Consider the following 56,133-nt stretch of genomic DNA (forward strand, 5'->3'; position numbering starts at 1 on the left):
CTCCAGCTGCCGCGGGTCACCGGCCAGCCAGACGAGCCGACCGCCAGCCCGGGCCGGCTGGCCGCTCCGCCGCAGCCGTGCCGCGGCGCGCGCCGCGGCGGGGGACAGCGCGACCGTCGCGGAGGGCGCCGGCCCGACTGCCGCCACGAGCGCGTAGGGACAGCCGCAGATGTCCGCCAGCGCCGAGCCGATCGCGGCCGCGACGGCGGAACCGCCGCCGCCCGAGCACAGCACGGCGACGCTTGGGCGCGCGAACGGCGGCTGGAGCGTGACAGCACGATCGACCGGCGCGACGAACAGGCCCGCGAGACCACCGAACGCGCGGGTCTCCATGCGGAGCGGCCCGCTCGTCATGAGGTCGCCTGCCGCGGCAGTGGCAGTGGCAGTGGCAGTGGCGGTGGCGGTGGCGGTGGCGGTGGCGGTGGCGGCGATCGTGGTCACGACGCCGGCCCCGCGTCGGCGCTCGCGGTCGCGCGCAGGCGCTCGCCGAGCCCGGGCAGCAGCGACGGCGGCGTCAGCGAGACGCGCACGCGAGATCCGCCGACGACGATCTCGACGCGGTCGCGCGCCCAGCCGGGCACCGCCGCGCGCGCGGCGGCTCGGCCGTCGCCGCCCTGGGCGATCGCGACCGCCCCGCTCTGAGCGGCGTGGTCGGCCAGCTCTGCCGCCGCGCCGGCGGCGAGCGCCTGCAGGATCGCCAGCGCGACGACGCCGAACAGCGGCAGCAACGCGACCAGCTCGACAGCCGCTTGGCCGCGTTCGCTCCGCGGCAGCGCGCGCCCGCTCATCGCTGCGCCTCGAAGCGGGCGCGGGTGGTGACGGTCGTGAGGACGCCGTCGCCGATCGCGAGCGGGACCGGGAGCTCCAGAGCGATGCCGCCGTCGCGCTCGCGGCGGACGCGCAGGCGCTGTTCGAGCCGGCCGGGCAGAACGCCGCGGGCGGCGCGCAGCGGATCGTCGCCGAGCGCTTCGGCACGGGCGGCGGCGCGTGCCGCGCCGCCGGCCAACCAGATCGCGGAGCCGGCGAGCGTGACCTGCCACAGCAACGCGATCAGGAGACCGACGAGCGGCAGCAGCGCGACCAGCTCGACCGTCGCCTGGCCGTCTTCGGAACGGAGCATGGACATGCGGCCACCCTCGCAAGCGCCCCTGCGGAGAATCGAGACGCGAGTGTGCCGATTCTGCGCAGGAACGGCGAAGGCGTCGCCGCGTACGCGTCGCCCGTGGGGAAGCGCGTGTCAGCCGTCGCGCAGCAGGCGGCGCGGCGGGAGGCCGGCCAGCTCGCGGCAGTCACGCGAGAGGTGCGCCTGATCGGCATAGCCGGCGTCGAGCGCCAGTCGTGCCAGCCCACCACCGGTCGCCGCGGCCGGATCGGTCCACGCGGCGGCGAGAAAGCGCTGGAAGCGCAGAACGCGGGCGAGCGTCTTGGGCCCGTACCCCACCGCCGCGCGGAACCGCCGCAGCAGCTGCCGCTCGCCGATGCCGAGCGCATCGCTCAGCTCGCGCACCCGCGGCTCGTGCCCGTTCCACGCACCTCCGCCCCGTCTCGCCCCGCCGAGACGCCCAGCACCGCCGAGGCCCGCGCTTCCCCCGACCGCCGCGACCGCGGCCAGCACGAGCGCGTCGGCGGGCGGCACGAGCGCGCGCCGGCCGACGACCGCCTGCTCCAGCAGCTCGATCTGCGTCGCCGCCGTCGCCGCGTCGGCGAGCGCCTCCTCCAGCCGCGCGGCGGCCTCCTCGCCCCACACCTGCGCGAGCGGCACGTTCTCGTCGCGCAGCTCGCCGAGCGGGAAGCCGGCGAGCCCTGCGCCGGCGCCGGGCGCGAAGCGCACGCCGACGGTCGTCGAGCCGGCCGGCAGCGCCGCGATCGTCGCGCGCGTCGCCGGCCCGGCGACGATCAGCTCGCGACCTGCACGCCAGACGAGGTCGACGCAGCCGTCCGGAACGACGCGCTGCGCGCGGTCGGCCACGACCTGCTGGCGCCAGCGGCAGACCAGCAGATCGCGCAGCTCCCGAGGCGGAGCCAGCTCTTGGTAGGCGGAGAGCGGCGGTGGTGGTGCGGCGGCGTCAGTAGTCGCGCGCGGCACGGAAGACGAAGTAGACGCCGTAGACGGCGACCCCGACCAGCAGGAACCAGGCGATCGCGCCCGGGCCGGTGTCCCACATGCGATCGGCCGCCACGAGCAGGAAGGTCGCGAGCGCGACCGAGCCGTAGAGGATCCCGCGGTTGCGATCGCCAAGGCTGTAGAGGTCGGTGCGGCGTTCGCGGTACAGCCTGATCGCGAGGTAGGCGAGCGCTCCCAGCATCACGATCACGAGCGCTTGGAGGATCGCGTCGCTGACGCGTCCGCCGCCCGGGATGAGCATCACCGCGGCGCCGAGCGCGAGCACGATCACGACATTGCGGACGGTCTGGGTCATCTCACGTCCTATTGCAGCACATCACGGCGGCGGGAGTGCGACGCGCGTTCGGCGCGACGGCCCGTCTGCCCCGCGCGGCCGTCGATGCGACGGCCGCGGGCGAGCGCCGATCAGCTGACCGGCGCGTACGTCTCCTCGGAGAACGCCTCAACGGCGCTCTCGAGGCCGGTGTCCTCAGCGGCGGCGCTGTCGGCCGGCTCCGGCGCGAAGCGGTACCCGACGCCGAAGTGCGTGTGGATGTAGCGCCACTGCGGCGAGGCGCGCTCCAGCTTCTGACGCAGCTTGCGCACGAACACATCGACCGAGCGGTCGCCGTGGGCCATCGCGTAGCCCCACACGCGCTGGTAGATCGCCTCGCGCTCCAGCACCTGGCCGGCGTTGCCGGCGAGCAGGCGGATCAGCTCGAACTCGCGGCGCGTCAGGTCGAGGCTGCGCGTGCCGACGAACGCCTGGAACTGATCGGGCTTGATCGAGATCTCACCGGCCTCGACGATCGGGCGCTCCACCGGCGGGGCGGCCAGACGGCCGCGGCGCACGATCGCCTCGATGCGGGCGACCAGCTCCTCCGGGTGACACGGCTTGCCGAGCCAGTCGTCGGCGCCGATCCGCAGCGCGCGGACGCGCTGGGCGACGGTCGACGGACCGGTGCAGACGATCACGGGCAGCGCCGGCAGCGCGGCGCAGACCTGCTCCAGGTACGCCCAGCCGGGCGCGCCGAGGACGGCGAGGTCGACCACGAGCGCGCCGAGACGCATCGACACCAGCTCGTCGACCGGCACCGCGCCGGTGAGGATCCGCTGCTGCCAGCCGCGCGCACGCACGCGCTTCTCGACCACTTGAAGGAAACCACTGTCGCCGTCGATGATTGCGAGGCGAAGGGGGGCCGTCCGCGACCCCGGGGCGTGTGACTCATCTTGGGGGGTAGTCACACCCGCGGTGTAAGCCGTGTTCATGGTGACGCCAAGTCTAACCCCCGCTGGCGACGGCCGGCGCGCCGTCCGAGCGTTGATAACAAGCCGTTCACAAGTGCTGGCCCGGAGTCCGGAACGACCCGCATGAACCGCACCGAGAGGCCGGAACGCAGTTCGCGCGCGCCCCGGCGCACCGGAACGTCGCTTCAGTCGCGGCGGACCTGCGAGGCGTCGGAGAACTCGCGGAAGAGACCGGTCACGATGAACGCGGTCTGCTCCCCGATGTCGACGGCGTTGTCGCCGATCCGCTCCAGGCAGCGCGCGACGAGCGTCATGTGCATCGCCCACTCGCGCAGCTCGGCGTCGTCGCCGATCGCGACGGCGCGCGAGAAGATCTCGCGGTTGAGCCCGTTGACGTCGCGATCGAGCTCCACCAGCTCCTCCGCCAGCGGCACCTCACGGGCCGCGAAGGCGCGCTTGGCGTGCAACGTCTGCGCCCGCACGTGCGCGCCCATGCGCGCGATCAGGGCGAGCAGCTCGCGGTCGGTGCGCGGCTCACGGCCGTCGAGCGGGACGAGCTTGGCGATCGTCACGCACTGGTCGCCCATCCGCTCGATGTGACGGATCACGTGCAGCAGCGCCGCGACGACGCGCAGGTCGCCCGCGACCGGCGCCTGCAGCGCCAGCAGCGAGAGGATCGCCTGATGGGTCTCGAGGTAGCGGCCGTCGATCCGGTCGTCGTCGGCGACGACGATGCTGGCGAGCTCGTCGTCGTGCGTCATCAGCGCCTCCAGCGCGCGATCGATCGCGACGACGACCATGTCCAGGCCTTCGAGCGTCTGCTGCTCTATCTGCGCGAGCTGGTCGCGGTACTCCTGCCGCATCTGCACCATATGGACGGTCATCTTCCTCCTCCCGCGCTCAACCGCGCGTCAGCAGCTCGGCGCTGACGGTCGCGAGACGGAGCGGGTCGGGCCGATGACCGGGTGCGATCTCCATCAGCAGCGGCGCCGGATGAGCGCGCAGCAGCGGCGCCAGACCGCGCCACGGAACCGTGCCGCGACCGGGTGGCATGTGCAGGTCGAGCTTCAGCGGCATGATCCCCGGCGGCGTCCCGGGGCCGCGACGGACACCGAGGTTGTCGTGCAGGTGGAAGAGCACGATCTCGTCGGCGACGGCGGCGAGCGCGTCGGCGAGCGCGAACCCGTCGAGCTGCGCCGTCACGTGGGCGTGGCCGATGTCGAACGCGATCCCGACCGCCGGCGAGCCGATCCTGCGGACGAGGTCACGCACGAACAGCGGCGAGTGCGCGGGCTCCCGCCGGGCCGTCGGGATCGGGTAGGCCGGCGCGAGGTTCTCCAGCCCGAGCGTCAAGCCGGCCTGCTCGACCCGCTCGGCGCAGCGCGCGAGCGCCTCCTCCTCAGCCGCCAGCTGCCGCTCGGCGTGAGCGTCTTCGGCGTCGCCGGCGAGCGGGTGGCGGCCGACGTGGCAGACGACGATCCGCGCCCCGACGGCGGCGGCGCAGTCGAGCATGCCGCCGAAGGCGCGCTCGTGCTCAGCGCCGCGCGAGAGCGCGAGCGCGTCCGGGGCGTGCAGCACGACCCGCAGCCCGGTCGGTGCCAGCACCGCTCTGAGGCAGTCGGCGTAGCGTCTGGCGCTGACCGGGTCGGCGAGCAGCTCGACGGGCGGCAGGTGCAGCTGGACCCAGTTGTAGCCGCAGGCCTCCAGCCGCTTCAGCTCGGGCGCCGTCGGCCACGTCTCTCGGGGCACGTCGAGTCCGAGGCGGCCGTCGAGCGGACGACCGCCCGACGGGCTCGCGAGCCGCTCCGGCGCGCGCGTGCGGTCGATCGTCACATCGCTCATGGCGCGACGGTACGCGCGCCGCCGCGTGAAGTCGTTAACCGAAGGTGAACGCGTTGTTACTCAGCCGGCGACCCGCTCGTAGAGCGCGGTGACGGCGCGCTCCTGCGCCTCGTCGAGCTCGCGCAGCGTCGTGCAGCGGGCGAGCGTCGCGGCGTCCGGGAACAGGACCGGGTCATCGCGCAGCGCCGGCTGCAGCAGCGCGCGCGCCGCCGCGTTGGGCGTCGCGAAGCCGTCGCGCTCGACGTTGAGGCGCGCGAGCGCCGGGTCGAGCAGCGCCTCGATCGCCGCGTGCGCGAGCGCGGCGCGCGAACAGCCGGCGGTGATCGCGACCGTCGTCACCCACGCGACGGCGCCCTCGCGCGGCACCGTGTAGCCAAGCCCCGGGTCGGCCCGCAGCGCGACCGAGGCGGGACCGCTCCACGCCTGGTGGGCGGACACCTGCCGCGCGCGCACCGGTCCGGTGAAGTCGTCGCTGTCGAAGCGCGCGACCGCGGGCGCCTGACGCTCCAGCAGCGCCGCGGCCGCGGCGAGCGCGGCGTCGTCGGCGGCGTTGGCGTCGCGACCGGCGGCCAGCAGCGCCGCCGAGACGACCTCGCGCGGCTCGGCGAGCATCCCGACGCGCGCGCCCGCGGGCGGATCGAACAGCAGCGACCAGCCGCCGGGCTCGGGGACGGCGCCGAGCGCCGCGCGGTCGTACAGCACGCCGACGGTGCCGAAGGCGAGCGGGACCGACCAGCGATCGCCTGGGTCGTACGCGGGCCGCCGGGCCCAGTCGGCGAGCTGCCGGCGGCCGGGCAGCAGCGCGTCGTCGAGCGGGCGCAGCCGCCCTTGCCGCGCCAGCCGCTGCACCATGTAGTCGGAGGGGCAGATCAGGTCCCACCCCTCGCCGAGGCGCCGCTCCAGCTCCTCGTTGGCGACGATCGTCTCGACGTGGAGCGCGACGCCGATCCGCGCGGCGACCCGCTCCAACGCCTCCGGCGCCGGCATCCCCGGCCACGACAGCAGTCGCAGCGGCGCGCCGGCCGCCCGTTCCGAACCGGTCATGACGCGCGCTCAGCCGGCGACGGCTTCGTAGCGCGCGTACAACTCCTCGACCGCGCGCTTGGCGGCGGCGTGGCGCTCGCTCGAATCGGCCGATCTGCCGGGATCGGCCCATGCACCGGGATCGGCCAGCTCGACCTCCAGCTCCGCCAGCGCCGCCTCGGCCTTCTCGATCTCGCGCTCGAGTCTCTTCGCCTCGCGCTGCGCGTTCTTCGACAGCGCCGGCTTGGCGGCCGGCGGGACCGGCTTGGGGCCCTTCGCCTTCTTCGGCCCGGCGCCGTTGCCGCTGCCGTTGGTCGGCGCGGCCTTCGCGGCGCCGCCCTTCGGCTTCTTCCCGGCGGCGCGGTCTCTCGCCGCCTGCTCGGCCGCTCTGCGCTCCTCGCGCACGCGCAGGTAGTCGGCCCAGCCGCCCTCGTAGCTGTTCAGTCTGCCGTCCTCGATCGCGACGGTGCGCGAGCCGACGGCGTCGAGCAGGGCGCGATCGTGGGAGACGAGCAGCAGCGAGCCGTCGAACTGCTCCAGCGCGTCCTCGAGCGCCTCGCGGCTCTCGACGTCGAGGTGGTTGGTCGGCTCGTCGAGGATCAGCACGTTGGCGCCGGAGCTGACGAGGATCGCCAACGACAGCCGCTGGCGCTCGCCGCCGGAGAGCCCCGTGATCGGCTTCTGCGCCTCCTCGCCGGAGAAGAGGAAGCGGCCCAGCAGCGCGCGCGCCTTGTTCGGCGTCAGTCTCGTCGCGCGCTGGCAGGCGTCGAGCACGCTGCCGGTGGTGCCGAGGTCTTCGGCGTGCTGCGAGAGGTAGCCCAGTCTGATGTTGTGGCCGGTGCGCAGCTTGCCGGCCGGCAGCGGGCGCTGGCCGGCGAGCGTGTCGATCAGCGTCGTCTTTCCGGTCCCGTTGGGGCCGACGAGCGCGACGTGCTCGCCGCGCTCCAGCCACAGCTCGGCGTGCGGCAGCAGCACCTTGCCGGGGACCTCGATGCGACCGTCCTCCAGCTCGAAGATGACGCGGCCGGTCCGCTCCGATCTCTGGAACTGGAACGAGAGGCCCTCGTTGTCGCGTGGGTCGCGCTCGATCCGCTCGATTCTCTCCAGCCGCTTGACACGCGACTGCGCCTGTCTGGCCTTCGTCGCCTTCGCGCGGAAGCGCTCGACGAACTTCTCCAGCCGCGCGATCTCCGCCTGCTGCTTGTCGATCGCGCGCCCGAGCGCCAGCTCGCGCGCCGCCTGCTCCTGGCGCCACTTGTGCCACGGGCCGGCGAAGAAGCGCGAGCGGCCGGCCTCCAACTCCAGCACGGCGGTGCCGACCGACTCCAGGAACCAGCGGTCGTGCGCGACGAGCACGACGGCGGCGTCCATCGTCACGAGATACTGCTCGAGCCATTCGAGCGAGGCGATGTCGAGGTGGTTGGTCGGCTCGTCGAGCAGCAGCAGATCGGGGGCGCCGGCGAGCGCGCGCGCCAGCGAGCCGCGCGTCAGCTGGCCGCCGGAGAAGGTCGACAGCTCGCGGTCGAGGTCAGCGTCCTTGAAGCCGAGCCCGTGCAACATCGACTGCGCGTTGTCGCGCCAGCGGTAGCCGCCGAAGTGCTCCAGCCGCGCCTGCGCGCGGGCGTAGGCGTTGAGCGTCGACTCCTCGTAGTCGCCGTCGGCCATCCGCTGCTCCAGCCGCGCCAGCTCCTGCTCGACCTCGACGATCTCTCTCGCGCCCGACAGCACGTAGTCGCGCAGCGAGAGGTTCTGCTCGCGCGGGGGACGCTGGTCGTGCAGGGCGATCTTCGCGCCCTTCTGGTGGACCAGCTCGCCGACGTCGATCGGCGTCTGGCCGGCGATCATCCGCAGCAGCGTCGTCTTGCCCGCGCCGTTGCGACCGGACAGGGTCATCCGGTCTCTGCGCTCGAGCTTGAAGGAGACGCCGCGCATCAGCGGCGAGCCGGCAACGTCCTTGCCGATGTCTGATGCGATCACGACGGCCATTGGCTCCATGGTAGGCGGGCAGGCGCCCACGGGCGGCGTGCCCGGGCGCCTGCGCGATGGCGGTGACCGCGGCAGCCCGCGACGGAGCCGATCCGTCACGTGGTTCGTTATTGTTCGCCGCCTGATGAAGCGCACCACGACACGGCTCCTCACCACGCTCGTCGCGACGGGCCTCGTCCTGCTCCTGACGACGCAGTCGGCGATGGCGTCGATAGACCACGGCGGCGTCTCCGGTCAGGGCCTCTACGGCGAGACGACCGACAGAGTCGTCACGAACGCCGGCTTCATGGTGATCGCCTTCTTCCCGCTGCTGATCTTCGTGCTCAGCATGCTGCAGTGGCGCCTCGACAAGCGCAGAGACGCGCGCAAGGCGGCCGCGAAGGCGCGCACGAAGAGCCAGGACTGGAAGGGCGGCTGGTAGTGCTGCGCATTGCGAGTTCCACGCCAGCGCGTTGAACCTCGCAATGTAGGTAGGAACTCGCGCCGTCCCACAGGGGCGGCGTTGTCGTTTGTGCGCTCCTTGCGATGCGGGGTAGGGTGATCTCGACCCAGGGAGGAGCGAGATGAACTACTTCGTGACCGGTGGAACTGGTCTGATCGGACGACGCCTGATCGAGCGGTTGCTCGTGCGCGACGACGTCGGCGACGTCTACGTGCTCGTGCGGCCCAGCTCGGTCGAGAAGCTCGCCACGCAGATCGAGCGACTGCCCGGCGCCGAGCACGTCAGACCGATCGCCGGCGACCTCACGGAGCCGAACCTGGGTCTCTCCGACGACGGGATCGCGAAGCTGCGCGGCTCCGTCGACCATTTCTTCCACCTCGCCGCGATCTACGACATGACCGCGGACGAGGAGCGCAACCGCCTCGCCAACGTCGAGGGCACGCGCCACGCCGTCGCGCTCGCCAACGCGCTGGAGGCCGGCACCTTCCACCACGTCTCCTCGATCGCCGCCGCGGGCAGATTCAAGGGCCTCTTCCGCGAGGACATGTTCGACGAGGGGCAGAAGCTCGACCACCCCTACCACCGCTCGAAGTTCGAGTCCGAGCGGATCGCGCGGACGCAGGTCAGAGGCGGCTGGCGCGTCTACCGGCCGGCGATCGTCGTCGGTGACTCGCAGACCGGCGAGATGGACAAGATCGACGGTCCCTACTACTTCTTCAAGGCGATCCAGAAGCTGCGCAGCATGCTGCCGCAGTGGTTCCCGCTGGTCGGGCCGGAGCTGGGCTACACGAACATCGTGCCGGTCGACTTCGTCGCCGACGCGCTCGACCACATCGCCCACAAGCCGGGCCTCGACGGCCAGGCCTTCCACCTCGCCGACCCGCGCCCGCAGCGTTCCGGCGAGGCGATGAACGAGTTCGCCCGCGCCGCGCACGCGCCGCAGCTGGTGATGCGGATCGACAGCCGCCTCGTCGCGGCGCTGCCGAAGGGCACGATCTCGATGCTGATGAAGCTGCCTGCCGCCAGAGGCGTGCGCAGAAGCTTCCTCTCCGACTACGGCATCCCGGACGAGATCGTCGACCACGTCGCGCTGACGGCGCAGTTCGACACGCGCGACACCGAGCGCGCGCTGGAGGGCAGCGGGATCGAGGTGCCGCCGCTGTCGTCGTACGCGACGAAGCTGTGGGACTACTGGGAGCGCAACCTCGACCCCGACCTCTACAGAGACAACTCGTTCGAGGGCGCGGTCAACGGCAAGACGGTGATCATCACCGGCGCCTCCTCCGGCATCGGTCGAGCGGCCGCGCTGAAGATCGCGCGCGCGGGCGGGGTCCCGCTGCTGGTCGCGCGCAGAGCCGAGGCGCTCGAGGAGCTGAAGCACGAGATCGAGGCGCTCGGCGGCTCCGCGTACGTCTACACCGCGGACCTCTCCGACACGAGAGCGATCGAGCAGCTGACCGAGCGGATCTTCGCCGACCATCCAGCGGTCGACGTGCTCGTCAACAACGCCGGCCGCTCGATCCGCCGCTCGATCGCGCTCTCCTACGACCGCTTCCACGACTTCGAGCGCACGATCCAGCTCAACTACCTCGGCACGATCAAGCTGATCATCCAGCTGCTGCCGCACATGCGCGAGCGCAGAACGGGCCACGTCGTCAACGTCTCCTCGATCGGCGTGCAGACGAACCCGCCGCGCTTCTCCGCCTACGTCGCCTCGAAGGCCGCGCTCGACGCCTTCACGCGCGTCGTGGGGTCGGAGACGATCGGCGACGGCGTCCATTTCACGACGATCCACATGCCGCTCGTGCGCACCGCGATGATCGCGCCGACGAGAATCTACGACTCGTTCCCGACGATCTCGCCCGACGAGGCCGCCGACCTGATCTGCGAGGCGATCCGCTCCAAGCCGAAGCAGATCAACACGCGGCTGGGGACCTTCGGCGAGGTCGCCTACGCGCTCGCGCCGAAGGCCGTCGACCAGATACTGCACATGGCCTACAAGGTCTTTCCCGACTCGGCCGCGGCGAAGGGCGCGGTCGACCCGGCCGAGCATGCGTCGACCGAGCAGGTCGCGCTCGCCCATCTGATGAAGGGCGTCCATTGGTGAAGCTGTACCGGGCCGCTTGGTCGACCAACTGCGAGCGCGTCGCGCTCGCGTTGGCGCACAAGCGCCTCGACGTCGAGTCGGTCTGGATCGACTACGGCGACCGCTCGCTGGTCGAGCGGATCAGCGGCCAGGGGCTGGTGCCGGTGCTCGACGACGCCGGTGCGATCGTGCACGACTCGCCGGCGATCCTCGCCTACCTCGATGCGCGCTACCCGCAGGCGCCGCTCTACCCGGTCGCGCCGGCGCGCCGCGCCGAGCTGGAGACGTTCGTCGACTGGTTCAACCTCGTCTGGAAGCGCTGGCCGAACGCGATCGCCGAGGAGCTCGAGGGCCGGGTGCCGCCCGATGAGCGGACGATCTCGCTCGCCGCCTATGAGCTGGAGAGCGCGCTCGACCGCTTCACCGCGCTGCTGGACGGGCGCGACTTCCTCTTCGGCGACTTCTCCGCCGCCGACTGCATCGCCTACCCGTTCCTCAAGTTCGCCGGCCACCGCGATCCGGCCGACGACGAGACCTTCCACGTCGTGCTCGACGACCACCAGCGGCTCGGGCCGCAGCACGCGCCGCTGGCGGCGTGGATCGAGCGCGTCGCGGCGCTGCCGCAGGTCTAGATCGTGAAGACGTGCACGAGCCGTCTCTCGTGCTCGGCGTCGATCCGCGCGACGACCTCGATGTGCTCCTCCAGCCCTGAGCCGCGCAGCTTCGTCGCGAGCAGCTCGTCGACCTGGAAGATGCCGGCGCTGTTGGACATCGCGATCTCGATGCGGACGGCGCGGTCGCGGCCGGGGAGGATCTTGACCTCCTCGATCGCATAGGCGGAGAGCGAGTGGATGTTCTGATGGCCGGCCTCGAACGGCACGCGCGAGCGGCCGCTGGCCATGTCGAGCGCGTCGGCGACGCGCACGATGCCGGCCTCGATCGTGAACGGGTTGCCGCGCCGGCGGTGGCCGATGATCGCGTGCATCGTCTCGGCGACGACGATCGTCCGCTCCGGTTCCTCATAGACGTCGGCGAGCAGCGCCGGCAGCTTGTCGGCGGTGAGGAAGAGGCTGTACGCCTCGTGGTCGGCGCGGTGGACGGTCATGCCGGTGTCGTGGAACAGCGCCCCGCCCGCGATCACGACCTCGGCGTCTCTGACGGTCATGCCGTAGTCGGCGACCAGCCCGGGCACGACGCCGCGGCGAAACAGCAGCCGCGCCAGCCGGATCGCGCTGTTGAGCACGATCTGGATGTGGATCCAGGAGTGGTCGGACATCCCCAGGCGGCGCGTCGCGTTGACCGCGGAGACGTGCCACCAGGCCTTCACCTGGTCGTCGGCGTTGACCGCTCTCAACAGCCCTTCGAGCTTGCGGTTGCCGCGCGTCGGGACGCGGATCCGCACGTCGGCGATGGCCTCGCGCGGCAGCCGGTCGGAAGGGTCGACGCGCGCCGGGTCGTCGGCCTCTGGCAGATCGCCGAGGCCAACGGTGGGATCGTCGGTGCTCATCGCCGGGGCCCTGTCGCGCTCGCGCTCATCGTGTGGAGAGGCTAGCGGCAGTCGTCGCGGGCGAGGAACGGGAGGCCGGGGAGGCGGGTGAAGGCGGCGAGCAGGTCGAGCTGCTCGCTGCTGCGCTCGAAGGCGCCGCCGATGCCGACGCCGAGCGCCACGTCGGCGCCGTACTTCTGCGACGAGCTGCGCTGGGTGTAGAGGCGAGCGTCGATCTGCGTGCCCGCGACGATCCGCTCGCCGAGCGCGCGCACGCGACCCGGCATCTGCGCGTAGGCGCCTGGGTCGAAGAGACCGTCGAGGACGGCGCGGCCGGCGGCGTAGTTGGCCGGGTCGGCGAGGTCGAGCTTCGCCTCCAAGTCGACGACGCCGCCGGCCAGCTCGCCGAGGCCGCCCGCAAGCGATCTGAGGCCGGCACGGCCGGCGCCCTTCCCGCCCGCGCCCGCGGCGCCGCGCCCGCGCGCCTCAGCATCGGCACCGCCGTTCCCGCTCACTCCGCCGACGACGGCGACGCCGACCGAGAGCGGCTCGCCGTCGGCGCCGACCTCGTACGACAGGACCGCCTCCCCCGCGCCCGCGAGCGCCAGCTCGCCGGCCGAGAGGTCGAGCTGGGCCGCCGCCTCGCTGCTGAGCTGGACGTACCAGGTCGTCGTGCCGTCACGGGCGATCCGACGGCCGAGCACCGCGCCCGCCTTCGCGCTCATCTCCCCCGGGCGGCCGCCGAGCCCGAAGCCGGTCTGCAGCCGCGCGCTGGCGCCACCCTCCTCGAACGTCTCATCGGGCTCCGGCAGCTGCTCATGCGGCCGCCAGCCGAGCGCGTCGCAGATCAGCGAGCAGCGGCTGCGGACCTGGTCGACGAGCTTGCCCTTGATCGTCGCCTTGTCGCCGAAGCGGGCGACGAAGTCGGCGGCCGCGGCCTCGTTCGGCAGCTTCCACGAGCGGCCCGAGCCCCAGTCGATGCCGGCACGTCCCCGCCCGCCGCCGCCGACCTCGCGACCGGCCGCGGCGTGGGCGCCGAATCTGAAGGTGGCGCCGACCTCGCTGCCGTCGGCGAGCGTGATCGTGACCGTCCCGTCGGAGTGGCCCGTCGCGCGCAGCGTCCCGCTGCTGCCCAGCTCGACGATCGCGATCGTCTCGCTCAGCCGCTCCCTGCTGGTGCGCTTGGAGACCGGACAGGGCGCGAGGTCGTCGCGCACCGCGACGATCCGCGGACACGGTCCCGGCGCGACGAGGCAGATGCCGCGCTGGAGCCCTGCCAGCACACCGCTGCCGATCCCGCTGGCGCTGATGCCGGCGAGCGCCGCGATCGCGATCGCGACGAGCGCCAGCAGCGCGACGTACTCGTTCGTCGCCTGTCCCCGTTCCCCACGCAGTCGTCCCATCGACCCAGCATCCACTGCCGCAGCGGCCGGATCGGGCGTTCACGCGCGACTTTTCACAGAGCCACGAGAGAGAATTCGCAGGGCGTGTCAGTCGCTGCGCGATTGGGCCGCCAGCCCCAGCACGACGCCCTCGCGCAGACCGCCCTCGGCGACCGTAAGCGGGCCGAGCAGCGCGGCCGCGCCGGCCAGCACGAGGATCCCTGCCGGCAGCAGTCGCACGCGCTCGACCGCGAGGTCGTGGACGATCGCCACCCGCTCTGCCGGCAGCGTCGCGAGGCCGTCGACGGCCGCCGTGAGCGTGTCGGCGTCGAGCAGCGGTCCGACCAGCCGGCTCAGCGAGGTCGCGCTGCCGCCGACGGCGACCGCGCGAACGACCGGCGGCACCTCGATCCCCGCCAACGCGGCGGCGACCTCCGCGCGGATCGCGGCGAGCGCCTCGTGGCTGGGCGGATCGGAGTGCAGGTGGGTGTCGGCGAGGTCGCCTGAGCCGAGCGCCAGCGAGCGCGACCAGCTCACGCCGCCCGCGCGCGTGCCGACGATCAGCTCGCTGGAGCCGCCACCGACGTCGACGACGCCGAGCGGGGCGTCCGGATCCTCACTGGCGCAGCCCCAGGTGGCGCCGGTGAAGGCGAGCCGCGCTTCCTCCTCTGCGCTCAGCAGCTCGACCGGCACGCCCGCGGCCGCGCCCAGCGCCGCGCAGACCTCAGCGCCGTTGGCGACGCGCCGCAGCGCCGCCGTCGCGACCGCCCGCAGCGCGGTCGCGCCCGCTTCGCGCGCCTGCCTTGCCTGCGCCCCGACCACGTCGGCAAGTCCCGCGACGATCTCCGGCGGCACCGTCTCGCCGCTGCGGCAGACGCGCCCCAGGCGCGTGAACGCCCGCTCCTGGATGACCGGCTCGAAGGCGCTCGCGGCATGCTCCGCGACCAGTAGGCGAGTGGTGTTGGACCCGATGTCGATGCAGGCGCAGCGCACGTCGCAGGAGGCTAGCCGGCCGGGCCGATGCGACGACGCGCTGTCCGAAGTGCCTTTTGAGGCACAATGGTCGTTCGTGAGCAGCAGTAACTTGGCGATCGAGGTCCGCGGACTGCGCAAGAGCTACGGCGATCTGGAAGCGGTCCGAGGGGTCGACTTCTCGGTGCGCCGCGGTGAGGTCTACGGTCTTCTGGGACCGAACGGCGCCGGCAAGACGTCGACGGTCGAGATCCTCGAGGGGTACCGTGAACGGACTGCCGGCGACGTCAGCGTGCTCGGTTTCGACCCGCAGCAGCGCGCGCGTGAGCTGCGCGCCCGGGTCGGCATCGTGCTGCAGAGCAGCGGCGTCTACCGGCACGTGAAGGTCAAGGAGGTGCTGGAGCACTTCGCCGGCCTCTACGCCGACCCGCGCGACGTCGACGAGGTGATCGAGCTGGCCGGTCTGCGCGGCAAGGAGGACGCTCGCACGCGCACGCTCTCCGGCGGCCAGCTGCGGCGTCTGGACTTCGCGCTGGCGCTCGTCGGCGATCCCGAGCTGATCTTCCTCGACGAGCCGACGACCGGCTTCGATCCGGCTGCCCGCCGCGGCGCCTGGGACACGATCCGCTCGCTGAAGGCGCTCGGCAAGACGGTCCTGCTGACGACCCACTACCTCGACGAGGCGCAGGTGCTCGCCGACCGCGTCGCGATCATCAAGGACGGCCGCATCCTGGTCGAGGGCGCGCCGAGCGAGCTCGGCGTCGGCAGCGGCTCGGTCCGCTACCGCGTCGCGTGGCGCAACGGCAGCGGCCTGCTCAACCAGCAGGAGACCGACGACCCGACGACCTTCCTGCACGAGCTGACGACCGCCGCGCTCGCCAGAGGCGAGAGGCTCGACAGCCTCAGTGTCTCGCGGCCGACGCTCGAAGACGTCTACCTGGAGCTGACCGCCTGATGTCCGCGCACGCGCAGCCGAGCTTCCCCGCGCTGACTTGGCGCCAGTACCGGCTCGAGCGCCGCATGTTCTGGCGCAATCCCAGCGCCGCCTTCTTCAACTTCATGCTGCCGCTGCTGCTGCTCGCGATGTTCGGCGCGATCTTCAGCTCCGATCAGGACGACCTCGACGTGATCGTGCCCGGCATCGCCGGCATGAGCGTCGTCTCGACCACCTTCAGCGCGCTCGCGTACAACATGACCGCGATGCGCGAGCAGGGCATCCTGAAGCGGATACGCGGCACGCCGATGCCGAGCGGGGCCTACCTGCTCGGGATCGCCTTCCACTCGATCACGAACACGGCGCTGCAGATGGTGCTGATCACCGTCTCCGGCAAGGTCTTCTTCGGCATCGACTGGCCGCCGAACCCCGGCGAGCTGCTCGTCTTCGTCGTGCTCGGCGTCGTCTGCTTCGCCTCGCTCGGGGTCGCGCTCTCGCACGTGATCCCGAACAACGAGTCGGCGCCCGCGTACGTCAACGCGATCTTCCTGCCGTTGATCATCATCTCCGGCGTCTTCTACGACGCCGACAACGTGCCGGCCTTCCTCTCCGGGATCGCGCAGGCGCTGCCGCTGACGCACCTGATCGACGGCCTCTCGGCCGCGATGGTGACCGGCGAGGGGATCGGCGACCAGATGGCCTCGGTCGGCGTGATCGTCGCCTGGACGGTCGCCGGCGTGGTGCTCGCGATCCGCGGCTTCAGCTGGGAAGCGCGCCGCAGCTGACAGGGCCGGGCGGCGCCGCCGGGGCCGCTCGTGCGTTTCTTCACATCTTCCGCCGCCGTCAGTGGTTCGATACGGCGCCTAAAGAACGTCTAACGGAACTCCGATGACGAGACCGAGACGTTCCAATCCGCACCGGCCCCTCAGGAGGCTCCCCCACATGGCGTACCCAGTTCTGTTCCAGGCCGACTACAGAGAGCAGCAGAGCCGGCTGACGACGTTCTTCCGGATCATCGTCGCGATCCCGTGGTTCCTGATGTCGATCGTCTGGGGCCTGGCCGCCTTCATAGGCGTCATCGTCGGGTGGTTCTCGATCGTCTTCACCGGTCGTTATCCGGAGTTCGCCTACGACCTGGTCGCGAAGTACCTCCGCTTCAGCACTCGCTTGAACGGATGGTTCTGGCTGATGACCGACGTCTTCCCGCCGTTCGACGGGGACGACCACCCGGACTATCCGATCCGGCTGATCGTGCCCGAGGCGCAGGCGGAGTACAGCCGCGTCAAGACGCTGTTCCGGATCATCCTCGTGATCCCGGTGCTGATCATGATCTACCTCTTCAACATCCTCGTCGAGATCGTCGGGATCCTGCTGTGGGTCGTGGTCGTGATCACCGGCAAGGCGCCGAAGGGCCTCTGGGACGTGCAGAAGATGGGCGTCGCCTACATCCAGCGCGGCAACGCGTACCACCTGCTGGTGACCGAGACCTACCCGCCGCTGTCGGCTGACGACGGCGACGCGGCCACGCCGCCGGCCCCGGCCGCGCCGGCGCCCGGCCCCTCGCCCTTCGGCGGCTGAACGACGACGAACGCAGGCGGCAGATCCCCGCGCAGCTCGCCGGGGATCGCCGCCAGCGGCGAGCGCGCGAAGTCGTCTCTGAGCAGGCCGTACATCCACACGTCGTGGACGGTGTCGCCGTGGCGATGCCAGCTGCGCAGGACGCCTTCGCGCACGAAGCCGACCTTCGCCAGCGCCGCCTGCGAGCGCGCGTTGTCGACGTCGGCATAGGCGCCGACGCGGTCGAGCCCGAGGTGCTCGAAGGCGAGTCGCGCGATCAGCGCCTTCGCCTCCGTGTTCGCGCCGCTGCCCCACCACGCGCGGCCGAGCCACGAGCCGACGATCGCGCGCCGGTCGCGGTGCGAGAACTCGACCAGGCCGGTGACGCCGATCGGTCCCGCCTCGTGGTGGACGACGAGCACGTCGAGCTGCTCGCCCTGTTCGCGCTGGGCGGCGAGCCGGTCGATGTAGGCGAGCGGCTGCTCGATGCTCGTGTACGGGCCCCAGGAGAAGTATCTGGTGACCTGCGGATCGCTCGCCAGCTCGAACAGCGCCGGGGCGTCGTCGGCGGTCGCGAAGCGCAGCGTGAGGGTCGGTCCGGTGATCTCCACGGCCGGCGATGCTACGCGATCGACCTGCGGTGTCAGGGTCGCGCGCGCAGGATCACTACACTGGGCCGCCGTGACGGCGCCGTCATCAAATCTGCGTCAGCGGTTGGAGATCCGACAGCTTCTCCTGACATGCAGGTTTGACGATGCGCGCCAGCGCTCATACGGGGTGATGACGTGAGCGAAGGCACCAGCACCTCTACGGCGACGGGAAGCACGTCTCCACCCGCCGCCGGAGGCGGGGGTCCAGACGTCCGCTTCAGCCTGCCCGCGGTCCCTGCCAACGTCGCGCTCGTGCGACAGGCGCTGGCCGGCCTCGCCGACAGCCTGCGGATCGACCCGGCGCGCGCCGCCGACATGAAGATCGCGATCACGGAGGCGTGCACCAACGCCGTCGTGCACGCCTACGAGAACCACGACGGCCCGCTCGACGTGGCGATGTCGGTCGAGCACGACCGGCTCGTGGTGTCGGTGCGCGACCGCGGCCACGGCCTGCGACCGCTGCCCTCCGAGGGCGACGGTCCGCCGCTCGGCTTCGGCCTGGCGCTGATCGCCTCGCTGTCGGACGAGTTCGGGATCGCCGGCGGCCGCCATGGCACCGAGGTGAAGATGGCGTTCGACCTCGACCTCGAGGAGGAGGCGCCGCCGCTGCTCGTGCAGCTCTCACGCGACGCCGTCGCGCCGCCGCAGGGGGTCGCGCTGACGCTTGCCCCCGGCGACCACTCGGCCGCCGTGCTCGGCCGTGTCGTCTCGCTCGTCGCCGCCCGCGCGGACTTCTCGATCGACCGCCTCTCCGACGCGCAGATCGTCAGCGACGCGATCGCCGGCGCCGCCGGCGCGCACGCCTTCGACGGCAGCGGCAACGCGCAGATCGCGATCGACGAGCACGAGCAGGGCTTCGACCTCCTGATCGGGCCGCTCGTGCTGGGCGGCGCGCAGCAGCTCGTGCGCGACACCGAGCTGCCCGGGCTCGGCTGCCTGCTGGAGCGTCTCACCGACGAGCTCGACGTCGAAGCGGTCGCCGACGGCGGCGAGCGTCTGCGCGCACGCCTGGCCTCGCGCGCCTGAGAGCCCCGTTCGGAGCGGGCGCGCCCGGAACCACGTTCCACCACGCGCGCCCACGCACTGATTTCTGACGCACTGTCAGACGCCACGTCAAGACGGTTCGCTGTGGCAGTGTTGTCCGTACGCCAATACGCTGTTTCCCGATGTCGAGCGGGAACGCCTTCGTACGGGTCCTCGAGGAGGACCCCGAGCTTGCTGCCGGGCTCGATCCGACGAGCCTGCAGCTCGCCACGCGCCACGCGATCGCTGCGGTCGAGACGGTCGCGCCCGGGATCTGGGAACCGACCAGGCCGGCCGACGGCGGCAGCGGCCATTTCGGCCTGCTCGTGCTCGACGGGCTGCTGATGCGGGACGTCACCTTCGCGCGCGCCGCCTGCACCGAGCTGCTCGGCCGCGGCGACCTGCTGCGGCCGTGGGACTGGGAGCGCGAGGTCGTGACGGTCCGCCCCGACGTCGTCTGGACGGCGCTGCAGCCGGTCCGCCTCGCGGTGCTCGACCGTCGCATCACCGCGATCCTCGGCCGCTGGCCGGAGCTCGTCAGCGCCGTCGCGGCGCGCGCGGTGCGGCGCTCCGCCGAGCTGGCGACATCGCAGGCGACGAGCCACCTGACGCGCGTCGACGCCCGTCTGGAGCTGCTCTTCTGGGGCCTCGCCGACCGCTGGGGTCGCGTCAGCCCCGACGGCGTCGTGCTGGAGCTGCCGCTGACCCATCAGGTGCTCGGCCGGCTGATCGGGGCTCAACGGCCGTCGGTGACGACGGCGCTGTCGGACCTGACGCGGCGCAGAGTCGTCGAGCGCCGCGACGACGGCGCCTGGATCCTCCGGGGCGACCCGCCCGCGAGCGCCCCGGGGATCGACTAGCTCGACGGGCGAGCTATGCGCAGTTGGGCCACGGCGACGTGCCGCGGGCCTTGTAGAGCTTCAGCGCGCGACGGTCCTGCTCGGCCTCGGAGGCGCGCGCCGGATCGCCGGCGGGGCCGTACGACGCCCACGTCGAGCGGTCGAACTGGTACTTGCCGCGGTAGGTCCCGTCGGACGAGATCGCGCGCGGGTCGCCGCCGGACTCGCACTGCGCGATCGAGTCGAGGATCGCCGGCAGCTTGACGTTGCCGCCTCCCCCGCCCCCGCCCCCGCTGCTGCGCAGCGACTGCGCCTTCGCGGTCGCGAGGCTGATCCCGAGTGACTGCGCCGTCTGGGAGCCGACGACGCCGTCGACCTCGAGGCCCTTGGAACCCTGATAGCGGCGCACCGCCTTCTCCGTCTGCGGCCCGAAGGCGCCGTCGGCCGGGATCCCGAGCTTCTGTTGCAACTGCACGACGACCGGCCCGCTGCTGCCGCGCTTGAGCACGCCGCTGGAGCCGCCGCCGTCGCCGGCCGTCGCCGCGAAGGCGCCGCCGCTGCCGATCGTCAGCGCCGCGGCCAGCACGACCGCGAGGCTGCGCGAGCCGCGCTGACGGCGTCGGCGGCGCAGCGCCAGCAGGCGCCGCGCGTGCGAGCGTTCTCGCGAGCGCTCGAAGCGCTCGCCGCGGGAAAGGTCGTCAGCGTCCACGTCGGGACAGGTCGCAGGCATGGAACCTCCATGTGGTCTCTTTCGATGCCTACGAGGTGAGCTGACGGGCTCGCGCTGAAAGATGCGCTACGCCTCCGAAGCCCTCCGATGGCGGAGTGGCTGGTGGCGATTCGCCCCGTGGGCCGGACGGATCCGGCCCGAGTGGGTCCCCCGCTCCCCGTCGTCCAGGACGACAGGAACTCGGCGATATGCGTCTGTCTGAGCGGACAGAATCGCAGATCGCCGCGGCGGGCGCCGCCGCAACGGCCGTCGCCCCTGCCCCTGCACGCGAGATTGCAGGCTCGCCGGCGGGCTTTTGGAGCAGGTTCTAAGCTGAGCCGATGACGACCCTTGCCGCCACCAACCAGGAGCCCGCGGACGACGAGGTCGCCGGCGTCGCTTGGAACCTCGACCCGCTCGTCGACGGACAGGGCGAGGAGGGCGTTCGCAGCCTGCTCGCGCAAGGCGCCGAGCGTGCCGAGGCGTTCGCCGCCCGCTACGCCGGCAGACTGTCTGAGCTCGACGCCGCCGGCCTGCGCGCCGCGATGACCGAGCTGGCCGAGCTGCACGACCTCGTCGGCCGCGCCGGCTCGTACGCCTCGCTGCGCTTCGCCGTCGACACCGCCGATCCGGCGATCGGCGCGCTGCTCCAGCACGTGCAGGAGCGCGCGACGGCGATCCAGACCTCGCTGCTGTTCTTCGAGCTGGAGTGGGCCGAACTGCCCGACGAGCGTGCCGAGGAGCTGCTGAGCGGCGAGGGCAACGAGTTCTTCGCCCACTACCTGCGCACCGAGCGACGCTACCGCCCCTACCTGCTGACCGAGCCGGAGGAGCGGATCCTCGCGGAGAAGGGGATCAGCGGCGCGAGCGCGTGGACGCGCCTGTTCGCCGAGCTGATGTCGGCACTGGAGGTGCAGCTGCCGGCGCAGGAGGAGAAGGTCTCGCTGGAGCAGGCGCTGGCGCTGCTGTCGGGCCCCGACCGCGATGAGCGCCGCGGCGCCGCCGAGGCCGTCACGGAGGCGCTCAAGCCGGGCCTGCGCACGCGCGCCTACATCTTCAACACGCTGCTGCATGACAAGGCCGTCGACGACCGCCTGCGCAGCTACCCCAACTGGCTGACCGCGCGCAACCTCGCCAACGAGGCCAGCGACGAGTCGGTCCAGGCGCTCGTCACCGCCGTGCGCAACCGCTTCGACGTGCCGCAGCGCTGGTACAAGCTGAAGGCGAGACTGCTCGGCGTCGACAAGCTCGCCGACTACGACCGCGCGGCGACCGTCTCCGACACCGACGAGCGCTTCACCTGGAGCGAGGCGCGCGAGCTGGTGCTCGACGCCTACGGCTCCTTCACGCCTGACCTCGGCGCGCTCGCGAGACGGTTCTTCGACGAGCAGTGGATCGACGCGCCGGTGCGGCCCGGCAAGCGCGGCGGGGCGTTCTGCTCCTACACCGTGCCGTCAGCCCACCCCTACGTGCTGTTGAACTACACCGCCCGCCGCCGCGACGTGCTGACGCTCGCGCACGAGCTCGGCCACGGCGTCCACGCGGCGCTCGCGGCGCCGCAGGGCGTCTTCCACCAGAGCACGCCGCTGACGCTCGCGGAGACGGCGTCAGTCTTCGGCGAGACGCTCGTCTTCGGCCGGCTGCTCGACGCCGCCGCGACGCCGGCCTCGCGGCTGTCGCTGCTGTCTGAGTCGATCGAGGGCGCGATCGCGACCGTCTTCCGCCAGACGGCGATGCACAACTTCGAGCAGGAGATCCACACCGCCCGCCGCGAACAGGGCGAGCTGCCGGTCGAGCAGTTCGGCGCGCTGTGGGAGAAGACGCAGGAGGAGCTGTTCGGCGACGCCGTCGAGATCACCGACGGCTACAAGACGTGGTGGTCCTACATCCCCCACTTCATCAACACGCCGGGCTACGTCTACGCGTACGCCTACGGGCAGCTGCTGGCGTTGTCGGTCTACCGTCGCTACGAGCAGGAGGGCGCGTCGTTCGTGCCCGACTACCTCAAGATGCTGTCGGCCGGCGGCTCGCTGGCGCCGGAGGAGCTGGGCAGGCTGGTCGGCCTCGACCTGACCGACCCGGGCTTCTGGGATGCCGGCCTCGCGCTCGTCGAGGAGCAGCTGGAGCAGGCCGAGCAGGCCGCCGTCGCCGCCGGGCGGGTCTGAGCGCCACGCCGCGCCGCTGAGGCCGCCGCGCGGCGGCCTCAGTCGAGGAAGACCTTGCGCACCGTCCGCTGCACCAGCAGCGGACGGGCGTCGCCGGCGCCCGGGACCGAGCGCAGCGAGCTGGTCGCTGCCGTCGGCGTCGCGGTCGCGCCGGGCGCGTTGCTGCAGCCGAACTGGAACCAGTCGCTGCGGCTGTACCACCACTCGCCGGGCCGCAGGCCGGTCCACATCGGGCTGTTGGCGCAGTCGCGCACGTGGCCGTTGCCGGCGTAGTGGCCGAGCTCATGGACGACCACCGTCTGCAGGTCGACCTTGTCGGATGGCGGCGCGCCAGGGCCGACATGCCAGGCGACGCCGACCGCGAGGCTGAGGTCGCGCTCGACGACGCGCTCTCTCACGATGCGCGTGACGCCGCCGACGCGGCGGTAGTAGCGGACCGAGCGGATTCTGGTGACCCCGAGCGCCACTCTCGGCACGTCGCGCGCGAAGCCGACAGTGTCGCGGCCGTCACCGGAGCGCGGCGCGGCGCGGGTCGTGCCGACCTCGCGCAGACCCCAGCGCTTCGCCGCCGTGCGCGCGAGCACCGCGAAGCGCTTGGCGCCGACCGCGCGCGGAACGTTGGCGCTGCTGAGCCGGTAGCCGTAGGCGCGGCGCACGCCGACCGAGCGCGGGATCGCGGTTCTGATCAGGTCGGCGCCGGTCGGGTCAGGTCTCAGCGGCGTCGGCGAGGGGACGCCGGGAACGGTGTAGGTCGTCTCGGCGACGAGCACGTCGCTGCTGCCGTCGAAGGCGTAGAGGCAGGCCCGCTTGGGGCCCGCGTAGATCCACGGCCGCTCCTGCCACGTGGCCGTGAACGACTGCGGTCTGCGGCCCTGCGCGTCGCTGAGGGCGTCGCCGGCCCAGCTGGAGGAGGTCGCCTGCGGCGAGCACTGGGCGGTCGCCGCGATCGTCGTGACCTTCGGGGCGTAGCCGCAGAAGGTGGCGCCGTCACAGACGTTGGAGATCGTCGCCTGCGCGGTCACGGAGACCGGTTGCAGGTCAGCGGTCGGGGGCGCGATCGCCTGCACGGCGAGCGTCCCCTGGAGCTGCCCGGCCGCGATCGCCGGGGTTGCGCCGAACGCTGCCGTGGCGGCGACGATCAGCGCGGATCTCACGAACATCGAACGTCGCCGCATCTGCCTCCATCGTAGCGGCGCGCATCGCCGCGCCCGCATGGCCTGCCCTGATCGTCAGGCCGCACGGGCGCGGGTGAGGCGTGCGCCGGCGCACGCCGGCGCCGGGATCACAGCTCCGACGCCGAACGCTGCGCGAGCAGGTCGGCCTTCACGCGCTGATGGAACTGCGCGCGCTCGACGAGCACGTCGGCGAGCTTCTCGGGATCGACTCTGTACTCGCCCGCGGCGACCTGCTTGGCGAGCAGGCGCACGCGCGAGGAACGGGTGATGCGGTCTCTGCGGCTGGTGGTGAGGCGGTGAATGTGGTCGTTGGCGACGACCATGGCAGTGCTCCTTGTGTCCTGAGTTGACGTCGAGCCGGCACCCGGGCGGGGCGGCTTCGTGGGGTCACTCAGGCGATGGGTGGAGCGCGCGCGGAGTCGTCGGAGGTCGGCGTCGCCGAGTTGCTCGCGAAGGAGCACGGCGGCGCGACGGCCTCGGCCTGCGCGAGCTGCGCGCTGACCGAACCGACGAGAACGGCGAAGAAGCTGATGCCGGCCGCGGAGCCGTTGCCGGCCGCGGCCGCGGCGCTCGCGTTGAGCGGCGAGGAAGGTGAGTCGAACGGGCCGACGGGCGGGCCGCGGACGCTGCTCGGCTGATCCTCGGCGTGCTGCTTGCGGACGCTCTTGGCGACCTGCAGGCGCGTCGTGGAGGAGTCGGGCGTCGGCACGGCGGCGGAGACGACGACCGGCGCGCAGATCAGGCTGTCGGCCGTGGCCGGCGTCACCTGGCTGGTCGCGGCGACCGGCGTCGCCGGCACGATGCCGAGGTTGACGAGCGTCTTGCGCACGATCCGCTTGGCGGCGGCGTTGCGTGCGGCGGCGTCCGCGGCGGCCTCGTCCTGGTCGTCGGCTCTTCTGGAGCCGGGCAGCGGCAGCGGCGCGGAGACGACCGGATCGAGCGCGGGCGGCGTCGCGACCGTCTGCGTCGCCGCCTCGGTGACGGGCGCGGCGGTCGGCGAAGCGTCGGTGAGCGCCGGCCGCAGAACGCCCGAGCCGGTCGCCGGCTTCGGCAGCGACACTGTCGCGTTGGTCTCGGCGGGCGCCGGACGGCTGTCTCTGGCGGGTTTGTCGTCGGCCGGGGTCTCCTCGACCGTCGGCGTCTCCTCGACGGGCGCCGGCTCGACCGGGGCGGGCTCGACCGGCGCCGGCTGCTCGCCGGCCGGCTGCTCGACCGGGGGCGTCTCGACGGGCGGCGTCTCGACCGGGGGCGTCTCAACGGGCGGCTGCTCGACCGGGGGCGTCTCGACGGGCGGCGTCTCGACCGGGGGCTCCTCGACGGGCGGCTGCTCGACCGGGGGCGTCTCGACCGGCGGCTCCTCCGTCGTCGGCTCGGGCGTCGGGATCTCGCCGGTCGGCGAGACCTGCGTGTCGCCGACGGGCTGCTCCGGAGCGGGCGCCTCGACGGCGGGCTCCGCGACGGGCGCCTCGACGGCGGGCTCTCCCGCCGGGATCGTGTCGGTCGCCGACGGCTCCGCGGCGACCGGCGCATCGCCGGCAGGCTGCTCGATCGTCGGCTGGTCGGCCTGCTGCGGCGGCGCGTCGTCGGCGAGCGCGACGGCCGGCGCGGTCAACAGGGCGGTGAACGCGGTCAGCGTGATCAGCGCACTGCGGAGCCGGCGCCGAAGGGCACCGCGGTCCGATGTGGGCTGATCCGGGAGGCGTTCTTCCATGAAGACTGAGTTCCTGAGGACTCTATGGATTCCTCGGCTGTTACGCCCGGGAGCTTGAGATTCGCCCCCACTTCTCGTCGCGTACGGGGTCGACAGGTCTGACTACTGACCTCACCAGAGCCTATCCGGCCCGGGCGGGGAGCGCTACTGCTCGTCCGCGAAGCTGCCGGGATGGGCGTCGAGCCACTGCGCGAGCGCCTGCGGTGACCGTCCCGTGACCTGCTCGACAGCGCCGCTGACGACGTCCATCTCACCGGTCGCGATCGCCGCGTAGGAGGTCACCCAGCCTTCGATCTCCCATGCCTCCGCGCCACTGCCGGCGCGCGAGGCACGGGCCTCGTCGAGCGTCTCCGGCACGTACGAGATCGAGCGACCGGAGCGTTCGCCGAGCAGCGCCGCCGTCTCCGCGAGCGTGATCGTGCTCGGCCCCGTCAGGTCGTACGTGCGGCCGTCGTGGTCGCCGCCCGCGAGCAGCACCTCGGCGGCGACCGCGGCGACGTCGTCGCGCGTCACCCACGCGATCTGACCGTCGCCGGCCGGGCCGCGGATCACGCCGTCGGCACCGACCCAGGAGGGCACGAGGTCGGCGTAGAGGCTCGGCCGCAGGAAGGTGAAGGCGGCGCCGCTGGCGCGCACGTGCAGCTCGGTCTCGAAGTGGTCGCGCGCGAACGTGAAGGTCGCATCAGGGGCGGCGGCGAGGAACGACAGGTAGACGATCCGCCCGACGCCGGCCGCGCGGGCGGCGTCGACGGCCGCGCGGTGCTGGGCGACACGGTCGCGCGCCTCGGTCGCCGAGACGAGCAGCAGCGTGCCGGCGCCCGCGAGCGCCTCGCGCAGTCCGGGGCCGTCGCCGTAACCGCCCGGCACGACCGCGACGTGGGCGCCGACGTCCGGTGCGCGCTGCGCGTCGCGCACGATCAGCCGCTGGTCGGCGCCGCGGCGCGCGAGCTGGACGGCGACGCGCCCGCCGATCGCGCCGCTGGCGCCGGTCACCGCGATCGTCTCGCTCATGCGAGCGAGTATGCCCGCGCGGCCGGGCGGCACGCGGGGCGGGTGGGACCGGCCTCTGCCCCAGCGGCCCGCTCAGCCCCCGCGGCGGCGGCGCGCCACGTTCCAGCCGTTGGCGAGCAGCGAGGCGCCGAGCGTGTGGATGGCGTGCTCGCGCGGCCATGGGTCGCGGCCGCGACCGATCCGCTGCAGCTGCCGGGTGTGCCAGACGAGGTCGATCAGGCTGTCGAGCGTGCGCACGCCGAGCGCTCTGCTGCCGGCGTCCACGCGCGTGCGCGAGCCGTCGAGCAGGCCGGCGACGGCGTCCGGGTGGAGCGCGAGCGGGCGGCCGATCCCGATCACGTCGCAGGCGCCGGCCGAGAGCGCCTCCTGCATCGCCGCGAGCGAGCGGAAGCCGCCGGTCACCATCAGCGGCAGCTGGGGCGCGCGCTCGCGCACGCGCACGGCGTAGTCGAGGAAGTAGGCCTCGCGCGCGACCGTGCTGGCGCGCTGCGGCTGCGCCCGCGCCTGGCCCATCATCGCGGGCGCCTCGTAGGTCCCGCCGCTGATCTCGACGAGGTCGATGCCGGCCTCCGCGAGCGCGACGACGACGTCGACCGACTCCTCCTCGCTGAAGCCGCCGCGCTGGAAGTCGGCCGAGTTGAGCTTGATCGCGACGGGGAAGTCGTCGCCGACCGCGGTGCGGGTCGCGCGCAGCACCTCCAGCACGAAGCGGCGACGACGCTCGGGGTCGCCGCCCCAGTCGTCCTCGCGCACGTTCGCGCGCGGGGAGAGGAACTGCGAGATCAGGTAGCCGTGGGCGCCGTGCAGCTGAACGCCGTCGAAGCCGGCCTCGCGCACGACCGCGGCGGTGCGCGCGAAGCGCGCGACGATCTCCTCGATCTCGTTGCCGGTGAGCGCCCGCGGGGTGACCGCGCCGGGGATTCTCGGCGCGACGGCACTCGGTGCGACCGGTTTCGCACCGGCGATCCGCATCGCCTGGCGGCCGGGATGGTTGACCTGGACCCACAGCGCGGCGCCGCCGGCGCGCCCGGCGGCTGCCCAGCGTCTGAGCGCCGGCAGGTCGCGATCGTCCTCGATCACGACGTTGCGCGGCTCGCCGACGTGGCGGCGGTCGACCATCACGTTGCCCGTGATCACGAGCCCGGAGCCGCCCCTCCCCCAGCGGTCGTACAGCCGGTCGAGGTCTTCCGTCGGCCGGTTGGCGCGGTCGCCCAGCTGTTCGCTCATCGCCGCCTTCGCGATGCGATTGGGCAGCACCGCGCCGTTCGGCAGCGAGAGCTGGTCGGCAAGCGTCGCAGTCACCATGGCGGCGATGGTACCGTTCAGTACCAGTGGGCACGCCGGTTGCCATCGAGGGAGCGCGCGAGCGGCTCATCTGCGGGATCGACGCCGCCGTCGCCGAGAAGGGCTACGCGGCGACGACGATCTCCGACGTCGTGCGCCACGCGCGCGTCTCGAAGCGCACCTTCTACGAGCAGTTCGACGACAAGGAAGCGTGCTTCCTGGCCGCCTACGAGAGCGGCTCCGAGCAGGTCCTCGGCGCGATGGCCGCCGCTGCCGAGGCGGCCGCCGGGCGCTCGTGGGAGCAGCGCGTCGAGCTGGTCGTCGTCGCCTACCTGGAGGCGATGGCGGCGCGGCCGGAGCTGACGCGCACCTTCCTCGTCGAGATCCTCGGCGCCGGGCCGCGCGCGCTGGAGCGGCGGCGCGCGACGATCGAGCGCTTCGCCGGCCAGCTCGTGACGCTGTGCGCCGAGCTGCGCCGCGACGAGCCGTCGCTGCGGCCGATCTCCCCTGCGCTCGCGACCGCGGTCGTCGGCGGCATCAACGAGCTGGTGCTCGACGCTGCCGAGCGCGGCCGGGCCGCCCAGCTGGCGCACTTGGCCGAGCCTGCTGCGAACCTGATCCGCGCCGTGCTCAGGAGCCCGGCGGGGACGACCGGAGGAGCGACGTGACCGATCCATCGACAGACCTGCGCGACAAGGTCGCGCTCGTGACCGGCGGGGCCAGTGGGATCGGGCGGCTGACCGCGCTCGCGCTCGCGGAGGCCGGCGCCGAGGTCGTCGTCGCGGACATCGACGGCGACGGCGCCGAGCGCGTCGCGCGCGAGATCGGCGGCCACGCGCTCGCGACCGATGTCAGCGACCTGGATGCCAACCACGCGATGGTCGCCTTCACGCAGGAGCACGCCGGCGGGCTCGACCTCGTCTTCCTCAACGCCGGCGTCACCAGCGACACGATGATCGGCGAGGGCTTCGACCTCGCGCGCTACCGCCGCGCGATGGGCGTCAACCTCGACGGCGTCGTCTTCGGCACGCAGGCCGCCCTGCCGGCGCTGAAGGCGCGCGGCGGCGGCGCGATCGTCGCGACCGCCTCGCTCGCCGGCCTCACCGCCGTCCCGCTCGACGCGATCTACGCCGCCAACAAGCACGCGGTCGTCGGGCTGACGCGCTCGCTCGGGCCGCTGCTGGCCGCCGACGGGATCCGCTTCAACGCCGTCTGCCCGACCTTCGCCGAGACGCCGCTGATCGCGCACGTCAGAGAGGGCCTGCGCGGCGCCGGCTTCGAGCTGCTCGACCCGCAGATCGTCGCCGACGCGGCGCTGCGGCTGTTCGCGGGTAGAGAGAGCGGCGAGTGCTGGTTCGTGCAGATCGGGCGCGAGCCGGCGCCCTTCCAGTTCCGCAACATCCCCGGGCCGCGGACAGCGCCCGCCGAGGAGGAGGTCGCACCGTGAAGGCGCTTCAGATCACCGAGCTGAGCGGCCCGCGCGGCGCGCTCCAGCTCGCCGACCTGCCGGAGCCGGCGCCGCAGCACTTCCTCACCGGCGGCGAGGATGGCGTCGTCGTCGACGTGCACGCGACCGGCGTCTCCTTCCCCGAGCTGCTGCAGACGCGCGGCCTCTACCAGGTCAGACCGCCGCTGCCGTTCGTGCCCGGCAGCGAGGTCGCGGGGATCGTGCGCAGCGCGCCAGCCGGCGCGCACGTCAAGGCCGGCGACCGCGTCGCCGCCTTCCCGATGCTCGGCGGCTGGGCCGAGGTCGCCGTCGCGCCGGCCTTCCTGACCTTTCCGCTGCCGGATCGGCTCGACTTCGCGCAGGGCGCCGCGCTGATCCTCAACTACCACACGGCCTGGTTCGCGCTGAGGTTGCGCGGGCGCCTGGAGGCCGGCGAGACGGTGCTCGTGCACGGCGCCGCCGGCGGCGTCGGCACCGCCGCGCTGCAGGTCGCCAGAGGGCTCGGCGCACGCACGATCGCCGTCGTCTCCAGCGACGAAAAGGCGCAGGTCGCGCGCGCGGCCGGCGCCGACGAGGTGGTCCGCGCCGACGGTCCCTGGAAGGACGCCGTCAAGGAGCTGGGCGGCGCCAACGTCGTGCTCGACCCGGTCGGCGGCGACCGCTTCACCGACTCGCTGCGGAGCCTCAACGAGGACGGGCGGCTGGTCGTCGTCGGCTTCACCGGCGGCTCGATCCCCGAGGTCAGAGTCAACCGCCTGCTGCTCAACAACGTCAGCGTCGTCGGCGCCGGATGGGGCGCGTACGTGCTCAAGCACACCGAGGTCAACCAGCGGATCGGCGGCGAGCTGCACGCGCTGATCGAGCAGGGCGTCGTCGCGCCGCTGATCGGCGCGCGCCTGCCGCTGGAGCAGGCCGCCGACGCGCTGGAGCTGCTGGAGGGTCGCCGCGCGACCGGCAAGGTCGTGTTGGAGCTGCGAGCGGTCTGACGGTGGCCGCGGTCGCGCCACCGAGCCTGCGCAGCCGCGCGGTCGTCGCCTACCTCCGCGCGCAGCGACGACGCCGGCGGCTGGAGGAGCGCGAGCGGTTCCTCGCGGGCCTGCCCGACCCGCGCGCGCCGGAGCGCTGCGGGCCGCCGCGGCAGATGCGCCGCACCCACGCGGTGCGGCGCGGCGAGGCGCACGGCGCGCCGTTCTGGACGGTCGCCGCGCGGAGCGCGCCGCGACCGGCGGCGAACGCGCCGGTGCAGGTCCTCTACCTCCACGGCGGCGCCTACGTCTCCCACGCGATCGCGCCGCACTGGTGGCTGGTCGGGCAGCTGGCGCGCCGGTTCGGCGTCGCGGCGACGGTGCCGCTCTACCCGCTGGCGCCGCTGCACAACTGTGACGACGCCTTCCCCTTCGTGCTCGCCCACTACCGCGACCTGCTGGAGCGCAGCGCCGCCGAGCGGATCGTCGTGATGGGCGACTCGGCCGGCGGCGGGCTGGCGCTCGCGCTCGCGCAGCTGGCGCGCGCCGAGGGGTTGCCGCAGCCGGCGCGGATCGCGCTGCTCTCCCCCTGGCTCGACGTCTCGATGTCGAATGCCGCGGAGATCGACCCGCTGTCGGCGCGCGACCCGATGCTCGCCGCCGTCGGGCTCGCGGAGGCCGGCCGGCTGTGGGCCGGCGAGCGCTCGCTCGAGGACCCGCTCGTCAGCCCGCTGCACGCCGACCTCGCCGGGCTCGCGCCGATCTCGACCCACATCGGCACCCACGACATCCTGCTGCCGGACGCGCGCCGCTTCGCGCGCGCCGCCGACGCCGCCGGCCACGCGCTCGAGCACGTCGAGTACCCGGGCATGTTCCACGTCTTCATGGCCGCGCCGATCCCGGAGGCGCGCCGCGCCATGACCGCGATCGCCGCCGGCTTCCCCACCCCGCCGACCGAGGAGGAGCAGCGCCGATGGACTTCGAGCTGAGCGACCGCGCCAAGGACTTCCAGCAGCGACTGCAGGCGTTCATGGACGAGCGGGTCTATCCCGCCGAGCAGGTCTGGATGGAGCAGGTGCGCTCCTCGCCGACGCCGCACATCCAGCCGCCCGTGCTGGAGGAGCTGAAGGAGGAGGCGCGCAGCCGCGGGCTCTGGAACCTCTTCCTGCCGGATCCCGCGCACGGGCCCGGCCTCACCTACCTCGAGTACGCGCCGCTGGCGGAGATCATGGGCCGCACGACGATCGCGGCCGAGGCGAGCAACTGCTCGGCGCCCGACACCGGCAACATGGAGGTGCTGCACCAGTTCGGCAGCGAGGAGCAGAAGGCGCGCTGGCTGCAGCCGCTGCTCGACGGCGAGATCCGCTCCGGCTTCGCGATGACCGAGCCCGACGTCGCCTCCTCCGACGCGACCAACGTGCAGCTGAGCATGGTCCGCGACGGCGACGAGCTGGTCCTCAACGGCCGCAAGTGGTGGACGACCGGGGTGATGCACCCCAGATGCAGAATCCTGATCGTGATGGGCAAGACCGACCCCGACGCGCACGTCTACGCGCAGCAGTCGATGGTGCTCGTCCCGCTCGACACGCCGGGGCTGGAGATCGTCCGCTCGCTGCCGGTCTTCGGCTACCACGACACCGAGGGCCACGCGGAGCTGAGATTCACCGGCGTGCGCGTGCCGGCCGAGAACGTGATCGCGCAGCCGGGCGCCGGCTTCCTGATCGCGCAGGCGCGGCTCGGCCCCGGCCGCATCCATCACTGCATGCGCGCGATCGGCGCGGCCGAGCGGGCGCTGGAGCTGATGTGTGCGCGCGCGGACGCGCGGGAGACGTTCGGCAAGCCGGTCTCGACCCGCTCCAACATCCGCGACTGGATCGCGGAAGCGCGGATCGAGCTGGAGATGCTGCGCCTGATGGTCTTCAAGACCGCCTGGCTGGTCGACCGCGTCGGCGGCAAGAACGCGCGCGTCGAGGTCGCGGCGATCAAGGTCGCCGCGCCGAACATCGCGCTGAAGATCATCGACCGCGCGATCCAGGTCCACGGCGGCGCCGGCGTCTCCGACGACACGCCGCTGGCGTACATGTACGCGCACATGCGCACGCTGCGGCTCGCCGACGGGCCCGACGAGGTCCACAAGCTGTCGATCGCGCGGCGCGAGCTGCGCAGACAGCGCGGCGAGGAGGCTCCGCTGCTGTGACGGCCCGCGCTGAGGATCGCGAGGTCCGCGCCGAGGACGCCTTCGACGTCGCGGCGGTCGACGGCTGGCTGCGCGGCGCGACCGGCGACGGCGCGGGTCCGGGCGCGGCGGCGGAGCCGCTGCCGCCCGGCCTCCCGCAGGTGCGCCAGTTCGCCGGCGGCGCGTCGAACCTGACGTACCTGCTGCGCTACGCCGACCGCGACCTGATCCTGCGGCGGCCGCCGGCCGGGACGAAGGCCAGCTCGGCGCACGACATGGCGCGCGAGCACCGCATCCAGGCGGCGCTGAAGCCGGTCTTCCCCTACGTGCCGCAGGTGCTCGCCCTCTGCACCGACGAGGCGGTGCTCGGCGCCGACTTCTACGTGATGGAGCGGGTGCGGGGCGTGATCCCGCGCACCTCGATGCCGCCGGAGGTCGGCACCGACCCGGCGCTGATGCGCGCGCTCGGGGAGCGGTTCGTCGACCTGCTCGTCGAGCTGCACGCGGTCGACCCGATGGCGGCCGGCCTCGGCGGCCTCGGCCGCGGCGCCGGCTACGTCGAGCGCCAGGTCGAAGGCTGGGCGCAGCGCTATACGCGCGCGAAGACGTGGAACGTGCCGTCGTTCGCAGGCGTGATCGCGTGGCTGCGCGAGCGCCGCCCCGACGACGTGCGGATCTGCCTGATCCACAACGACTTCCGCCTCGACAACATCGTCCTCGACGCGGCCGACCCGCTGACCGTGCGCGGCGTGCTCGACTGGGAGCTGGCGACGCTCGGCGATCCGCTGATGGACCTTGGCAGCTCGCTCGCGTACTGGATCGAGCCCGGCGACGGCCGCGGCGCGCAGCAGTTCCGCAGACAGCCGTCGAACCTGCCGGGCATGCCGACCCGCCGCGAGATCGTCGAGCGCTACTGCGCCGCGACCGGTCTCTCTCCCGGCGACTGGCCGTTCTACGAGGTCTTCGGCATGTTCCGCCTCGCCGGCATCGCCCAGCAGATCTACTACCGCTACCACCACAGACAGACGAGCAACCCGGCCTTCAGACGCTTCTGGCTCGCTGCCCACGTGCTGGAGCGCCGCTGCAGGAAGGCGATCAAGGCGGCGGGGTGAGCGGCGGGCGCCGCTCACCGCTCGCGCGGCCTCAGCCGGCCGGGACGACGTCGCCGCCGGTCAGCAGCGCTCTCGCGCGGCCCGGCAGCGGGTCGTAGACCTCGACCTGCACGCCCGAGTCGCGGTAGGCGACGTAGACGCTGCCGGGATGGGCGGGATCGGCGAAGGCCGTGCCGCCATCGACCGCGAAGGTCTCCGCTCCGCTCGCCGCGGCCGCTCTGCGCAGCTCGCCGAGCGCGTCGGGCTGCGGGTACGTGCCGACGGTCAGGTGATCGTCGCCGGCGTCGCCGACCGCGGCGCCGCCGCTCAGGTAGCGGACGTAGACCCGACCGTCGCTCGCCTCGGTCAGCTCATAGGTCGCTCCGTCCACCGGGCCGGCCCAGTAGACGGGGTGACCGTGCGCTCTGCCGGCGGCCGCCAGCTGCGCGGGCGTCGCCGCACGCGGCTCGCTGGAGCGGGCGGCGCCCGCGTCGACCGGGACGATCGCGCCGGCCTGCACCGCTCTCAGCGCCGCTCCGGCGGCCGGGTCGAAGACCTCGACCTGGACGTCGGAGCCGGGGAAGGCGACGTAGGCGCTGGTGGCACGATCCGGGTCCTGGTAGCCGCGGCCGCCACCGGGCACCGCGACGGTGCTCGCGCCCTTTCTTCTCGCCGTCGCCAGCAGGGCGGCGTACGCCGATCTCTGCGGATAGCTGGCGACCGTCAGGTAGTCGGCCGCGGGATCGCCGACGGCGACGCCCTCCGGCAGGTAGCGCACGAAGATGCGACCGTCGCTCGTTCTCGTCAGCTCGTAGGTCGTCGCGTCGCGCGCGCCGGCCCAGTAGACGGGATGACCGGCCCCGGCCGCGACGGTGGCGAGTCGGGCCGGCGTCGCCGCCGACGCCGGCGCGCGCGGCGGGGTGTCGTCGTCATCGCCGCCGGCGAACAGCGCGACCGCCGCGACGACGAGCGCGACGACCACGACCGCGATCGCGATCGTGAGCGCGGCGCGGCGACGCGGAGCGGCGGGCGCGGGATCCGGCGACGGCTGTGACGGCGGGGCTTCGACTGGTGTCATCCGTGATCCTCCGTTCGCGGCGAGCGTGTGCGACGTCCGTGCGCAGGGCGACAGGCCGCTCCTCAATCAAGAGCGTCGGCAGTATAGCCAGGCGCTGGTGCTCGCCGTCGCGGCAAACCAAACCTCACCTTCCAAAGTTGGCGCATAGACGCTCTAAATGCGGGGTTATGAACCCAAAATGCCATTCAAGAGTTGCCCAAACCTGCCGATAGCTCCATCCGGTTTGTGTACCATCGCCGCCCCGAGGGGACCGCCCGGCGTCGCCGCAACCGACGCCCACCGGCCTCCTCTCGTGACAGAGAGGGCGCACGCGAGCTGTTGGCCCAGCGACCCCGCCACCGGGGCTCGGTCGCTGAGTTCCCGTCCGCCCCCAGCACGGAAGGAACACATGAAGGGGATCGGACGTAGGGAAGCAACCATCCTCGCGGTGCTTCTGGCAGGGACCACCGGTGTGATCGCGCCTTCCGGCGCGCTCGCGGCGTCGGACGCTGCGCAGACCAGCGCGACGAGATCGACCAGAAGAAGCACCAGAGGCAGAGGCGGCGTCAAGGGCGTCTCCCAGACCAAGGGTGCGAAGGGCGACAAGGGCTCGAAGGGCGACAGAGGCCCCGCCGGCCCCGCCGGCCCGATCGGCCCCGTCGGCCCCGCTGGCCCGCAGGGCCCCGCCGGTCCTCAGGGCCCGAAGGGCGACACCGGCACGGCCGGCAGAGACGGCGCGAACGGGACCAACGGCAGAGACGGCGCCAACGGGACCAACGGTAGAGACGGCCTCGACGGCAGAGCCGTCGACAAGGGCGACAAGGGTGACAAGGGCGACACCGGCGCGACCGGTGCCCAGGGCATCCAGGGCGAGAAGGGCGACAAGGGCGACGTCGGCGATACCGGCGCTGCCGGCGCCCAGGGCGCGCAGGGTGAGACCGGCGCCGCCGGCGCCCAGGGCATCCAGGGCGAGAAGGGCGACACCGGCGAGACCGGCGCTGCCGGCGCCCAGGGCATCCAGGGCGAGAAGGGCGACACCGGCGAGACCGGCGCTGCCGGCGCCCAGGGCATCCAGGGCGAGAAGGGCGACACCGGCGAGACCGGCGCTGCCGGCGCCCAGGGCATCCAGGGCGAGAAGGGCGACACCGGCGAGACCGGCGCTGCCGGCGCGACCGGCGCCCAGGGTATCCAGGGCGAGCAGGGCCCCGCCGGGCCGCAGGGTCCCCAGGGCATCCAGGGCGAGAAGGGCGACACCGGCGCCGCGGGCGCACAGGGCGACACCGGCGCCGCCGGCGCCCAGGGCACCCAGGGCGAGGCCGGCGCCGCCGGCGCCCAAGGCGCTCAGGGCGAGACCGGCGCGACCGGCGCGCAGGGCGCCCAGGGCGAGACCGGCCCGCAGGGTCCCCAGGGCCCGCAGGGCGAGACCGGTGCGGCCGGCGCCCAAGGCGAAGTCGGCCCGCAGGGTCCGGCTGGCCCCACAGGCGAGACCGGCGCACAGGGCGAGGCCGGCCCCGAGGGTCCGGCAGGCCCGAGAGGCGAGACCGGCCCACAGGGTGCCCCGGGCGCCAGAGGCGATACCGGCGCGACCGGCGCGACCGGCGCCTCGGCCGTCTCCAGCGCGACCACGGTCGTCGCGACGCAGTCCGCCAGAAGAGGCGACCTGACGGCCAGATGCGCGACCGGATACATCGCGATCGGCGGCGGTGGCAGCGTCGTCGGCGACAACGTCGACGAGGCCTACCTGGTCGACGCGTCGAACGCCGAGATCACCACGAGCGGCCAGGTGCCGACCGGCTGGCGGATCGAGTGGGGTTCGAGCCAGTCGCAGACGCGCACCGGCACCGCGTACGCCATCTGCATCAGATGAGCAGCTAGCTCCAGGAGCGCATGAGGAGGTCGCCCGCAAGCACGCGGGCGGCCTCTCGCAGAGCAGAACGAGCGAAGCCCCCGCAGTTGCGGGGGCTTCGTGCGTTTCAGTGGAGACGCCGGGAATTGAACCCGGGTCCGCAGTCATGCGGTGATGGCTTCTACGAGCATATCCGGCGCTCTGATCTCGTCCCCTGCTCGCCTCGCCGGCGGGGTTGCGGGGGACCAGCCTCCTGAAGATTTCCCCGGTCCAGCAGAGGCGTACCTCGCCGGGTGAGCCTGCTTCTGATTCCGGCGATCCCCACGGCAGGCTGGCGGGGGCCGAAACCTCACTGCCTTAGCTAGGTGCTAAGCGGCGAGGGCGTACTCGTGAGAGTCCGCACATATGGTTTTTCCGGTGGTTTAACGAGGCCAACCGGAACCTCGACTCGCAACCATCTCCACGAACTGACCACGTCGAAGCCTGTCGTCCCCGGGGATGTTCCTGCACCGTCGAGTCTAGCCGATGGCGCCTGCCACAATCGACCGCATGGAGCAGCGCAGCCAATGGCTTCCGCCGACGACGCCGACGCCGACCCCGCCCGCCCCGCCGGCGTGGGATGGCACGCCGCCGTCCACCGCGCCGCCGCCGAGCCCCGATCCGGGCCCGCGCCGCTCGCAGACGAGACTGGGCCGCCTGTTCGGGCCGCTGCTCGTCGCCGGCGCCGCGATCCTCAAGTTCCTCGGCCCGCTGAAGGGCCTGCTGATCGCGCTGCCGAAGCTGAAGCTGCTGACGACCTCGGGCTCGATGCTCGTCTCGGTCGCCGCCTACGCGCTGATCTGGGGCTGGAAGTTCGCGGTCGGCTTCGTGCTGCTGCTGCTCGTGCACGAGCTGGGCCACGTGATCCAGCTGCGACGCGAGGGGATCCCGGCGAGCGCGCCGATGTTCATCCCCTTCCTCGGCGCCGTCGTGACGGCGAAGTCGCTCGGCGACGACGCCGCGGCGGAGGCGCGCGTCGGCCTCGCGGGGCCGATCCTCGGTTCGATCGGCGCGGCGCTGCTGCTGCCGGTCTGGTGGGCGACGGGCGACGAGTTCTGGCAGGCGCTCGCGTTCACCGGCTTCTTCCTCAACCTCTTCAACCTGCTGCCGGTCGTGCCGCTCGACGGCGGCCGCGCGATGGCGGCGATGACGCCGTGGATGTGGTTCGTCGGCCTCGGCGCGATGGTCGGCGTCGCGATCGCGTTCCCCAACCCGATCATCATCATCATCGCCGTCTTCGCCGCGTTCGAGACGTGGCGGCGGTGGAAGGCGCTGAGAGCGGGCGGCGAGGCGGCCGCCTCCTACTACAAGGTCAAGCCGTCGCAGCGGATCGCGGTCGGCGCCGTCTACGTCGGGCTGATCGTCCTGCTCGTGCTCGGCATGGACGCGACGCACCTGACGCGCACCTTCGCCGACGCCTGAACACGGTCCCGCCCTCCGCCGCACCGCGCGGGGTTTGCGGTGCGACGAAGGGCGGGGACCGAACCGTCCCGCTCCGTCAGCCGCGCGGCGGAGCTGTCCGCCGCCGGCCGGAGCGGGCGCGCGCTACGAGGCGTCGACGCAGACGGCGGCCGAGTGCCGTTCGCGTGAGATGACGCCCGAGAGCGCGACGAGGAGGCTCGCGATCGACAGCCCGGCGATCACGGCGAGCGCGGGGCGGTAGGCGTCGAGCAGGACCTGAGGATCGGCGGAGAGGCCAGCCTGTGAGCTGACGATCGCGGAGGCGATCGCGAGTACGAAGGCGCCACCGATCTGGAACGAGGTGTTGACGAGCCCGGAGGCGAGCCCCTGCTCGTGGTCGGCGATGCCGGCGGTCGCCTGCATGTTGAGCGCCGGAAAGCAGAGTGCGAAGCCGACGCCGAGCAGCAGCATCGTCGGCAGGATCGTCGTCAGGTACGACGGCGACTCGTCGATCCGCAGGAACAGCAGGTAGCCGATCGCGAAGGCGACGAAGCCGGCGACGACGATCGGCTGGGTGCCGACGCGGTCGGCGACCTTGCCGATCCGCGGCGCGACGGTCGCGACCAGCAGGCCGGCCGGCAGGAAGGCGAGCGCCGTCTCCAGCGCACTCCAGCCGAGCAGGTTCTGCAGGTAGAGCGTCGCGATGAACTGGAAGGCGACGTAGCAGCCGAAGACACCGACGGCGCCGAGGTTCGCGCGCACGAGCGAGCCGGAGTTGAAGATCCCCAGGCGCACGAGCGGATGGCGGACGCGCCGCTCGATCCAGACGAAGGTCGCCAGCAGCACGGCGGCGATCGCGAAGCCGGCGAGCGTCTGGACGGAGGTCCAGCCGTTCTCGGGCGCGACCACGACGGTCCGCACCAGCAGCAGCATCGCGGCGCTGACGGTGACGGCACCGCCGAGGTCGAAGCCCTGCCGCTCGGCCGGGTCGGGATGGTCGCGCGGGATCAGCTTGAACCCGGCGAGCAGCACGATCAGCGCGATCGGGCCCGGGACCAGGAAGGTCCAGCGCCAGCCGATCTCGGTCAGCAGGCCGCCGAAGATCAGGCCGGCGGAGAAGCCGGTCGCACCGCAGGCGGCGTAGATCGCCAGCGCTCTGTTGCGGATCGGCCCTTCTCTGAAGGTCGTCGTCACGATCGAGAGGCCGGCGGGCACGGTGAAGGCCGCGGCGACGCCCTTGATGAAGCGGGTCGCGATCAGGACCGCGCCGTCGTTGGCGATGCCGCCGAGCACGGAGGCGAGCGCGAAGACCGCGACGGCGGCGAGGAAGACCTTGCGGCGGCCGAGGATGTCGGCGGTGCGGCCGCCGAGCAGCAGGAGACCGCCGTAGCCGAGCACGTAGCCGGAGACGACCCACTGCAGGTCGCCGGTCGAGAGGCTGAGGTCAGCTCCGATCGACGGCAGCGCGACGCCGACCATCGAGACGTCGAGACCGTCGAGGAAGAGCGCTCCGCAGAGCACGAGGAGGGCTCCCCAGAGGCGCGCGTCCCAGTGCTCGGACTGGGAGGCCGCGTCTGCCCGGGGTGCCTCGGGTGGAGAGGAGAGTGCGGTCATGGCGAGGTAAGATACATGCACGTGCAACCTTTGCATGTTCAATTTGTGTGAAGGCAAATATTGCGAGTGTTTGGTATAATCCCGGCGTCATGGCGACTACGCGCGAAGAGGCCGCATCGCTCCGCGACGACGACCAGCTCGTCGCCCAGTGGCGCGACCTGCTCGACCGTCATGCCCGCACGACCTGCGCGCTGGAAAAGGTCCTCCAGGACCGTCACCAGCTCGGCGTCAGCGAGTTCGAGGTGCTGGAGCGCCTCGCCGCCTGTGACAAGGAGCAGCACCGCATGCAGGGGCTGGCCGACACGGTCCACCTCAGCCAGAGCGCCCTCTCGCGCCTGATCGGCCGCCTCGAGGCCGACGGCCTCGTGATGCGCTCGATGTGCAGCGACGACCGCCGCGGCATCTTCGCGTGCCTCACCCCCGCCGGGCGCGAGCGCTACGAAGCCGCGCTCCCGACGCAGCGGCAGCTGCTCGCCGAACTGCTCAGCGACTGAACGCAGCCCCACTGGCCGCGGATCGTCGTGCCTGACGCGGACGCAGCCCGCGTAGTGGGCGCCAGCCCATGAGCGGGCGAGGACAACGTCAGGCGCGACGAGGCGTGGCCAGTTACCGCTCGTAGTCGCGCTTGGCGCGCAGCATCTCGCGCTTGACGTCGCGTTCCTTCAGCGACTCGCGCTTGTCGAACTGGTCCTTGCCGCGCGCCAGCGCCAGCTCGACCTTCGCGCGCGGGCCTCTGAAGTAGACCCGCGTCGGCACGAGCGTCAGGCCTCTTTCTCTGACGCTGCCGACCAGCCGCTCGATCTCGCGTCTATGCAGCAGCAGCTTGCGATCGCGCTCGGGCAGGTGGTTGTCGCGGTAGGCCGAGGCGTACGGCGGGATGTGCATGTTCAACAGCCACACCTCGCCGCCTCTGACGAGCGCGTAGGAGTCCTTCATCTGCGCGCCGCCCTCGCGCAGCGACTTGACCTCGGTCCCGGTCAGCACCATGCCGGCCTCGAACGTGTCGAGCAGGTTGAAGCGGAACCGCGCCTGGCGGTTGCTCGCGACGTCGCCCGGAGCGAACTTCTTCTTTGCGTTGCCCTTGGCCATGGCTCACTAGCGTGCCACAAAGCGCGCCGCGCGCGCAGGGTGGCTGCGGCTCGCGCGCGGCGACGGCCCGCGGGGCGGCCGCTACAGCTCGACCGCGAACAGATCCACGCGCCCGCGTGGGGCGTCGACGCGATCGACCACGACGCGCACGGCGTCGCCGATCCGGATCGCCTTGCCGGAGCGCTCGCCGTGGAGGATCGTGCCCTCCTCGTTGAGCTCCCACCAGTCGCCGCGCAGCTTGCGCACCGGCAGCATCCCGGCATAGCCGTCGCCGAACGCGACGAAGGCGCCGGCCCCGATCACGCCGGTCACCTCGCCGTCGAACTCCTGCGTCAGGCCGGTCTCGAACAGCCGTCTCTCCAGCAGGAAGCAGCGCGCGACGTCGTCGGCGCTGCGCTCGACCTGCATCGCGTCGCGCTCGCGGTGGGATGTCCAGTCGGCCGCGCCGGCCAGCCGCGACGCCTCAGGCGCGTCCTCTCCCCCGCCGACCGCCGACAGCAGCGCGCGGTGGCAGACGAGGTCCGGGTAGCGGCGGATCGGCGAGGTGAAGTGGCAGTAGTGCTCCAGCCCGAGCCCCGTGTGGCCGAGGTTGCGCGGGTCGTAACGGGCCTGCTTGAGCGAGCGCAGGACGAGGTTGTTGAGCCCGGCGGCCCCTCTGCCGGTCCGTCTGACGTGCGCCTCGACGAGGTGCGACGCGGCCGCGATCGCCTCCGCCCCCTGCTGCGCCGTCGGCTGCTCGGGCAGCGGCGGCGTCGGCACGCCGAGCGAGGCGAGCTGTGCCACGAGCCGCTGGGCGGCGCTGCCGTCGGGCCGCTCGTGGACGCGGTAGAGCGCCGGCACCTTGCGTTCTGCGAGCAGCTTGGCGACCTGCTCGTTGGCGAGGATCATCAGGTGCTCGATCACGCGGTGGGCCTCGGTCTGGGCGACCGCGACGGCCTCCGTGACGTGGCCGTCGCGGTTGAAGGAGAACTCCGGCTCGGCCGACTCGATCGCGAGCGCGCCCTGGGCGTCGCGCCGTGCCTGCAGCGCGGCGGCGGCGGCCCGCGCCGCCGCCAGCGGCTGCGCCCACGGCTCCTCCGCGGGCTCCTCGCCGGCGAAGACGCGATCGACGCGGTCGTAGTCGAGCCGCTCGTCGGAGCGGATCGTCGAGCGGTAGAACGACGCCCGTCTGACCGCGGCGCCGTGCAACTCCAGCTCGACCGTGACGGCGAGCCGGTCCTCGTGCGGGCGCAGCGAGCAGGCGCCGTTGGAGAGCCCCTCCGGCAGCATCGGCTCGACCTTGCCGGGGACGTAGACGGAGGTGCCGCGCTTGAACGCCTCGCGGTCGATCAGGTCGCCGGGCCGCACGAACGCCGAGACGTCCGCGATGTGGACCCAGATCCGCCAGCTCTGCTCGCCGAGCCGCTCGGCCGAGATCGCGTCGTCGAAGTCCTTTGCGCTCGCCGGGTCGATCGTGAACGTCGTCAGGTCGCGCAGGTCGCGCCGGCCGGGGACGTCGAGCGGCCGCGGGTCGCGCGCGGCGCGCTCGACGGCGGGGTCGAAGCGCCGTCGCAGGCCGCGGTCGAGCATCAGCGCCTCCAGCACGTCGCGCGCGACGTCGGGACGGCCGAGCCGCCGCGTCACCTTCGCGTGGCCCTTGCCGCCGCGGTTGGAGACCTTCAGCAGCACGAGGTCGCCGATGTTGCTGGTGCGGTCACGCTCGACGATCGGGCGCGGCCCTTGACCGAAGAACGGCTGACCGACGAGGTGGCGGCCGCGCTTCTCCAGCAGCGCGACGATCTCGCTGCGCTGCGGCAGACGGTCGCGGTCGCGCGCCCGCTCCCGTGCGCGCGGCTCCTCCTGCTCGCGCTCCTCGCGCTCGCGCAGCCGCGCCGCGCGCGCTCTGTAGTCGCGCCGAGGGCTCACCGCGACTCGGTCGCGAGCTCTCTGAGCGCGACGTCGAGCGCCTCGTCGCGCGGCGTCTGGGGATCGTCTCTGGCGCGCACGTCCGGCTCGATCCCGTCGCCCTCTCTGACGCCTCTGCCGCCGATGTTGCGGCCGCTCGGCAGGAAGTACTGGCCAACGGTTATGTCGAGCGCGCCGCCGTTGGGCAGCTCGCGGATCTCCTGGAAGACGCCCTTGCCGTACGTGTTGGTGCCGACGACCTTCGCGCGTCTGCGGTCCTGCAGCGCGCCGGTGACGATCTCCGAGGAGGAGGCGGTGTTGCGGTCGACCAGCACGACGACCGGCACCGAGGCTCTGATCGCGCCGCCGGTGGCCGTGTAGACGTGGCGGTCGCGCGCGCGACCGTCGGTCGAGACGACCGTGCCGTCCGGGATGAAGATCGAGGCGGTGTCGACCGCCTCGTTGAGCAGCCCGCCGCCGTTGGCGCGCAGGTCGAGCACGATCCCTCTGGCGCCTCTCTCCAGCAGCTCGTCGACGGCGGCGCGGACCTGCGCGCTGGAGTCCGACGTGAAGCTGGAGAAGACGACGACGCCGTATCTGCCCGTTCTCGTCGTCACCATTCTCGATTCGACGACCGGGGAGACGATCTCGGCCCGCTCGATCGTCTCCTCTCTGCGTCTGCCGTCGCGCTCGACGGTGATCGTCACCTTCGTGCCGGGCTCGCCCTTGATCAGGCTGATGCCGTAGCTGGAGGGATGACCGGCGAGCACCTCTCTGCCGACCGCGACGATCGTGTCGCCGACCTTCAGGCCGGCCTTCGCCGCCGGCGTGTCGTCGATCACCTGCTGCACGACGAGCCCTCTGTCGCCGTCTCTGATCGTCACGCCGATGCCGCTGAAGCGCGGGTTGGTGGCGTGCTGGAATCTTCTGTAGGTGCTCGGGTCGAAGTAGTGCGAGAACTGGTCGTCGAGGCTGTTGACGGCGCCCTCGATGCTGCTGTCGACGAGGTCGTCGCGTCTGATCGGGCGGTAGTAGGCGTCCTCGATCGTGTCGATCGCCTGCTGCACCATCTGCGCCTCGTCGTCGGCGACGAGCGCGCTGCGGATCGGTCTCGGCAGCAGGTCGGCGTGGCCGCCGAGGAAGATGCCGAGCGCGAGCGCGACGACGACCAGCAGCGCCCCGGCGACGAAGGTTGGGATGCGCGACGAGCGTCGAGGCACCTCATCAGCGTATCGCTCGGCATATGCTGGGGATTAATGTCCTCCCCCCGCTTCGACCCCGAGATCGCCGCCCACTACGAGCTCGGTCTGGAGCACGTGCGGCTGGAGACGGTCAGCCGCATCGAGGGCGTGCGCACGCGTCTGCTGCTGGAGCGGCTGCTGCCGGAGGCGCCGGCGACCGTGCTCGACGTCGGCGGCGCGGCCGGCGTGCACGCGCTGCCGCTGGCGCGCGCCGGCTACGCGGTGCGGCTGCTCGACCCCGTCGCGCTGCACGTCGAGCAGGCGCGCGCCGCTTCGGCCGCGCAGGCTGACGCGCCGCTGGAGGAGGTCGTCGCGGGCGACGCGCGGGCGCTCCCGTGGGCGGACGCGAGCGCCGAGGCGGTCCTACTGCTCGGCCCGCTCTACCATCTCGACGCGGACGGCCGCGCCGCCGCACAGGCTGAGGCGCGCCGGGTGCTGCGCCCGGGCGGCGTCGTGCTGGCGGCGGCGATCTCGCGCTTCGCCTCGACCTTCGACGGGATCCGCGCCCGCGCGGTCGCCGACCCCGCCTTCGCCGCGATCGCCGCCGAGGACGTCGCCAGCGGCGACCACGTCAACCCCGATGGCCGCCCGGAGTGGTTCACGACCGCCCACTTCCACCATCCGGACGAGCTGTGGGAGGAGCTGGCGGTCGCCGGCTTCGCCGTCGAGGGCGTGCTGGCGGTCGAGGGGCCGGCGTCGTTCATGCCGCCGCGTGAGGAGGCGTGGTGGCTCGACGACGAGGAGCGTCGTGCCGCGCTGCTCGACGCGATCGCGCGCGTCGAGCAGGAGCCGAGCGTGCTGGGCGCCAGCGCCCACCTGCTCGGCGTCGGGCGCCGCGCCTAGACCTTCAGGAAGCGGCGCAGCGAGAGGCCGGAGCCGATCGCCGAGATCGCTATGCCGGCGCCGAGCATGACGGCGATCAGGACGCCGAAACCGAGCGTCTCGGGCGCGGCGATCAGCGCGAAGTCGCTCGCGAGCGGGTCGATGATCGCGATCTTGCCGATGGCCAGCAGCAGGATCGCCAGCAGGGTGCCGAGCGCGCCGACGATCACGCCCTCGATCACGAACGGCCAGCGGATGAACCAGTCGGTCGCGCCGACCAGCTTCATCACCTCGACCTCGCGGCGGCGGGCGTAGAGCGAGAGGCGGATCGTGTTCGCGATCAGGAAGATCGAGGCGGCGATCAGCAGGGCGCCGAGCGTGCCGGCCATCAGCTTCACGAATCTCGTCACCTGGAGGATCTTGCTCGTGTCCTCGCGACGGTCGCGCACCTCGTCGATCGCCTGGTCGACCGGCGTGCGGCCGCCGCCGGCGGCGACGGGCGCGAGGTCGGCCTTGATCGACAGCGCCTTGTCGGGATCCTCTGGCGTGATGCGGAAGGTGTCCGGCAGCGGGTTGGTGCCGAGCAGCGCGAACGCCTCCGGGTCCTTCTTGCGCTGGGCGTCGTACGCCTGCTGCTTGGAGATGAACTCGACACGCTTGACGTTGTCGGTGCCGGCGAGCATCTCTCTGACGCGCGAGACGTCTCTCTGCGTCGCGTCTCTCTGCAGGTAGACGTCGACGAGCACGCGTTGGCGCACGTCGTTGGCGGCACCGGTCGTCGCCTGCACGATCGGAATGAAGACGCCGATCACCAGCATCGTCAGCAGGATCGTCGCGAGCGCGGCGAAGCTCGGCGCGGCGTTGCGGCCGAGCGAGCGCATCGCCTCGCGCAGGAAGAAGCCGAGCTTCATGAGCGCGTCGCCTCCGTCGCCTCGGCCTCGGCCTCTGCCTCGCGCGCGGCGCGGCGGGCGATGCGGGCGTCGCGGGCGCTGTCGGCATCGCCGGCGCGAGCAGCCTCGTCGGCGCGCGCGGCGATGCTGCGCTGCGTCATGCGGCCCGCCTCGACGGCCATCGTCTCCGGCGCGACCGGCGGGTCGTTGCGCAGGCGGGCGGCGAACTCACGCGTCGTCTCGTCGCGAGCGTAGGCGCCGGTCGCCTCGTCGCGCACGATCCGCCCTCTGGAGAGCTCGATCACGCGGCGGCGCATCTTGTCGACCATGCGGTGGTCGTGCGTGGCGACGAGCACGGTCGTGCCGGTCTTGTTGATGCGGTAGAGCAGCTGCATGATGCCGATCGACGTCTCGGGATCGAGGTTGCCGGTCGGCTCGTCGGCCAGCAGGAGCGGCGGATGGTTGACGAACGCGCGCGCGATCGCCACGCGCTGCTGCTCGCCGCCGGAGAGCTGGTCGGGATAGTTGTGCAGCTTCGTCGAGAGGCCGGTGAGGCGCAGGATGTCCGGCACCTTGGCGCGGATGTCCTTGCGCGAGCCGCCCGTCACCTGCAGCGCGTAGGCGACGTTGTCGTAGACGGTGCGGTTCGGCAGCAGCTTGAAGTCCTGGAAGACGACGCCGAGGTTGCGGCGGTAGTACGGCACGCGGCGTCGCGTGATCTCCGTGAGCTCGCGCCCGGCGACCGTGATCGAGCCGCCGCTGGGCTCCAGCTCCTTGATCAGCAGGCGCATGATCGTCGACTTGCCCGAGCCGGTCGAGCCGACGAGGAAGACGAACTCACCGCGCTGGACCGAGAAGCTCGCCTGGTCGAGGCCGATCGCACCGACGTCGTAGCGCTTCTCGACCGCGTCGAAGGCGATCACGGCGGTGCTGCGACGCGACGGCGCAGGCGCTCTGGCGGCGGCGTCCGCGTGCAGCGGCGGGTGCGCCGGCACGGTGCGACGGCGGGCGCTGGGTCTGCGGGCAGGGAGGGCCATGAGTCGTTCGAGGGTAGCGCGCGCTCCCCGCCGCACGCGAACCCGGGGCCCTCGCTGCAAGCGGATTTGCAGGGAGTTTGTTGCAGGAGTCGGGCGCTGGGCGCCGACGGCGGGCGGCTCGCACGCGCGTCGCGCGGAGGCGCGCGAGAGGCCCCGCTATCGTCGGACCATGACCGCGATCACCTCCAGCACCGCACCGAACGGCCTTCCGATCCACCGCGTCCAGCTCGACGGCACGCGTGCCGTGACCGCGCTCGTCGCCTTCGACGCCGGCGCGCGCACCGAGCGGTCGGAGGAGAACGGCATGGCGCACTTCCTCGAGCACCTCGTCTTCAAGGGCGGCGAGAAGTACGTCACCTACAGAGACGTCAACGAGACGGCCGAGAACCTCGGCGCGCAGCTCAACGCCTACACCTCGCACGACCTCGTCGCGTTCCACATCACCGCGCGCGCAGAGAAGGCGGCGGAGGCGATCGACCTCCTGACCGACTTCGTCGGCCGGCCGCGGCTCGACGCCGAGGAGCTCGACCGCGAGCGCGGCGTCGTGATCCAGGAGATCGCCCGCTCCAACGACCAGCCCTCGACCGTCGCCGAGCACCTGATCGACAGAGCGGCCTTCGGCGACCATCCGCTCGGCCGCCCGGTGCTCGGTCCGGAGGAGCATCTGCGCGACACCTTCACGCGCGAGGGCATCGTCGCGTTCCGCGAGCGCCAGTGGGCCGGCTCGCGCGGCGGCGCCTTCCTCGTCGGCAACCTCGAGCACCTGCCGCAGAACGGCGCGATCGACGAGCTGTTCGCTCGCTTCCCGACGCTCGACGCGCCCGGCCCCTACGAGCCGGCGCCGGCCTTCGACCCGCGCACGCTGGTCGAGGAGCGCGACTCCAACCAGTCGCACCTGCGGATGATCTACCGCCCCCAGGTCGACCCGACCGATCGCAGAGCGCGCGCGGCGCTGACGATCTACTCGACGCTGCTCGGCGGCTCGATGGGCTCACGCCTGTTCGACGAGATCCGCGAGCAGCGCGGTCTCGCCTACTCCGTCTACGCGCTCGCGCACGCCTTCGCCGACGTGCCGATCCTGCAGCTCTCCGCCGGCCTCGACTCGACGAGAACGATCGAGGCGTACACGCGCATGCGCGAGATCGTCGGCGAGCTGCGCGACCAGGGCCCGACCGTCGAGGAGGTCGAGCGCGCCCGCGCCTACGCCGCCGGCGCCCGCGTGCTGGCGTTCGAGAACACCAACGCCGTCGCCCGCCACGCGGCGAACCAGTCGATCGTCTACGGCGAGAGAATCGATCCCGACGCCGCGATCGCCGCGCTCGACGCCGTCACCTACGACGAGGTCGCCGAGATCGCCCGCGGCGTCGAGGACCGGCTCGCGATCGGCGTCGTCGGCCCGCACACGGTCGCCGACTTCGCCTGAGGCGGGGACCGCGCTACAATTCGGAGCGGCCAGCAGGAGCTGTTTGCAGCTCTCACCTTTGGAAGCCCGGTGCACGCACACCGGGCTTCCGTCTTTTCGGCCCTGTCTGCGCTCGGGGGCGTAGCTCGGCGCCTCACGCAAGGCGCCGAGCCGACTGCGGCTACCGCATGATTTCCGGCCAAGCTCGCAGCTTTGCCGTGCGCCGCCCACCTCTCAACACACGCTGTGTTGTATTCAGCAACTTTCGAGCGCAAAGGCCGTCTCAACAGCATGCGCCGCACGCTGCTGATCGCATTGCTCGCGCTGCTGCTCGCCGCACCGGTCGCGGAGGGGTTCGCGGGGCGCAACGGGAAGCTCGTCTACGGCTGGACGACGCTCGACGAGCCGGAGCTGGGACCGTTCAGATACAGCGACGGGATTCGCGTGATCAAGGCCGGCGGCGGTGCGGCGTACGTGCTGGCGAGATGCGTGAGAGTGCCCGAGCAGCTCCCCGCGGGCGACTGCGCGCCGAGCGAGTACAAGCAGCCGAGCTGGTCGCCGGACGGGACGCGGGTCGTCTTCGACGGCGGCGCGCAACTCGGATTGCTCGACGCCGACGGCGGCGCGCTGCGGCTGCTGCCGGCGAGCGGCAGCGATGCCGGCGAGCCGGTCTTCTCCCCCGCCGGCACGCGCCTGGCCTTCTCGACGATCGTCGGCGGCGTTCAGGAGCTGTGGACCTCCGATGTCTACGGCCGCGGCGCCAGACGGTTGCTGAGCGGCCCGGCGGGATCGCCGAGCTGGTCCTCGCGCGGCACGATCGCGTTCATCCGCCGCGGGCTGCTGTGGAGCATTCGCGCCGACGGCAGCGGGCTGCGCCAGCTGACGGGCAAGCAGGCCTCCCAGCCGGCTTTCTCGCCGCACGGGACGAAGATCGCCTTCGTCCGCAGAGGCACCGCGATGGTGATGAACGCCGGCGGCGGCGGGCTGCGAGCGCTCAGAGCGCTGCGCGACACGACGCAGGTGCGCTGGTCCCCCGACGGCCGCAAGCTGGTCGTCGAGCAGTTCGAGATCGGCATCTCGATCGCGAACGCGGACGGCCGCGGCAGCCTGCGCATGATCGTCCAGAACCAGGTCGGCGCGACCTACAACTACGCCACTCGGGGCGTCGACTGGCAACCGTTGCGCTGACCCGCGTTGCACGTGCGCCGCGCGACGCGCGACAATCGTCGGTGTGCCCCCGGAGGACCTCGGTCTGAACACCCCCGAGCTGCGCCGATACGTGCAGCGCGTCAGCGACCGCTGGCCGATCGAGCACGCGCTGATCGGCGGTGCCCGCGTCGACGACGCCAGAGGCGCGCTGCCGCAGCGCGAGCGCGGCCCGGAGTGGGTCGTCGTGCTGATCTCCAGCTTCTTCGACGGGATCCCGTGGCTGGAGCGTGTCTACCAGGCCGGCGCGCTGTGGGACGCCGCCGAGATGGGCGGCGCCGCCGACGTGCACGCCTACACGCCGCTGGAGTTCGAGCGCAAGCGGGAGACGCTGAGGCCGGTCCGCGACGCCGCCGCGCGCGGCCTCGACCTGTTCGCGGCCGGCCGCGCGCCGGGCCAGTAGGGCGCGGCGCTCGCCGGGCGCCGCGCGCCGGGCCAGTGACCCGGCGCGCGACCTCCGCGTCTCGCTAGCGCTTCGCCGCTGCCGCTCTGCCGCAGCCGACGACGCTGATGCGCTGCCGCACCCGGCGCGCTCTGCCGCTCTGCGCGCGCAGCGTGAGGTCCGCGTCGAGTCTTCTGCGCGTCGACCGCTGACAGAGGTCCGCGGTCGTGCCGACCGGGCCGCGTCTGCCGGCCACGAGGCTCAGCCGGAAGAGCGTGATCGGCACGTCGGGGATCGTGTCGAACTCCGTCCGCAGCGTCAGGTCGCGCGCGATCGTCACCTTGCCGACGAGGTCGATCGCGACCTGGCCGCGCAGCGCGACCATCATGTCCGGGATTCTCCGCTCCGGGTTTCTGACGAAGTAGACCGGTCCCCGCAGCGGATCGCGCAGCAGCGGCGTGACCGCCACCGCCGTGCCGACCTGCTTCGTGCACGAGCCGGCCTCGAACTGCGCCAGCGTGCACGCGTCCTGGATCACGTTCAGGCGCGCGTTGAGCGTTCTCGGCAGATTGACCGAGACGACGCGGTTGTTCGCGTTGCCGGCCGGCATCCGCAGCGTCGCGTTCAACGGCGTCGTGATGCCGCGCTTCGTGCGGCCTCTCTCACCGACCTGCAGCCCCAGCCGCGGCGTGTACGGCAGCGCCGCGCAGCCGCCGACCTGGAAGCGCGCGGCGGCGCTCGCGGCGGCGCCCACCGCCGAGCGCAGCGTCCCGGCGATCCGCTGCTCGCCGCACGAGGTCGGGTTGAGCATGAAGCCCGGCTTGTCGATCGTCACCTGCACCGTGCGGATCCGCAGCGGGATCCCCTGCAGGATCGTCGGCAGCGGGTCGGAGACGATCCGCAGCGCCGCCGTCCGGCGGTCGAGCTCGATCGCCGCGCGCACGACGACCGTGCCGAGGTCGAACGGCCCCGCGACGGCCGGCACGACGATCGAGAGGCCGAACGGACCGCCCTTGTACGGGCCGGTCACGTAGACGCGCCCAGGCAGCTGGAAGGGGCTCGCGCCCGGCCCTGCCGCGACCGCGGCGCTGCCGATCCGCGACCGCTCCGAGCAGCTGCCGGCGGCCGCGGCCGCCTCCTGGCAGAGATCGGCCGAGGCGATCACGCCGGTCAGGCCCGGCGGCAGCTCGACCGTCAGGTCGCCGAGGTCCTGCTGGGCGTCGTCACGGCCGAAGGTGAGCGAGAAGGCCGACGAGCCGCCGGCCGCCGCGCTCGCCATCCCGGCGCCGAACGACGGCGTGAAGCCGAGCGGCGCACAGGGGCCGATGCCCGTGTTCCGCGTGATGTCGAACGAGCTGTCGGAACCGACCGACTGCCCGCCCCACGACGCGATCGTCGCGCTCGTCGTGTGCGTCCCGCAGCGCTGCGGGTTGGTCAGCGGCGCCCGCGGCCCGCCTTGGAAGCGCAGCGTCAGCAGCGAGAACGGCAGCTGCGGATTGTCGGCGAAGACCGCTCTGAGGCGCCCGGTCAGCGGATCGGGCGTGATCTTGCCCTCCAGCTTCACGGTCACGCCCTCCCCGCTGGCGATCAGCAGCGTGCGCAGCATCTCGCCGCTCTGCGCCTCCATCGACTTCGGCGTGCCGAGGAAGATCGAGCCGGTCAACGGCCCCGCCAGCAGCGGCGTCTCGATCTCGACCGTGCCGATCTTCGAGGCGGCCGGGCAGGCCGGCTCATCGAGGCTTCTCAGCGCCGCCTGCGCGTCGCTGCAGCCGACCAGCCCGCCGGCTGAGGACGGCGAGACCGCGACGCCCTCCGGCAGCGTCACGCTGACGTCCTTGACGGTCGGCGTCGCGAGCGCGTCGGGATCGTCGGACTGCGGCACCTCCAGCGTCACCTCGTACGGCGCCGGCACGCCCGCGCGCAGCGACTGCGACCGCAGGTCGAGCGACGGCGCGAAGTCGAGCTGGTCGCAGCCGGTGATCCCCTCCGCTGGCGTGTAGGCGTCGGTCACGACGCGGTCGGGCTGCTGCCACGAGGTCGCCGAGATCGTCGTCGTCAGCGGCGGACCGCACTTCGTCGGGCTCGTCAGGAACGGTCTGCGCGGCTCCGCGCCCGGCGCGCCGTAGGTGCCGTCGAAATACTCGTCGGTGAAGGCGATCGGACCCTCGCCGTTGTGGTCGGCCGGCACGCCCCACAACGTCAGCTTCGAGCCGTAGATCTGCAGCAGCGAGGAGAGCTTGCTGATGTCCGCGACGAGGTTGTAGTCGCCGTCGCTGCGGACGCGCATGTCGATCGTGACGATGACCGAGGCGACCTGGAAGCCGAAGCGCGCGACGACGCCCTCCGGCGGCACGAGGTTCCAGACCGGGACGGTCGTCTCGCTCAGGGGCCCGGCGCCCTGGATCGCCATCGTCCACATCGTCTCGATGCCGACCATCGCGCCGCGGTCGCAGGCGCGCTGCATGAACGCGCCGTGCAGGCAGCGGGGCGTCGACTGCGGGTTGCCGACGAGCCCGGCCGGCAGCTCGACCGCGACGTCCTTCAGCGACTCGTCCGGCACTCTTCTGCCGTTCGCGTTGAGCGTCGATCTGAGCATGAACTCGACCGTCGCGTCCGGGTGCGCGCCGGCCTGCGTGACCTCGACGCCGGCGGCGTCGTGCAGCCGTGCGCTGAAGCTGCCCGGCTCGAAGCCGAGGTCGGCAGCGGCGGGGCTCGCGGCCGCGAGGGCCGCCGCGAGGACGACGAGCAATGCGACGAGCGGCTTCATCGCCGGCCTCCGTTCCGATGCGTGGCGGCCGGCGCCCGCAGCGTCAGCGTGACGCGGCGCGGGTCGGCGACCTCAGAGTGGGTGACGACGATCGTCAGCCGCAGCGAGCCGCTTCTCGCCAGCTGCCTGCGGGCCGCGGCGGAGAGCCGCAGCGTCAGCCGCGCGGAGCCGCCGCGAGCGAGTCTTCTCGACGCCGACGCGACGGTGACCGCGCGACCTCTGACGCGACCGCTGACACGCGCTCGCACGGCGCCCGCGTCGGTCGCGCGGACGGCCAGCGTCAGGCGTCCGGACGCGGCCCAGCGAGTCCGCTGGCGGGCGCTCGGCGCGGTCACGGTCAGTCTCGGCGTCACCGGCGCCGCCACTCTCTCGTCCTCGTCGCCGGGACCCGTGAAGGTCGCGGACGCCGGCGTCGGCGGGACGGGCGCCGGCGGCGGCGGCCCCTGGCAGTCCTCGCCGCAGATCGGCGGCGCGACCGTCGGCGCGAAGCCGCCGTCGACGCGCACCGAGTAGACGTCGGCGGCGCCGTTGTCGGTGTCCTGCACGGCGAGGGTCTCCGAGGTGAGGATGAAGACGTCGCGTCCGTCGTCGGATGCGGCGCCGAAGACCGACGGCAGCTCGTCGCTGCCGCTCGACAGCAGCGTCAGCTCGCCGTCGCGGTACTGGTAGACGTCGGCCGTCTCGTTCACGTCGTCGGCGACCAGCCTGTCGGCGCTGGCGAAGTAGATGCTGCCGTCGGAGGCGACGTTGCCGCGCCGGGGGACGTTGTTGGCGTGCACGAAGACGTCGGCGCCCGCGTTGCTGAGGTCGGAACGCCCGAGCGGGGTCGACCCGTCCGGGCGGCACGAGATGCAGACCGTGCCGCTGCCGGGATCGTCGGCGTCGACGGAGTAGACCTGTCCGACGCCGCCGGCGTCGGCGTCGAGCTGGTCGTCGGTCGCGAACGCGATGCGCGAGCCGTCAGGGCTGACCGCCGAGGCCGTGATCGCGTCCGGCCAGGAGAGCGTGCTGACGAACGTGACGGCGTCGTCGTGCAGGTGGTAGAGGCCGGAGGTGCCCGTCGGGGCGTCCGCCGTCAGCTGCGAGCTGGTGGAGAACCAGACGTGATCGGCATCGCGGTCGGCGCCGACCAGCGTCATCTGGCCGCCGACGTCACTGCCGTCGAGCGCCGCCACGATGAAGTGCAGCTGCCCGCTGCCGCGGTCGTAGCGGTAGAGGCCGCCGCCGGCCGGCGCGTCATCGGTCAGTCTCGACGCGCAGGTGAACCAGGCGGTGGCGCCGTCCTCGGCGGCGGCGAGGAACGTCGCCTGGGTCGCGCAGCCGTCGCCGAGCGTCGCCGTCGCCTGCGAGCTGGAGACCTGCGTCGTCACCGCCGCGGCCGGGTCGAGCGCGTCGCTGCGCACGTACAGCTGCGGCACGTCGGGGTCCGCCTTGGTCGAGAACCAGACGGTCGAGCCGTCAGCGGAGAGGGCCGACGGGAAGCGCCCGCCGACGGTCGACCCGCTGTCGGTCTCGAGCGCGAGCAAATTGCGGCCGAGCACGGCGCCGCCGGGCAGCGGACCACCGCCGGGCGCGACGCTGAGCAGCGTGACCTGGTCGCCGTGACGGGCGTACAGCTGCTCGCCGGAGCCGGCGGGCAGATCGGCCGAGACCTGCTTGGCGGTCCGGTAGACGACCGTCCCGAGGTCCGCCGTCGCGCCGCCGAAGACGACCGCGACGCCGCTTCTGTCCGGCAGCGTCGCGGTCGGCGACAGCCAGTGGAAGGAGCCGTCGGGCTCGACGCGGTAGACGTCGGGGAGGCCGGTGTTGACGAACTCACCGAGGAAGGCGTCGTCGGGGTCGACCGGATAGCGCGTCTCGATCAGCGCCTGTGAGAAGTCGTTCGACATCGCGACGACGTACGGCTGGTCCATCAGGATCGGGTTGCGGCCGAGCACCGGCGGATTCAGCGCGCGCGTCACCCAGCCGTCGGCACCGCGCTGCGCGCTGTAGTTGCCGGCCAGGTTGCCGGGAGCGCCGGCGAAGGCGCCCGTCGACCAGAAGGCGATGCCATCGCCCTCAGGGCGCGCCGCGACGATCTGTCTGATCGCCGCGCCGTTCTTGTCGACCGGCGAGACGACCTCGTAGGCGCGGCAGTCGGGCAGGTGCGTGACGCCCTGCTGCTCGCGGACCGCTGCGTTGGGGCAGGCATCCGCGGCGGCTGGTGACGCCGAGGCGGCCGCGGCCGCGCATGCGAGCACGACCGCGGACGCGAGCCGCGTGCGGCTCCCGGGGGAACGACGAACCACTGACGACCCTCTCTCTCCAGGGGTTTTGCGGCAGCGGTCAGTCGCTCGACGGGGCCTCCGTTCGAGCGACTGTCGTTTCGATGCGCGCCCCCGCTGCCTGCGACCAGATGGCGCACAGGCACTTTAGACACGCGTGTTTATTTCTGCAAGCGGACGCTGTCAGCGCAGCCTGAACGTCACGATCTTCGTCGTGCTCCGATTGCCGGCGGCGTCGCGCACGACCAGCTGCGCGCGGTAGCTGCCGCGCCCGAGCCTGCTCTTGCCGGCTCTGCGCGGGACGGTCACCTTCGCCGACCCCGATCCGACCGCGCGTCTGACGGTGCGGACGGTCTTCCAGATCGTGCAGGCCTTCGCGCCGCGCCGTCTGCCGGCGCGGCAGCGGCCTCTGGCGCGGTGCCCGGCGACGCCGCGCTGGACGACGATCGTCAGCGTGCCGGCCTCCGAGGTCGTCGCGCTCACCACGACGCCGGCTCTCGTGACTCTGGAGCCGGCTCTGCCGAGCGTCGGGCGGGTCGTGTCTCTCGCCGGCGGCACGGGCGCCGGGCCGGGAACCGGCGCGGGTCCGGGTCCGGGTCCGGGCGGCGGGTCGCCGCCGCCGACGACGGGCGCTGGGATCACGACCGCGCTCAGCGGCGTGAACAGCTCGACCGCCGCCGGCAGTTCGTACGACTTGTTGACGTCGGCGAGCACGCGCATCCGCAGCCGCTTGCCGAGGTCGCCGGGACGCACGACGTAGCCGGGCAGGGTCTCGTTCAGCACCGGATTGCAGCCGTTGCCGTCGGCCTCGCACAGCTCCCAGCGCCGTTCCCACGTCGTCTTCTCGCTCTTCCACGTGCCGACGCCGCCGACGAGCGTCGAGCCGACGACCGCTTGACCGGCCAGCGTCGGCGGCGTCACCGAGGTCGCGGGGTCGGGGATGATCGGGAAGGTGTATCCGCTGACGGGCAGGAAACCCGCGCCGTCTGCATTGGAGCCGCTCACCTGCACGCGCAGTCGCAGGGCGGCGTCGGCGGTGACGAGCTTGTAGGTCGGCGCATCAGCTCCCGGGATCGGCAGACAGGAGTTGCCGTCCGCGTCGCAGCGCAGCCATTGGAAGTACGTTCTCGTCGCTGCCGGGTTGAAGTTCCAGCTGTGCGCCTGCAGCGTGTCGCCGACTCTCGGAAGCGACGGATCCGACGACAGCACTCTGATCGAGGCGGCGTAGCTCCCGTTCTCGGCCCCCGGCAGCGAGTTGGGGTTGGCCGTTACCGGGCCGACGAAGTCGCTGTACGCGGTCGGCGTCAACGGACCGGGCGCTGGGAAGTCGTTCTCCGCCGTCACCTTCAGCCGCAGGTACTTGCCCTGATCCGATCTGGCCGATTCGCCGTCTCTGCGCATCGTGTACCCGACCCCGTCCTCGCCCGGGATGTCTCTGCAGGCGTTGTCGGATCTGGCCGTGCAGCGCTGCCACTGGCGCGTCAGCGTGATCGTCGGCGTGCCCTCCCAAGTGCCGGCGCTGCCGATCAGCGTCTTGCCGACGACCGGTCCGCCGAACGCCGTCGCAGTCGGTCTCCCGCTGTTCGACGGCGGCTCGAACGTCAGCCAGAAGCCGCCGTTGGACTGCGTGCCGACGAGCAGCGTCCCGGGCGTCGTGAGGAAGCTCGAGACGGCCCACATGATCTTCGCGTCGCCGAGCCCTGTCTGGGTCACGCTGCGCCATCTGACGGCGCCCGGCAGGATCGGTCTGTTGCCGGTCGTGCCGGTCCAGAGGCCGTCGCCGGTCGCGGCGTAGAGGCGCGTCGTCTCGCCAGTCGAGAACTGCTGGATCCCGCGCACGGTGAGGTTGCCGAGGCCGTTGTTGATCGGCGCCCACGTGAGGCC

The 56,133-nt window shown here is 72.6% G+C and carries 51 protein-coding genes, 1 other RNA gene, 1 pseudogene and 1 riboswitch (1 of these 54 only partly in view); of the genes and pseudogenes, 22 read left to right on the forward strand and 31 right to left on the reverse strand.

Annotation, left to right across the window (positions count from 1 at the left end):
- The 10 genes and pseudogenes from R7226_RS12685 to R7226_RS12730 form a co-directional block, all read right to left on the reverse strand.
- Window positions 1-441, reverse strand: a pseudogene (locus R7226_RS12685) (hypothetical protein); the annotation flags it as partial.
- On the reverse strand, window positions 438-788 hold the full coding sequence (locus tag R7226_RS12690) for a hypothetical protein (protein WP_318597533.1): 351 nt from the start codon (window positions 786-788) through the stop codon (window positions 438-440). The gene R7226_RS12690 and the pseudogene R7226_RS12685, both read right to left, overlap by 4 nt.
- On the reverse strand, window positions 785-1,126 hold the full coding sequence (locus R7226_RS12695) for a hypothetical protein (RefSeq protein ID WP_318597534.1): 342 nt from the start codon (window positions 1,124-1,126) through the stop codon (window positions 785-787). The genes R7226_RS12690 and R7226_RS12695 overlap by 4 nt, the downstream gene beginning before the upstream one ends.
- 111 nt (window positions 1,127-1,237) lie before the next feature.
- Window positions 1,238-2,086, reverse strand: a complete 849-nt coding sequence (locus R7226_RS12700) for a helix-turn-helix domain-containing protein (RefSeq protein WP_318597535.1) — start codon at window positions 2,084-2,086, stop codon at window positions 1,238-1,240.
- Window positions 2,067-2,420, reverse strand: a complete 354-nt coding sequence (locus R7226_RS12705) for a hypothetical protein (RefSeq protein ID WP_318597536.1) — start codon at window positions 2,418-2,420, stop codon at window positions 2,067-2,069. Before R7226_RS12705 ends, R7226_RS12700 begins: the two co-directional genes overlap by 20 nt.
- A 110-nt stretch (window positions 2,421-2,530) precedes the next feature.
- Window positions 2,531-3,373, reverse strand: a complete 843-nt coding sequence (locus R7226_RS12710) for a response regulator transcription factor (RefSeq protein ID WP_318597537.1) — start codon at window positions 3,371-3,373, stop codon at window positions 2,531-2,533.
- A 164-nt stretch (window positions 3,374-3,537) separates the two neighbouring features.
- Complete coding sequence (gene phoU, locus R7226_RS12715) at window positions 3,538-4,236, reverse strand: phosphate signaling complex protein PhoU (RefSeq protein ID WP_318597538.1); 699 nt, start codon at window positions 4,234-4,236, stop codon at window positions 3,538-3,540.
- Window positions 4,237-4,252: 16 nt separating this feature from the next.
- Window positions 4,253-5,194 (reverse strand): sugar phosphate isomerase/epimerase family protein, encoded by a 942-nt coding sequence (locus tag R7226_RS12720; protein WP_318597539.1) that lies wholly within the window; start codon window positions 5,192-5,194, stop codon window positions 4,253-4,255.
- A 60-nt stretch (window positions 5,195-5,254) separates the two neighbouring features.
- Complete coding sequence (locus R7226_RS12725) at window positions 5,255-6,238, reverse strand: polyamine ABC transporter substrate-binding protein (RefSeq protein ID WP_318597540.1); 984 nt, start codon at window positions 6,236-6,238, stop codon at window positions 5,255-5,257.
- A gap of 9 nt (window positions 6,239-6,247) precedes the next feature.
- Entirely contained in the window at window positions 6,248-8,203 is a 1,956-nt protein-coding gene (locus R7226_RS12730) for an ABC-F family ATP-binding cassette domain-containing protein (protein WP_318597541.1), read from the reverse strand.
- A 124-nt stretch (window positions 8,204-8,327) separates the two neighbouring features.
- Here R7226_RS12730 and R7226_RS12735 point away from each other — a divergent pair, with 124 nt between their 5' ends.
- The 3 genes from R7226_RS12735 (at window position 8,328) to R7226_RS12745 (ending at window position 11,363) form a co-directional block, all read left to right on the forward strand.
- Entirely contained in the window at window positions 8,328-8,624 is a 297-nt protein-coding gene (locus R7226_RS12735; RefSeq protein WP_318597542.1) for a hypothetical protein, read from the forward strand.
- Window positions 8,625-8,766: 142 nt separating this feature from the next.
- A complete protein-coding gene (locus tag R7226_RS12740) occupies window positions 8,767-10,752 on the forward strand; it encodes an SDR family oxidoreductase (protein WP_318597543.1) in 1,986 nt (661 codons plus the stop codon).
- On the forward strand, window positions 10,749-11,363 hold the full coding sequence (locus R7226_RS12745) for a glutathione S-transferase family protein (RefSeq protein ID WP_318597544.1): 615 nt from the start codon (window positions 10,749-10,751) through the stop codon (window positions 11,361-11,363). The genes R7226_RS12740 and R7226_RS12745 overlap by 4 nt, the downstream gene beginning before the upstream one ends.
- On the opposite strand, the gene R7226_RS12750 is transcribed toward R7226_RS12745, so the two are convergent.
- The 3 genes from R7226_RS12750 to R7226_RS12760 all read right to left on the reverse strand — a co-directional run bounded on the left by R7226_RS12750 (window position 11,360) and on the right by R7226_RS12760 (window position 14,592).
- On the reverse strand, window positions 11,360-12,238 hold the full coding sequence (locus R7226_RS12750) for an HD domain-containing protein (RefSeq protein WP_318597545.1): 879 nt from the start codon (window positions 12,236-12,238) through the stop codon (window positions 11,360-11,362). The two genes, R7226_RS12745 and R7226_RS12750, sit on opposite strands and share 4 nt — an antisense overlap.
- Before the next feature lie 41 nt (window positions 12,239-12,279).
- Window positions 12,280-13,620, reverse strand: a complete 1,341-nt coding sequence (locus tag R7226_RS12755; protein WP_318597546.1) for a hypothetical protein — start codon at window positions 13,618-13,620, stop codon at window positions 12,280-12,282.
- Between the two features lie 87 nt (window positions 13,621-13,707).
- Window positions 13,708-14,592, reverse strand: coding sequence for a Ppx/GppA phosphatase family protein (locus tag R7226_RS12760; RefSeq protein ID WP_318597547.1), 885 nt, complete (start codon window positions 14,590-14,592; stop codon window positions 13,708-13,710).
- A 76-nt stretch (window positions 14,593-14,668) separates the two neighbouring features.
- Here R7226_RS12760 and R7226_RS12765 point away from each other — a divergent pair, with 76 nt between their 5' ends.
- The 3 genes from R7226_RS12765 to R7226_RS12775 all read left to right on the forward strand — a co-directional run bounded on the left by R7226_RS12765 (window position 14,669) and on the right by R7226_RS12775 (window position 17,083).
- Window positions 14,669-15,526, forward strand: coding sequence for an ABC transporter ATP-binding protein (locus R7226_RS12765; protein ID WP_318597548.1), 858 nt, complete (start codon window positions 14,669-14,671; stop codon window positions 15,524-15,526).
- Window positions 15,526-16,290 carry an ABC transporter permease gene (locus R7226_RS12770; protein ID WP_318597549.1) on the forward strand — a complete coding sequence of 255 codons (765 nt, stop codon included), beginning with the start codon at window positions 15,526-15,528 and terminating at the stop codon, window positions 16,288-16,290. The genes R7226_RS12765 and R7226_RS12770 overlap by 1 nt, the downstream gene beginning before the upstream one ends.
- A 157-nt stretch (window positions 16,291-16,447) precedes the next feature.
- Entirely contained in the window at window positions 16,448-17,083 is a 636-nt protein-coding gene (locus R7226_RS12775) for a DUF4389 domain-containing protein (protein WP_318597550.1), read from the forward strand.
- Here the strand turns inward: R7226_RS12775 and R7226_RS12780 are convergent.
- On the reverse strand, window positions 16,993-17,673 hold the full coding sequence (locus R7226_RS12780) for a GNAT family N-acetyltransferase (protein WP_318597551.1): 681 nt from the start codon (window positions 17,671-17,673) through the stop codon (window positions 16,993-16,995). The genes R7226_RS12775 and R7226_RS12780 overlap by 91 nt on opposite strands.
- Window positions 17,674-17,847: 174 nt before the next feature.
- On the opposite strand from R7226_RS12780, the gene R7226_RS12785 reads away from it, so the two are divergent.
- A complete protein-coding gene (locus R7226_RS12785) occupies window positions 17,848-18,738 on the forward strand; it encodes an ATP-binding protein (RefSeq protein ID WP_318597552.1) in 891 nt (296 codons plus the stop codon).
- A gap of 140 nt (window positions 18,739-18,878) precedes the next feature.
- Window positions 18,879-19,595, forward strand: a complete 717-nt coding sequence (locus R7226_RS12790; protein ID WP_318597553.1) for a helix-turn-helix domain-containing protein — start codon at window positions 18,879-18,881, stop codon at window positions 19,593-19,595.
- Between the two features lie 13 nt (window positions 19,596-19,608).
- Here R7226_RS12790 and R7226_RS12795 read toward each other — a convergent pair whose 3' ends face one another.
- Window positions 19,609-20,304 (reverse strand): transglycosylase family protein, encoded by a 696-nt coding sequence (locus tag R7226_RS12795; protein ID WP_318597554.1) that lies wholly within the window; start codon window positions 20,302-20,304, stop codon window positions 19,609-19,611.
- 9 nt (window positions 20,305-20,313) lie between these two features.
- Window positions 20,314-20,500: riboswitch (cyclic di-AMP (ydaO/yuaA leader) on the reverse strand.
- A gap of 124 nt (window positions 20,501-20,624) precedes the next feature.
- Here R7226_RS12795 and R7226_RS12800 point away from each other — a divergent pair.
- Window positions 20,625-22,448: a M3 family oligoendopeptidase gene (locus R7226_RS12800; RefSeq protein WP_318597555.1), complete on the forward strand. Its 1,824-nt coding sequence runs from the start codon at window positions 20,625-20,627 to the stop codon at window positions 22,446-22,448.
- A gap of 38 nt (window positions 22,449-22,486) precedes the next feature.
- Here the strand turns inward: R7226_RS12800 and R7226_RS12805 are convergent, their stop codons facing one another.
- The 5 genes from R7226_RS12805 to R7226_RS12825 all read right to left on the reverse strand — a co-directional run bounded on the left by R7226_RS12805 (window position 22,487) and on the right by R7226_RS12825 (window position 27,650).
- Complete coding sequence (locus R7226_RS12805) at window positions 22,487-23,623, reverse strand: hypothetical protein (protein WP_318597556.1); 1,137 nt, start codon at window positions 23,621-23,623, stop codon at window positions 22,487-22,489.
- Window positions 23,624-23,730: 107 nt separating this feature from the next.
- Window positions 23,731-23,946 (reverse strand): flagellar biosynthesis anti-sigma factor FlgM, encoded by a 216-nt coding sequence (locus R7226_RS12810; protein WP_318597557.1) that lies wholly within the window; start codon window positions 23,944-23,946, stop codon window positions 23,731-23,733.
- Between the two features lie 68 nt (window positions 23,947-24,014).
- Window positions 24,015-25,334: a hypothetical protein gene (locus R7226_RS12815; RefSeq protein ID WP_318597558.1), complete on the reverse strand. Its 1,320-nt coding sequence runs from the start codon at window positions 25,332-25,334 to the stop codon at window positions 24,015-24,017.
- A 144-nt stretch (window positions 25,335-25,478) separates the two neighbouring features.
- Window positions 25,479-26,345, reverse strand: a complete 867-nt coding sequence (locus R7226_RS12820) for an NAD(P)H-binding protein (protein WP_318597559.1) — start codon at window positions 26,343-26,345, stop codon at window positions 25,479-25,481.
- A gap of 72 nt (window positions 26,346-26,417) precedes the next feature.
- Window positions 26,418-27,650 carry an NADH:flavin oxidoreductase/NADH oxidase family protein gene (locus R7226_RS12825; RefSeq protein WP_318597560.1) on the reverse strand — a complete coding sequence of 411 codons (1,233 nt, stop codon included), beginning with the start codon at window positions 27,648-27,650 and terminating at the stop codon, window positions 26,418-26,420.
- Window positions 27,651-27,676: 26 nt separating this feature from the next.
- Here R7226_RS12825 and R7226_RS12830 point away from each other — a divergent pair, with 26 nt between their 5' ends.
- From R7226_RS12830 to R7226_RS12855, 6 genes are read left to right on the forward strand one after another with little or no spacing between them, the layout of a single operon-like run.
- Window positions 27,677-28,297 (forward strand): TetR/AcrR family transcriptional regulator, encoded by a 621-nt coding sequence (locus R7226_RS12830; protein ID WP_318597562.1) that lies wholly within the window; start codon window positions 27,677-27,679, stop codon window positions 28,295-28,297.
- Window positions 28,294-29,076, forward strand: coding sequence for an SDR family NAD(P)-dependent oxidoreductase (locus tag R7226_RS12835; RefSeq protein WP_318597563.1), 783 nt, complete (start codon window positions 28,294-28,296; stop codon window positions 29,074-29,076). Before R7226_RS12830 ends, R7226_RS12835 begins: the two co-directional genes overlap by 4 nt.
- The gene (locus R7226_RS12840) at window positions 29,073-30,062 is read left to right on the forward strand and encodes an NADPH:quinone oxidoreductase family protein (RefSeq protein WP_318597564.1); all 990 of its coding nucleotides are present in this window, start codon (window positions 29,073-29,075) and stop codon (window positions 30,060-30,062) included. The genes R7226_RS12835 and R7226_RS12840 overlap by 4 nt, the downstream gene beginning before the upstream one ends.
- Before the next feature lie 2 nt (window positions 30,063-30,064).
- Window positions 30,065-31,030: an alpha/beta hydrolase gene (locus R7226_RS12845; RefSeq protein WP_318597565.1), complete on the forward strand. Its 966-nt coding sequence runs from the start codon at window positions 30,065-30,067 to the stop codon at window positions 31,028-31,030.
- Complete coding sequence (locus R7226_RS12850) at window positions 31,015-32,238, forward strand: acyl-CoA dehydrogenase family protein (protein ID WP_318597566.1); 1,224 nt, start codon at window positions 31,015-31,017, stop codon at window positions 32,236-32,238. Before R7226_RS12845 ends, R7226_RS12850 begins: the two co-directional genes overlap by 16 nt.
- Window positions 32,235-33,329, forward strand: coding sequence for a phosphotransferase family protein (locus R7226_RS12855; protein ID WP_318597567.1), 1,095 nt, complete (start codon window positions 32,235-32,237; stop codon window positions 33,327-33,329). Before R7226_RS12850 ends, R7226_RS12855 begins: the two co-directional genes overlap by 4 nt.
- A gap of 31 nt (window positions 33,330-33,360) precedes the next feature.
- On the opposite strand, the gene R7226_RS12860 is transcribed toward R7226_RS12855, so the two are convergent.
- Window positions 33,361-34,386, reverse strand: a complete 1,026-nt coding sequence (locus tag R7226_RS12860) for a hypothetical protein (protein WP_318597568.1) — start codon at window positions 34,384-34,386, stop codon at window positions 33,361-33,363.
- 427 nt (window positions 34,387-34,813) lie between these two features.
- Here R7226_RS12860 and R7226_RS12865 point away from each other — a divergent pair, with 427 nt between their 5' ends.
- Window positions 34,814-36,232, forward strand: a complete 1,419-nt coding sequence (locus tag R7226_RS12865) for a collagen-like domain-containing protein (RefSeq protein ID WP_318597569.1) — start codon at window positions 34,814-34,816, stop codon at window positions 36,230-36,232.
- Between the two features lie 107 nt (window positions 36,233-36,339).
- Here R7226_RS12865 and ssrA read toward each other — a convergent pair.
- Window positions 36,340-36,705: a transfer-messenger RNA gene (ssrA, locus tag R7226_RS12870) on the reverse strand.
- A gap of 31 nt (window positions 36,706-36,736) precedes the next feature.
- On the opposite strand from ssrA, the gene R7226_RS12875 reads away from it, so the two are divergent.
- Window positions 36,737-37,672, forward strand: coding sequence for a site-2 protease family protein (locus tag R7226_RS12875; protein ID WP_318597570.1), 936 nt, complete (start codon window positions 36,737-36,739; stop codon window positions 37,670-37,672).
- A 123-nt stretch (window positions 37,673-37,795) separates the two neighbouring features.
- Here R7226_RS12875 and R7226_RS12880 read toward each other — a convergent pair whose 3' ends face one another.
- A complete protein-coding gene (locus tag R7226_RS12880; RefSeq protein ID WP_318597571.1) occupies window positions 37,796-39,265 on the reverse strand; it encodes an MFS transporter in 1,470 nt (489 codons plus the stop codon).
- Between the two features lie 89 nt (window positions 39,266-39,354).
- Between R7226_RS12880 and R7226_RS12885 the strand changes: the two genes are divergently transcribed.
- Window positions 39,355-39,759, forward strand: a complete 405-nt coding sequence (locus tag R7226_RS12885) for a MarR family winged helix-turn-helix transcriptional regulator (RefSeq protein WP_318597572.1) — start codon at window positions 39,355-39,357, stop codon at window positions 39,757-39,759.
- Between the two features lie 112 nt (window positions 39,760-39,871).
- On the opposite strand, the gene smpB is transcribed toward R7226_RS12885, so the two are convergent.
- From smpB to R7226_RS12900, 3 genes are all read right to left on the reverse strand, one after another.
- Complete coding sequence (gene smpB, locus R7226_RS12890; protein WP_318597573.1) at window positions 39,872-40,354, reverse strand: SsrA-binding protein SmpB; 483 nt, start codon at window positions 40,352-40,354, stop codon at window positions 39,872-39,874.
- Window positions 40,355-40,435: 81 nt separating this feature from the next.
- A complete protein-coding gene (locus R7226_RS12895; protein WP_318597574.1) occupies window positions 40,436-42,259 on the reverse strand; it encodes a ribonuclease R family protein in 1,824 nt (607 codons plus the stop codon).
- Window positions 42,256-43,458, reverse strand: a complete 1,203-nt coding sequence (locus R7226_RS12900) for a S41 family peptidase (RefSeq protein WP_318597575.1) — start codon at window positions 43,456-43,458, stop codon at window positions 42,256-42,258. Before R7226_RS12900 ends, R7226_RS12895 begins: the two co-directional genes overlap by 4 nt.
- Window positions 43,459-43,494: 36 nt before the next feature.
- On the opposite strand from R7226_RS12900, the gene R7226_RS12905 reads away from it, so the two are divergent.
- Window positions 43,495-44,322 carry a class I SAM-dependent methyltransferase gene (locus R7226_RS12905; RefSeq protein ID WP_318597576.1) on the forward strand — a complete coding sequence of 276 codons (828 nt, stop codon included), beginning with the start codon at window positions 43,495-43,497 and terminating at the stop codon, window positions 44,320-44,322.
- Here R7226_RS12905 and ftsX read toward each other — a convergent pair.
- Window positions 44,319-45,212, reverse strand: a complete 894-nt coding sequence (gene ftsX, locus R7226_RS12910) for a permease-like cell division protein FtsX (protein ID WP_318597577.1) — start codon at window positions 45,210-45,212, stop codon at window positions 44,319-44,321. The two genes, R7226_RS12905 and ftsX, sit on opposite strands and share 4 nt — an antisense overlap.
- The gene (gene ftsE / locus R7226_RS12915; protein WP_318597578.1) at window positions 45,209-46,228 is read right to left on the reverse strand and encodes a cell division ATP-binding protein FtsE; all 1,020 of its coding nucleotides are present in this window, start codon (window positions 46,226-46,228) and stop codon (window positions 45,209-45,211) included. Before ftsE ends, ftsX begins: the two co-directional genes overlap by 4 nt.
- 169 nt (window positions 46,229-46,397) lie before the next feature.
- Here ftsE and R7226_RS12920 point away from each other — a divergent pair, with 169 nt between their 5' ends.
- The 3 genes from R7226_RS12920 (at window position 46,398) to R7226_RS12930 (ending at window position 49,239) form a co-directional block, all read left to right on the forward strand.
- Window positions 46,398-47,651 (forward strand): M16 family metallopeptidase, encoded by a 1,254-nt coding sequence (locus R7226_RS12920; RefSeq protein WP_318597579.1) that lies wholly within the window; start codon window positions 46,398-46,400, stop codon window positions 47,649-47,651.
- Window positions 47,652-47,921: 270 nt separating this feature from the next.
- The gene (locus R7226_RS12925; protein ID WP_318597580.1) at window positions 47,922-48,818 is read left to right on the forward strand and encodes a TolB family protein; all 897 of its coding nucleotides are present in this window, start codon (window positions 47,922-47,924) and stop codon (window positions 48,816-48,818) included.
- Between the two features lie 43 nt (window positions 48,819-48,861).
- Window positions 48,862-49,239: a hypothetical protein gene (locus R7226_RS12930; protein ID WP_318597581.1), complete on the forward strand. Its 378-nt coding sequence runs from the start codon at window positions 48,862-48,864 to the stop codon at window positions 49,237-49,239.
- 64 nt (window positions 49,240-49,303) lie between these two features.
- Here the strand turns inward: R7226_RS12930 and R7226_RS12935 are convergent, their stop codons facing one another.
- From R7226_RS12935 to R7226_RS12945, 3 genes are all read right to left on the reverse strand, one after another.
- The gene (locus R7226_RS12935) at window positions 49,304-51,985 is read right to left on the reverse strand and encodes a hypothetical protein (protein ID WP_318597582.1); all 2,682 of its coding nucleotides are present in this window, start codon (window positions 51,983-51,985) and stop codon (window positions 49,304-49,306) included.
- Window positions 51,982-54,225, reverse strand: a complete 2,244-nt coding sequence (locus R7226_RS12940) for a TolB-like translocation protein (protein WP_318597584.1) — start codon at window positions 54,223-54,225, stop codon at window positions 51,982-51,984. Before R7226_RS12940 ends, R7226_RS12935 begins: the two co-directional genes overlap by 4 nt.
- A 207-nt stretch (window positions 54,226-54,432) precedes the next feature.
- Window positions 54,433-56,133, reverse strand: partial view of a beta propeller repeat protein gene (locus tag R7226_RS12945; RefSeq protein WP_318597585.1) — the 3' portion only. 777 nt of this gene lie beyond the right edge of the window; only the last 1,701 of its 2,478 coding nucleotides appear in the window; the start codon falls outside the window, past its right edge — the gene reads right to left on this strand; its stop codon occupies window positions 54,433-54,435.

Origin of the sequence: Conexibacter stalactiti (assembly GCF_033542075.1) — a bacterium.
Classification (GTDB): domain Bacteria; phylum Actinomycetota; class Thermoleophilia; order Solirubrobacterales; family Solirubrobacteraceae; genus Conexibacter; species Conexibacter stalactiti.

Bases quoted from the DNA above. Each gene is read 5' to 3' on its own strand.
- R7226_RS12775 (WP_318597550.1), top strand. From the start codon at position 16,448: ATGGCGTACCCAGTTCTGTTCCAGGCCGACTACAGAGAGCAGCAGAGC.
- R7226_RS12825 (WP_318597560.1), bottom strand. From the start codon at position 27,650: ATGGTGACTGCGACGCTTGCCGACCAGCTCTCGCTGCCGAACGGCGCG.
- R7226_RS12920 (WP_318597579.1), top strand. From the start codon at position 46,398: ATGACCGCGATCACCTCCAGCACCGCACCGAACGGCCTTCCGATCCAC.
- R7226_RS12755 (WP_318597546.1), bottom strand. From the start codon at position 13,620: ATGGGACGACTGCGTGGGGAACGGGGACAGGCGACGAACGAGTACGTC.
- R7226_RS12935 (WP_318597582.1), bottom strand. From the start codon at position 51,985: ATGAAGCCGCTCGTCGCATTGCTCGTCGTCCTCGCGGCGGCCCTCGCG.
- smpB (WP_318597573.1), bottom strand. From the start codon at position 40,354: ATGGCCAAGGGCAACGCAAAGAAGAAGTTCGCTCCGGGCGACGTCGCG.
- R7226_RS12740 (WP_318597543.1), top strand. From the start codon at position 8,767: ATGAACTACTTCGTGACCGGTGGAACTGGTCTGATCGGACGACGCCTG.
- R7226_RS12815 (WP_318597558.1), bottom strand. From the start codon at position 25,334: ATGGAAGAACGCCTCCCGGATCAGCCCACATCGGACCGCGGTGCCCTT.
- R7226_RS12905 (WP_318597576.1), top strand. From the start codon at position 43,495: ATGTCCTCCCCCCGCTTCGACCCCGAGATCGCCGCCCACTACGAGCTC.
- R7226_RS12705 (WP_318597536.1), bottom strand. From the start codon at position 2,420: ATGACCCAGACCGTCCGCAATGTCGTGATCGTGCTCGCGCTCGGCGCC.
- R7226_RS12810 (WP_318597557.1), bottom strand. From the start codon at position 23,946: ATGGTCGTCGCCAACGACCACATTCACCGCCTCACCACCAGCCGCAGA.
- R7226_RS12710 (WP_318597537.1), bottom strand. From the start codon at position 3,373: ATGAACACGGCTTACACCGCGGGTGTGACTACCCCCCAAGATGAGTCA.
- R7226_RS12735 (WP_318597542.1), top strand. From the start codon at position 8,328: ATGAAGCGCACCACGACACGGCTCCTCACCACGCTCGTCGCGACGGGC.
- R7226_RS12790 (WP_318597553.1), top strand. From the start codon at position 18,879: ATGTCGAGCGGGAACGCCTTCGTACGGGTCCTCGAGGAGGACCCCGAG.
- R7226_RS12795 (WP_318597554.1), bottom strand. From the start codon at position 20,304: ATGCCTGCGACCTGTCCCGACGTGGACGCTGACGACCTTTCCCGCGGC.
- R7226_RS12730 (WP_318597541.1), bottom strand. From the start codon at position 8,203: ATGGCCGTCGTGATCGCATCAGACATCGGCAAGGACGTTGCCGGCTCG.
- R7226_RS12880 (WP_318597571.1), bottom strand. From the start codon at position 39,265: ATGACCGCACTCTCCTCTCCACCCGAGGCACCCCGGGCAGACGCGGCC.
- R7226_RS12770 (WP_318597549.1), top strand. From the start codon at position 15,526: ATGTCCGCGCACGCGCAGCCGAGCTTCCCCGCGCTGACTTGGCGCCAG.
- R7226_RS12690 (WP_318597533.1), bottom strand. From the start codon at position 788: ATGAGCGGGCGCGCGCTGCCGCGGAGCGAACGCGGCCAAGCGGCTGTC.
- R7226_RS12850 (WP_318597566.1), top strand. From the start codon at position 31,015: ATGGACTTCGAGCTGAGCGACCGCGCCAAGGACTTCCAGCAGCGACTG.
- R7226_RS12820 (WP_318597559.1), bottom strand. From the start codon at position 26,345: ATGAGCGAGACGATCGCGGTGACCGGCGCCAGCGGCGCGATCGGCGGG.
- phoU (WP_318597538.1), bottom strand. From the start codon at position 4,236: ATGACCGTCCATATGGTGCAGATGCGGCAGGAGTACCGCGACCAGCTC.
- ftsX (WP_318597577.1), bottom strand. From the start codon at position 45,212: ATGAAGCTCGGCTTCTTCCTGCGCGAGGCGATGCGCTCGCTCGGCCGC.
- R7226_RS12800 (WP_318597555.1), top strand. From the start codon at position 20,625: ATGACGACCCTTGCCGCCACCAACCAGGAGCCCGCGGACGACGAGGTC.
- R7226_RS12875 (WP_318597570.1), top strand. From the start codon at position 36,737: ATGGCGCCTGCCACAATCGACCGCATGGAGCAGCGCAGCCAATGGCTT.
- ftsE (WP_318597578.1), bottom strand. From the start codon at position 46,228: ATGGCCCTCCCTGCCCGCAGACCCAGCGCCCGCCGTCGCACCGTGCCG.
- R7226_RS12925 (WP_318597580.1), top strand. From the start codon at position 47,922: ATGCGCCGCACGCTGCTGATCGCATTGCTCGCGCTGCTGCTCGCCGCA.
- R7226_RS12860 (WP_318597568.1), bottom strand. From the start codon at position 34,386: ATGACACCAGTCGAAGCCCCGCCGTCACAGCCGTCGCCGGATCCCGCG.
- R7226_RS12695 (WP_318597534.1), bottom strand. From the start codon at position 1,126: ATGTCCATGCTCCGTTCCGAAGACGGCCAGGCGACGGTCGAGCTGGTC.
- R7226_RS12720 (WP_318597539.1), bottom strand. From the start codon at position 5,194: ATGAGCGATGTGACGATCGACCGCACGCGCGCGCCGGAGCGGCTCGCG.
- R7226_RS12725 (WP_318597540.1), bottom strand. From the start codon at position 6,238: ATGACCGGTTCGGAACGGGCGGCCGGCGCGCCGCTGCGACTGCTGTCG.
- R7226_RS12885 (WP_318597572.1), top strand. From the start codon at position 39,355: ATGGCGACTACGCGCGAAGAGGCCGCATCGCTCCGCGACGACGACCAG.
- R7226_RS12750 (WP_318597545.1), bottom strand. From the start codon at position 12,238: ATGAGCACCGACGATCCCACCGTTGGCCTCGGCGATCTGCCAGAGGCC.
- R7226_RS12805 (WP_318597556.1), bottom strand. From the start codon at position 23,623: ATGCGGCGACGTTCGATGTTCGTGAGATCCGCGCTGATCGTCGCCGCC.